At 68.1% G+C, this 56,321-nt stretch carries 50 protein-coding genes (1 of these 50 running past the window's edge); 24 read left to right on the plus strand and 26 right to left on the minus strand.

Translation table 11 applies throughout. The features are described 5' to 3' along the window. Positions 1-276: 276 nt before the first annotated feature. On the plus strand, positions 277-804 hold the full coding sequence (locus tag ABE423_RS03945) for a GNAT family N-acetyltransferase (RefSeq protein ID WP_049422378.1): 528 nt from the start codon (positions 277-279) through the stop codon (positions 802-804). 98 nt (positions 805-902) lie between these two features. On the opposite strand, the gene ABE423_RS03950 is transcribed toward ABE423_RS03945, so the two are convergent. Beyond that, the gene (locus ABE423_RS03950) at positions 903-1,553 is read right to left on the minus strand and encodes a DUF480 domain-containing protein (RefSeq protein ID WP_121504981.1); all 651 of its coding nucleotides are present in this window, start codon (positions 1,551-1,553) and stop codon (positions 903-905) included. A gap of 101 nt (positions 1,554-1,654) precedes the next feature. On the opposite strand from ABE423_RS03950, the gene ABE423_RS03955 reads away from it, so the two are divergent. The 4 genes from ABE423_RS03955 (at position 1,655) to plsB (ending at position 7,311) form a co-directional block, all read left to right on the plus strand. Next, the gene (locus ABE423_RS03955) at positions 1,655-2,578 is read left to right on the plus strand and encodes a 5'-nucleotidase, lipoprotein e(P4) family (protein ID WP_032128687.1); all 924 of its coding nucleotides are present in this window, start codon (positions 1,655-1,657) and stop codon (positions 2,576-2,578) included. After that, positions 2,575-3,300 (plus strand): orotidine-5'-phosphate decarboxylase, encoded by a 726-nt coding sequence (gene pyrF / locus ABE423_RS03960; protein ID WP_346485053.1) that lies wholly within the window; start codon positions 2,575-2,577, stop codon positions 3,298-3,300. The genes ABE423_RS03955 and pyrF overlap by 4 nt, the downstream gene beginning before the upstream one ends. Before the next feature lie 424 nt (positions 3,301-3,724). Next, on the plus strand, positions 3,725-4,675 hold the full coding sequence (locus ABE423_RS03965; RefSeq protein WP_343237823.1) for a hypothetical protein: 951 nt from the start codon (positions 3,725-3,727) through the stop codon (positions 4,673-4,675). Next, entirely contained in the window at positions 4,675-7,311 is a 2,637-nt protein-coding gene (plsB, locus tag ABE423_RS03970; RefSeq protein ID WP_032128690.1) for a glycerol-3-phosphate 1-O-acyltransferase PlsB, read from the plus strand. Before ABE423_RS03965 ends, plsB begins: the two co-directional genes overlap by 1 nt. Before the next feature lie 100 nt (positions 7,312-7,411). Here the strand turns inward: plsB and ABE423_RS03975 are convergent, their stop codons facing one another. After that, the gene (locus tag ABE423_RS03975) at positions 7,412-7,615 is read right to left on the minus strand and encodes a YdcH family protein (protein WP_005421068.1); all 204 of its coding nucleotides are present in this window, start codon (positions 7,613-7,615) and stop codon (positions 7,412-7,414) included. Positions 7,616-7,706: 91 nt separating this feature from the next. Here ABE423_RS03975 and ttcA point away from each other — a divergent pair, with 91 nt between their 5' ends. From ttcA to ABE423_RS03990, 3 genes are read left to right on the plus strand one after another with little or no spacing between them, the layout of a single operon-like run. Then, a complete protein-coding gene (gene ttcA / locus ABE423_RS03980) occupies positions 7,707-8,627 on the plus strand; it encodes a tRNA 2-thiocytidine(32) synthetase TtcA (RefSeq protein WP_346485055.1) in 921 nt (306 codons plus the stop codon). A gap of 36 nt (positions 8,628-8,663) precedes the next feature. Beyond that, positions 8,664-9,569 (plus strand): recombination-associated protein RdgC, encoded by a 906-nt coding sequence (locus ABE423_RS03985; protein WP_005411825.1) that lies wholly within the window; start codon positions 8,664-8,666, stop codon positions 9,567-9,569. Positions 9,570-9,628: 59 nt separating this feature from the next. After that, entirely contained in the window at positions 9,629-10,408 is a 780-nt protein-coding gene (locus tag ABE423_RS03990) for a SprT family zinc-dependent metalloprotease (protein ID WP_121504985.1), read from the plus strand. Positions 10,409-10,898: 490 nt separating this feature from the next. On the opposite strand, the gene ABE423_RS03995 is transcribed toward ABE423_RS03990, so the two are convergent. Continuing rightward, complete coding sequence (locus ABE423_RS03995) at positions 10,899-11,765, minus strand: methylglyoxal synthase (RefSeq protein WP_346485058.1); 867 nt, start codon at positions 11,763-11,765, stop codon at positions 10,899-10,901. A gap of 167 nt (positions 11,766-11,932) precedes the next feature. Here ABE423_RS03995 and ABE423_RS04000 point away from each other — a divergent pair, with 167 nt between their 5' ends. After that, a complete protein-coding gene (locus ABE423_RS04000; RefSeq protein ID WP_201119265.1) occupies positions 11,933-14,341 on the plus strand; it encodes an ATP-binding protein in 2,409 nt (802 codons plus the stop codon). Here the strand turns inward: ABE423_RS04000 and ABE423_RS04005 are convergent. The 3 genes from ABE423_RS04005 to ABE423_RS04015 all read right to left on the minus strand — a co-directional run bounded on the left by ABE423_RS04005 (position 14,327) and on the right by ABE423_RS04015 (position 20,880). Next, on the minus strand, positions 14,327-15,772 hold the full coding sequence (locus tag ABE423_RS04005; protein WP_014035469.1) for an FAD-dependent oxidoreductase: 1,446 nt from the start codon (positions 15,770-15,772) through the stop codon (positions 14,327-14,329). The two genes, ABE423_RS04000 and ABE423_RS04005, sit on opposite strands and share 15 nt — an antisense overlap. A gap of 88 nt (positions 15,773-15,860) precedes the next feature. Next, positions 15,861-20,315, minus strand: coding sequence for a glutamate synthase large subunit (gene gltB / locus ABE423_RS04010; RefSeq protein ID WP_293797218.1), 4,455 nt, complete (start codon positions 20,313-20,315; stop codon positions 15,861-15,863). A 175-nt stretch (positions 20,316-20,490) separates the two neighbouring features. Further along, positions 20,491-20,880: an I78 family peptidase inhibitor gene (locus tag ABE423_RS04015; protein WP_004133799.1), complete on the minus strand. Its 390-nt coding sequence runs from the start codon at positions 20,878-20,880 to the stop codon at positions 20,491-20,493. A 111-nt stretch (positions 20,881-20,991) separates the two neighbouring features. Here ABE423_RS04015 and ABE423_RS04020 point away from each other — a divergent pair, with 111 nt between their 5' ends. Continuing rightward, the gene (locus ABE423_RS04020; RefSeq protein WP_293797225.1) at positions 20,992-22,047 is read left to right on the plus strand and encodes a DNA topoisomerase IB; all 1,056 of its coding nucleotides are present in this window, start codon (positions 20,992-20,994) and stop codon (positions 22,045-22,047) included. On the opposite strand, the gene ABE423_RS04025 is transcribed toward ABE423_RS04020, so the two are convergent. Beyond that, complete coding sequence (locus ABE423_RS04025; RefSeq protein WP_293797228.1) at positions 22,025-22,333, minus strand: hypothetical protein; 309 nt, start codon at positions 22,331-22,333, stop codon at positions 22,025-22,027. The two genes, ABE423_RS04020 and ABE423_RS04025, sit on opposite strands and share 23 nt — an antisense overlap. Positions 22,334-22,527: 194 nt before the next feature. Here ABE423_RS04025 and ABE423_RS04030 point away from each other — a divergent pair, with 194 nt between their 5' ends. Continuing rightward, positions 22,528-23,634: an SDR family oxidoreductase gene (locus tag ABE423_RS04030; RefSeq protein WP_293797231.1), complete on the plus strand. Its 1,107-nt coding sequence runs from the start codon at positions 22,528-22,530 to the stop codon at positions 23,632-23,634. 72 nt (positions 23,635-23,706) lie between these two features. On the opposite strand, the gene ABE423_RS04035 is transcribed toward ABE423_RS04030, so the two are convergent. Continuing rightward, on the minus strand, positions 23,707-24,783 hold the full coding sequence (locus ABE423_RS04035; protein ID WP_346485062.1) for a serine hydrolase domain-containing protein: 1,077 nt from the start codon (positions 24,781-24,783) through the stop codon (positions 23,707-23,709). Positions 24,784-24,973: 190 nt separating this feature from the next. On the opposite strand from ABE423_RS04035, the gene ABE423_RS04040 reads away from it, so the two are divergent. Next, entirely contained in the window at positions 24,974-25,360 is a 387-nt protein-coding gene (locus tag ABE423_RS04040) for a BlaI/MecI/CopY family transcriptional regulator (protein ID WP_004133922.1), read from the plus strand. Between the two features lie 3 nt (positions 25,361-25,363). Then, positions 25,364-27,349 (plus strand): M56 family metallopeptidase, encoded by a 1,986-nt coding sequence (locus tag ABE423_RS04045; protein ID WP_293797238.1) that lies wholly within the window; start codon positions 25,364-25,366, stop codon positions 27,347-27,349. Positions 27,350-27,527: 178 nt separating this feature from the next. Here the strand turns inward: ABE423_RS04045 and ABE423_RS04050 are convergent, their stop codons facing one another. From ABE423_RS04050 to ABE423_RS04060, 3 genes are all read right to left on the minus strand, one after another. Continuing rightward, complete coding sequence (locus tag ABE423_RS04050; protein ID WP_049461562.1) at positions 27,528-27,842, minus strand: I78 family peptidase inhibitor; 315 nt, start codon at positions 27,840-27,842, stop codon at positions 27,528-27,530. Between the two features lie 66 nt (positions 27,843-27,908). Continuing rightward, entirely contained in the window at positions 27,909-28,925 is a 1,017-nt protein-coding gene (locus ABE423_RS04055; protein WP_154354571.1) for a ribonuclease H-like domain-containing protein, read from the minus strand. Beyond that, positions 28,922-31,411: a DEAD/DEAH box helicase gene (locus ABE423_RS04060; protein WP_346485065.1), complete on the minus strand. Its 2,490-nt coding sequence runs from the start codon at positions 31,409-31,411 to the stop codon at positions 28,922-28,924. Before ABE423_RS04060 ends, ABE423_RS04055 begins: the two co-directional genes overlap by 4 nt. Positions 31,412-31,623: 212 nt before the next feature. Here ABE423_RS04060 and ABE423_RS04065 point away from each other — a divergent pair, with 212 nt between their 5' ends. Further along, on the plus strand, positions 31,624-32,142 hold the full coding sequence (locus ABE423_RS04065) for a hypothetical protein (RefSeq protein ID WP_253143514.1): 519 nt from the start codon (positions 31,624-31,626) through the stop codon (positions 32,140-32,142). Positions 32,143-32,181: 39 nt separating this feature from the next. Next, positions 32,182-32,856: a hypothetical protein gene (locus ABE423_RS04070; RefSeq protein WP_277778862.1), complete on the plus strand. Its 675-nt coding sequence runs from the start codon at positions 32,182-32,184 to the stop codon at positions 32,854-32,856. A 99-nt stretch (positions 32,857-32,955) separates the two neighbouring features. Here ABE423_RS04070 and ABE423_RS04075 read toward each other — a convergent pair whose 3' ends face one another. The 9 genes from ABE423_RS04075 to ABE423_RS04115 are packed head-to-tail and all read right to left on the minus strand — an operon-like array spanning position 32,956 to position 45,313. Further along, on the minus strand, positions 32,956-34,764 hold the full coding sequence (locus ABE423_RS04075; RefSeq protein ID WP_346485068.1) for a hypothetical protein: 1,809 nt from the start codon (positions 34,762-34,764) through the stop codon (positions 32,956-32,958). After that, complete coding sequence (locus tag ABE423_RS04080; protein ID WP_346485069.1) at positions 34,761-36,929, minus strand: hypothetical protein; 2,169 nt, start codon at positions 36,927-36,929, stop codon at positions 34,761-34,763. Before ABE423_RS04080 ends, ABE423_RS04075 begins: the two co-directional genes overlap by 4 nt. Next, positions 36,926-38,053 (minus strand): BatA domain-containing protein, encoded by a 1,128-nt coding sequence (locus ABE423_RS04085; protein ID WP_346485071.1) that lies wholly within the window; start codon positions 38,051-38,053, stop codon positions 36,926-36,928. Before ABE423_RS04085 ends, ABE423_RS04080 begins: the two co-directional genes overlap by 4 nt. Beyond that, on the minus strand, positions 38,050-38,946 hold the full coding sequence (locus ABE423_RS04090) for a DUF58 domain-containing protein (protein ID WP_346485073.1): 897 nt from the start codon (positions 38,944-38,946) through the stop codon (positions 38,050-38,052). Before ABE423_RS04090 ends, ABE423_RS04085 begins: the two co-directional genes overlap by 4 nt. Before the next feature lie 7 nt (positions 38,947-38,953). Continuing rightward, entirely contained in the window at positions 38,954-39,937 is a 984-nt protein-coding gene (locus tag ABE423_RS04095; RefSeq protein ID WP_004134018.1) for a MoxR family ATPase, read from the minus strand. A 16-nt stretch (positions 39,938-39,953) separates the two neighbouring features. After that, positions 39,954-40,661 carry a DUF4159 domain-containing protein gene (locus ABE423_RS04100; protein WP_125893037.1) on the minus strand — a complete coding sequence of 236 codons (708 nt, stop codon included), beginning with the start codon at positions 40,659-40,661 and terminating at the stop codon, positions 39,954-39,956. Then, on the minus strand, positions 40,661-41,995 hold the full coding sequence (locus ABE423_RS04105) for a TldD/PmbA family protein (RefSeq protein ID WP_053509475.1): 1,335 nt from the start codon (positions 41,993-41,995) through the stop codon (positions 40,661-40,663). Before ABE423_RS04105 ends, ABE423_RS04100 begins: the two co-directional genes overlap by 1 nt. A 21-nt stretch (positions 41,996-42,016) precedes the next feature. Continuing rightward, a complete protein-coding gene (locus tag ABE423_RS04110; protein ID WP_032128710.1) occupies positions 42,017-43,651 on the minus strand; it encodes a TldD/PmbA family protein in 1,635 nt (544 codons plus the stop codon). 30 nt (positions 43,652-43,681) lie between these two features. Then, complete coding sequence (locus ABE423_RS04115) at positions 43,682-45,313, minus strand: TldD/PmbA family protein (RefSeq protein WP_185749944.1); 1,632 nt, start codon at positions 45,311-45,313, stop codon at positions 43,682-43,684. 524 nt (positions 45,314-45,837) lie between these two features. Between ABE423_RS04115 and ABE423_RS04120 the strand changes: the two genes are divergently transcribed. Then, positions 45,838-47,189, plus strand: a protein-coding gene (locus tag ABE423_RS04120; RefSeq protein WP_132810585.1) for an IS3-like element ISStma2 family transposase whose coding sequence is annotated in 2 segments (ribosomal slippage) — positions 45,838-46,285 and positions 46,285-47,189 — 1,353 coding nt in all. Because the reading frame shifts where the segments join, the coding sequence is not laid out codon by codon here. A gap of 171 nt (positions 47,190-47,360) precedes the next feature. Here the strand turns inward: ABE423_RS04120 and ABE423_RS04125 are convergent. Further along, complete coding sequence (locus ABE423_RS04125) at positions 47,361-47,954, minus strand: mechanosensitive ion channel family protein (protein WP_346485076.1); 594 nt, start codon at positions 47,952-47,954, stop codon at positions 47,361-47,363. 35 nt (positions 47,955-47,989) lie between these two features. Further along, positions 47,990-48,169, minus strand: coding sequence for a hypothetical protein (locus ABE423_RS04130; protein ID WP_049398314.1), 180 nt, complete (start codon positions 48,167-48,169; stop codon positions 47,990-47,992). 126 nt (positions 48,170-48,295) lie between these two features. Here ABE423_RS04130 and ABE423_RS04135 point away from each other — a divergent pair, with 126 nt between their 5' ends. The 3 genes from ABE423_RS04135 to ABE423_RS04145 are packed head-to-tail and all read left to right on the plus strand — an operon-like array spanning position 48,296 to position 50,296. Next, positions 48,296-48,874: an RNA polymerase sigma factor gene (locus ABE423_RS04135; RefSeq protein ID WP_032129359.1), complete on the plus strand. Its 579-nt coding sequence runs from the start codon at positions 48,296-48,298 to the stop codon at positions 48,872-48,874. Continuing rightward, complete coding sequence (locus ABE423_RS04140; protein WP_032129360.1) at positions 48,871-49,404, plus strand: hypothetical protein; 534 nt, start codon at positions 48,871-48,873, stop codon at positions 49,402-49,404. The genes ABE423_RS04135 and ABE423_RS04140 overlap by 4 nt, the downstream gene beginning before the upstream one ends. Before the next feature lie 10 nt (positions 49,405-49,414). After that, on the plus strand, positions 49,415-50,296 hold the full coding sequence (locus tag ABE423_RS04145) for a DUF4097 family beta strand repeat-containing protein (protein ID WP_032129361.1): 882 nt from the start codon (positions 49,415-49,417) through the stop codon (positions 50,294-50,296). Between the two features lie 49 nt (positions 50,297-50,345). Here ABE423_RS04145 and ABE423_RS04150 read toward each other — a convergent pair whose 3' ends face one another. The 3 genes from ABE423_RS04150 to ABE423_RS04160 all read right to left on the minus strand — a co-directional run bounded on the left by ABE423_RS04150 (position 50,346) and on the right by ABE423_RS04160 (position 52,424). Further along, positions 50,346-50,528, minus strand: coding sequence for a hypothetical protein (locus ABE423_RS04150; RefSeq protein ID WP_005410566.1), 183 nt, complete (start codon positions 50,526-50,528; stop codon positions 50,346-50,348). Positions 50,529-50,539: 11 nt separating this feature from the next. Beyond that, positions 50,540-50,833: a YkgJ family cysteine cluster protein gene (locus ABE423_RS04155; protein WP_053462562.1), complete on the minus strand. Its 294-nt coding sequence runs from the start codon at positions 50,831-50,833 to the stop codon at positions 50,540-50,542. A gap of 229 nt (positions 50,834-51,062) precedes the next feature. Next, entirely contained in the window at positions 51,063-52,424 is a 1,362-nt protein-coding gene (locus tag ABE423_RS04160) for an Hsp70 family protein (protein ID WP_346485079.1), read from the minus strand. Positions 52,425-52,615: 191 nt separating this feature from the next. On the opposite strand from ABE423_RS04160, the gene ABE423_RS04165 reads away from it, so the two are divergent. Further along, a complete protein-coding gene (locus ABE423_RS04165) occupies positions 52,616-52,951 on the plus strand; it encodes a zinc ribbon domain-containing protein YjdM (protein WP_010482882.1) in 336 nt (111 codons plus the stop codon). Positions 52,952-52,957: 6 nt separating this feature from the next. Here the strand turns inward: ABE423_RS04165 and ABE423_RS04170 are convergent, their stop codons facing one another. Next, the gene (locus tag ABE423_RS04170) at positions 52,958-54,112 is read right to left on the minus strand and encodes a tetratricopeptide repeat protein (RefSeq protein WP_032129363.1); all 1,155 of its coding nucleotides are present in this window, start codon (positions 54,110-54,112) and stop codon (positions 52,958-52,960) included. A gap of 228 nt (positions 54,113-54,340) precedes the next feature. On the opposite strand from ABE423_RS04170, the gene ABE423_RS04175 reads away from it, so the two are divergent. The 4 genes from ABE423_RS04175 to ABE423_RS04190 form a co-directional block, all read left to right on the plus strand. Next, positions 54,341-54,943: a hypothetical protein gene (locus tag ABE423_RS04175; protein ID WP_032130395.1), complete on the plus strand. Its 603-nt coding sequence runs from the start codon at positions 54,341-54,343 to the stop codon at positions 54,941-54,943. A 50-nt stretch (positions 54,944-54,993) separates the two neighbouring features. Beyond that, a complete protein-coding gene (locus ABE423_RS04180) occupies positions 54,994-55,167 on the plus strand; it encodes an oxidoreductase-like domain-containing protein (RefSeq protein ID WP_049398321.1) in 174 nt (57 codons plus the stop codon). After that, a complete protein-coding gene (locus ABE423_RS04185) occupies positions 55,164-55,781 on the plus strand; it encodes a DUF998 domain-containing protein (RefSeq protein ID WP_032130397.1) in 618 nt (205 codons plus the stop codon). Before ABE423_RS04180 ends, ABE423_RS04185 begins: the two co-directional genes overlap by 4 nt. Positions 55,782-55,859: 78 nt before the next feature. Further along, on the plus strand, positions 55,860-56,321 hold the 5' end (the start) of the coding sequence (locus ABE423_RS04190) for an AcvB/VirJ family lysyl-phosphatidylglycerol hydrolase (protein ID WP_275943022.1). It continues 885 nt past the right edge of the window; only the first 462 of its 1,347 coding nucleotides appear in the window; it begins with the start codon at positions 55,860-55,862; its stop codon lies off the right edge, out of view.

A 56,321-nucleotide genomic window follows, 5' to 3' on the forward strand; every position in this document is an offset into this window, starting at 1 on the left:
CGTGTTTGTTGGCGGGGCTCCCGGGCGCGCCCCGGGGGGCCGCCGGTTTTCCCGGGCTTTGGGGGGGGGGGCGGGCGGGGGGGCCTGGTCGGGACACGCCGTAAACCCGTCCATGGGGGCTCGGCCGCGGCATCCATGCCGCGGACGGTCCCGCCCAGCCCACCCGCCCGGCCTCTGACAGGTTCCGTGCGCGCCAGCCACGGAAAAGAAAAAAGAAAATCAAAAGCAACAGCCGGGGGTTGAGGCAGAATCGGGGTTTCGGCTGGAGGTCTGCGCGTGCATCCAATTGAAAGCGAACGCCTGCGCCTGCGTGCGATTGAACCTGATCGCGATGCGGCACCGATGCTGGCGCTGTTGAATGATCCGGGCTTCGTGCGCTTCATTGGTGACCGCAATGTGCGCAGTGAAGAACAGGCGCGTGAGTACATCGCGCTGCGGGTGCTGCACAGCTATGCGTTGAATGGGTTCGGCATGTATGCCATCGAGCGGTTGTCCGATGGGGCGTGGCTGGGCAATGCCGGGCTGGTGCGGCGCGATGGCCTGCCGGGGCCGGACATCGGCTACGCGGTGCTGTCTGAATTCGCCGGGCAGGGTTATGCCGGTGAGGCGGCGCGGGCGGTGTTCGCGCATGCGCGCGCTGAGCTGGGCCTGCAGGATCTGTACGGCATCACCGATCTGGACAACGTGGTGTCCGGGAAGATCCTGCTGGGCCTGGGCATGCAGGAGCGCGGGGTGATCCAGTTGCCGGGCATCGAAACGCCCAGCCGGCTGTACGCCACCTTGGGTGCGGCTGACGTCGGGTAGTGCCGGCCGCTGGCCGGCACAGTAGTAGCTGAGGGTGGGTGCCGCCCTTTGGTCGGCACGATTCAGATGCAGTGCCGACCAACGGTCGGCACCCACCATCAGCCGCGCAGTTCGGCCAGCTGCGCCTGCAGCTCGGCCACGGCCGCTTCCAGCTGGGCCACGCGCTCGGCCAGGCCGGGATCGGCCGCATCGCTGCCACCGCCGCTGCCGGCATACTTCGCCGCCAGCGCCGCGCCGTCCACTTCACCGCACAGCAGGTGCATGTAGCGGTCTTCGCGCTGGCCGCTGGCGCGCGGCAGCACCACCAGCAGCGCGCGCTGCTGCAGGCGCTCGATGGCGTGGCGGGCTTCGTCGGCGTCGGCGAAGCGGTGCAGTCGCTCGCTGCGCGTGACCAGTTCGCCCAGGGTCTGCGGCCCACGCAGCAGCAGCATCGCCAGCAGCACGGTCTGCTGCCGGGTCAGGTCCAGCGCGGCCTGCAGGCGGTGCTCGTAACGGTCTGCGCGCGAGGAGAAGTGCTGGCGGGCCAGGCCCAGTGTTTCCAGCTGGCGCAGCGCGTGCTGCACGCTGCCGGCATCGACGTTCATCACTGGCTCGCGGGCGGTCTTCTGGTTGGCGGCCGATTGGGCGGCGTTGACCGTCAGCGGATAGGTGTCCGGGGTGGTTGCCTCCTTCTCCACCAGGCAGCCCAGCAGGCGGGCCTGCACGGCGTCGAGCAGGGGGACGTCGGGGGTCTGGGTGGAATCGGTCATGGCGGCCTCCGGAAGGGCAACGGGTCAACCGCCAAGCATAGCCGTCCCGGGACCGCCTTTGCCGGTAAAATGCGCCGGTATATCTGATTGCCGGTGAATCCATGCGTCGTCCCGTTTCCCTGTCCCTGACCCTGCTCGCCACCGCGGCGCTGGGCCTGTCCGCCTGCAAGCGCGTGGATGCGCCTGCCGCCGAAGCCGCTGCCCCGGAGGCCCCGGCCGCCGCTGCCAAGGCCGACGGCGCGCTCGATGCCACTGCCAACGACAATCTCAATGCGGTGCTGTGGATGCAGCGCGCGCAGGAGTACAAGGCGATCACCGAGCAGACCTACCGTGCCGCCGCCGACCACCTGGATGCCGCGCTGAAGGAAGCCCACTGGGATGCGCTGGTGCCGGAAGAACGCGGCAACGAGGCCAAGGGCCTGAAGCCGGCCGTGGTGCTGGACGTGGATGAGACCGTGCTGGACAACTCGCCCTACCAGGCGCGCCTGGTGCGCGACGGCAAGGAATACGACGAGCTGACCTGGGACCAGTGGGTGGCCGAAAAGAAGGCCAAGGCCATTCCGGGCGTGGTTGATTTCGCCAAGGCCGCCAACGCCAAGGGCGTGACCCTGCTGTACATCTCCAACCGCGCCGTGCACCTGAAGGACGCAACCCTGGCCAACCTGCGCGAGCAGGGCCTGCCGGTGGCCGATGACAGCGTGTTCCTGGGCCTGGGCACCGTGGTCGAAGGCTGCGAGCAGGCCGGCAGCGAGAAGAACTGCCGCCGCCGCCTGGCCGGGCAGAAGTACCGCGTGCTGATGCAGTTCGGCGACCAGCTGGGCGATTTCGTCGAAGTGACCGCCAACACCAACGACGGTCGTGACGCGCTGCTGCAGCAGTACCACGACTGGTTCGGCGAGCGCTGGTGGATGCTGCCGAACCCGACCTACGGCGGCTTCGAGCCGGCGCAGTTCAACAACGACTACAGCCAGTCGCGCCAGGCCCGTCACGACGCCAAGCGCGCTGCGCTGGACTACGCGCCGTGAGCCGCGCGCCGCTGCCGCTGCGCGATGACGAGCGCCTGATCTTCGCGCTGGACGTGCCGGACCGCGTGCAGGCGCTGGAGTGGGTCGACCGCCTCGGCGACAGCGTGGCGTTCTACAAGATCGGCATGGAACTGCTCGCCTCCGGCGAGTACTTCCAGGTGCTGGACGAGCTGGCCCGCCGCGACAAGCGCGTGTTCGTCGACCTGAAGTTCTTCGACATCCCGGCCACCGCCGCGGCGGTGATCAAGCGCCTGTCGCAGTGGCCGGTCAGCTACGCCACCATCCACGGCTGGCACCCGGCGATGATGGAAGCCTGCGCCGCCGCCAACAGCAGCGAAATGCGCCTGCTGGCAGTGACCGTGCTGACCTCGATGGGCCGCCCGGACCTGGCGCAGATGGGCATCGACCGTGAGCCGGTGGACGTGGTGGTCGAGCGCGCGCTGGCCGCGCAGGCGGCCGGCATCGATGGCGTGATCGCCTCGGGCCAGGAAGCCGGCCCGATCCGCGCCGCTACCGGCGCCGGGTTCTCGATCGTCTGCCCGGGCATCCGCCCCGGTGGCCCGGTCGGCGATGACCAGAAGCGTACCGTTGGCGTGGTCCAGGCCTTTGCCGATGGCGCCGATGCCATCGTGGTCGGTCGCCCGATCCGCCTGGCCGCCGATCCGCAGGCCGCGGCCCGGGCCATCCAGCAGGAAATCGCGTCGGCGTTGGCTGCACGCTGAGATTCCGCTGTGCAGTCTGCAGGCCCGAACGCCATCCCGACCCGCGCGGGATGGCGTTTTTGCATCCGCCGAAGGACCGGTTGTGCCCGAATCGCCGCAAAACCTGCCGTAGATTTCATGGCCCCGGCGCAAGGCATCAGGCTAATCAATAAAATCAATGATTTATATGACACTACGTGAAGTGTTGCCTTAACTTGAGCGGCAGCGTAGGATCGCCGCCATCCGGTCCTCGGACCGGACATGTGCCACAACACTGTCCACCGGCCCTGCGCCGGCTTGAAGAGCCTGTGATCCTCGTGATCCCGGCTCTTTTTTTATTCCGATCAGTGACTTGCACAAGCAACTGCGGAAACCGTGACGTCCCGGCTTGCCGCTGTCACCTCGCAGGCCGCAAGATGCGGACCGGTCCGGGGAGTCCGAGTGCATGAGCGTGGCAGTGCGAGGAAGGTCTGCGCGTGGATGGGGGCTGGCAGTCATGCTGCTGGCCGTGACCGCGTGCCGTGAACCGGCCAACGATCCGGCCAGGCCGGCAGCCGAACCAGTTGCGGCGGTGCAGGCGATGGCCCTGCGCCTGGCCGAGGACGATCTGGTCGGCTATGCAAAGCTGTCGGTTCCGCCCAGCCAGTACCAGCGCCTGCAGCAGGCCTGGGCCGAGGGCCGCAGCCAGTGGCCGCTGACTGAACTGCCACTGGGCGACCAGCTGCTGCCGATGCTGGCCGCACTGCGCACGCCCAATGCCGGTGCCGAACTGCAACGCAGCTTCGACCGCCAGCTGGCCGGCCAGGCCGGTGCCGTGCGCCAGGCCGCGCAGTCGATGGGCAACTTCGGCGTGCAGTACCTGCGCCACCAGAAGGGCTATACGCCCGGCCAGCAGGCCCATTACATCGCCCTGGTGGAAACCCTCGCCAGCTGGGCGCAGGGCGCGCCGATCAGTGACCGTGCGCGTGCACGCAGCACGATCGCCGCGCTGGTGGGGGCCGCCGGCAAGGTCGGCTTCGACGATGAGGCCGGCCTGCAGGCCGCGGGCATGGAAGGCAGCCTGCAGCAGCTGGCGCCGTTCATCCATACCCTCAAGGCGGTGTTGGGCAGCTACGGGTTGGGCGTGGATGACGCACTGCGCAGCGTGCGCGGTGAACTGCTCTCGGTGGAGGGCGACAATGCGCTGGTACGCCTGCACTACGACCTGGCGGGGCGTGAGATGACCCTGCAGCTGCCGCTGAGCCGCCGCGAGGGCCACTGGTACCTGACCCGCACCCTGGCCGACACCGACGCGCTGCTGCGCAAGGCCGACGCGGCCCGCGCCGCTGCGTCGCCGTCACCGGCTGAAGCCCCCGCCGAGGGTGGGGAAGCGGCAACGCCGCCGCCTAAGCCATAATGGCGCCGATGTCGAAACAGAACCCGCTGCCGTTCCCCGGCGAAGAATCCCAGTCGACGCCCGCCGATACGGTGCCGGCGTCCCCCTCGACCGGTACCGGCCCGAACCCGGTACCGCCGCCCGCGCACGCGCGTCCGGCTGGCCGCCGCCCGCTGTGGGCTCGCCTGCTCGGCCGTCTGGTCGAGCCGTGGCTGTCGCTGAAGATCGAACCGGAAGACCCGGGCCAGTACAACGATGGCCGCCCGGTCATGTACGTGCTGGAAGACTACGGCCTGTCCAATGCGCTGATCCTGGACAAGGCCTGCCGCCAGGCCGGCCTGCCATCGCCGCTGGTGCCGCTGGCCGGTGACCCGACCGGCCGCAAGCGCGCCTACCTGGCGCTGTCGCGGCGCAGCTCCAGCAACTCGCTGATTCCCGAGCAGCGCGGCGCCAAGACCCATTCGGACTCGCTGGCCAAGGTGCTGCAGGCTCATCGCGTGCGCGATGACCTGGACGTGCACCTGGTGCCGGTGTCGATCTTCGTCGGCCGCGCGCCGGACAAGCAGAGCGGCTGGTTCGCCGTGCTGTTCTCGGAAAACTGGGCGCTGGTCGGCCGCTTCCGCCGCCTGCTGGCGGTGCTGCTCAACGGCCGCAGCACCATCGTCCGCTTTGCCCCGCCGATCTCGCTGCGCAGCACCGTGGACGAAGGCCTGGAGCCGGAGCGCACGGTGCGCAAGCTGCAGCGCGTGCTGCGTACGCACTTCCGACGCATCCGTGAATCGGTGATCGGCCCCGACCTGTCGACCCGGCGCCTGCTGGTGGACCAGGTGCTGGCCGCCGAGCCGGTACGCGAAGCGATCGCCGCACAGGCCAAGCGCGACAACTCGAAGCCGGCCGATGCCTGGAAGAAGGCGCACGCCTACGCCTGGGAAATCGCCGCGGACTATTCCAGCCCGGTGGTGCGCTCGGCCAGCTTCATGCTCAGCCACGTGTGGAACCGCATCTATGCGGGCGTGCTGGTGCACCACCTGGACAAGTTCAAGGCCGCCGCGCCGGGCCACGAAGTGGTCTACGTGCCCAGCCACCGCAGCCACATGGACTACCTGCTGCTGTCCTACCTGCTGTACGACCGTGGCATCGTGCCGCCGCACATCGTGGCCGGCATCAACCTGAACCTGCCGGTGGTCGGCACCCTGCTGCGCAAGGGCGGTGCGTTCTTCATCCGCCGCTCGATCCGTGGCAACGCGCTGTACTCGGCGGTGCTCAGCGAATACGTCGCGCAGCTGGTGGCCGGTGGCTACTCGCTGGAGTACTTCGTCGAAGGCGGCCGCTCGCGTACCGGCCGACTGCTGCAGCCCAAGGGCGGCATGATCTCGATGACGCTGCGCGCGTTCCTGCGCCAGCCGCGCAAGCCGGTGCTGTTCCAGCCCATCTACATCGGCTATGAGAAGCTGATGGAGGGCGGCAGCTACCTGGACGAACTGTCCGGCCGGCCGAAGGAAAAGGAATCGATCTGGTCGCTGCTGTGGGGCATCCCCAAGGTGCTCAAGCAGAACTACGGCCAGGTGGTGGTGAACTTCGGCGAACCGATCGCACTGAACGACGTGCTCGCCGAGAAGGCGCCGGAGTGGAAGGGCGAGGCGGTCTCCGAGGACGAGAAGCCGGCGTGGCTGTCGACCACGGTGGATACGCTGGCCGAACGCATCCAGGTGCGCATCAACGGCGCCGCCGACGTCAACCCGATCAACCTGCTGGCGCTGGCCCTGCTGTCCACGCCGAAGCACGCGATGGGCGAGGCCGACCTGATCGCGCAGATCGAGCTGTGCAAGACCCTGCTGGTCGAGATGCCGTACTCGGACCGGGTGACGGTGACCCCGCACTCGCCGGAGCGGATCATCGCCCACGCCGAGGAAATCAACGTCCTCACCCGCATCAAGCACCCGCTGGGCGATGTGCTCAGCGTCAGCGGCGACACCGCGGTGCTGCTCAGCTACTTCCGCAACAACGTGGTGCACCTGTTCACCGCCTCGTCGTGGGTGGCCTGCTGCTTCCAGAACAACCGCCGCATGAGCCGCACCGGCCTGGTCCAGCTGGGCCGTACGGTATACCCGTTCCTGCAGGCCGAGCTGTTCCTGCCGTGGAGCGAGGACGAGTTCGCCCAGCGCATCGACCGGACCATCGATGTGTTCGTGCGTGAGGGCCTGCTGCAGAACGTCAACGATGACGATGGCGGCATCCTGGCGCGCAACACCGGGCAGACCGACGAGGTGTTCCGCCTGCGTGCGATCGGCCATTCGCTGCAGCAGGCGTTCGAGCGCTATTACATCGCCATCTCGGTGCTGGTGAAGAACGGTCCGGGCGTGCTCGGCGCGGCCGAGCTGGAAAGCCTGTGCCAGCAGGCCGCGCAACGGCTGAGCCTGCTGTACGCACCGGCGGCACCGGAGTTCTTCGACAAATCCCTGTTCCGTGGCTTCATCCAGAAGCTGCGCGAGCTGCGCCTGGTGTGGCCGGACGAGAACAGCAAGCTGCTGTTCGACGAACGCCTGGACGCCTGGGCCAAGGATGCCAAGTTCATCCTCGGCCGCGAATTGCGCCACACCATCGAGCGGGTCAGCCCGGAAGCGGCCCGTCCGGACGAGCCTGCGCCGCAGGATTGAAGGCAGCGCCGGGCCGTGCCCGGCGAACGGCATGCCAACCAAGGTTGGCATCTACCGGGGCGAAGCAGTAGATCCACGCCATGCGTGGATGGGCCACCGCTCAGGCCGGTTCGTCGGGAATCTGCAGGCTTTCCAGCCTGGCGATGCAGTCCTTCAGCTGAAGCTTGCGCCGCTTCAGGCGCTTGGCTTCCAGCTCGTCCTCGCCATTGGCGGCCATGCGGGTGATCTGTTCATCCAGCAGGCGGTGCTCGGCGCGCAGGGCGGCGAGGTGCTCGACGATCTCGGCGGGGCTGTAGGTGTCCACAGCCTCCGAGCATACACAGCGATGATGACTGCCGGGAGAGGGGAATCCCGACCCCCGGCCGTGGCCGCTCCGAGCCGTTAGAATGGAACCCATGAGTGCCGTGATTTCCCTTCCCGATCCCCAGCCGCGCGTCGCCCGTGATCCGCGCGTGGCCGAGCGCGAGCAGCACAAGCTGGCCAAGCGCCTGCGCCGCCAGGTCGGCGAGGCGATTGCCGACTTCGGCATGATCGAGGCCGGCGACAAGGTCATGGTCTGCCTGTCCGGCGGCAAGGACAGCTACACCCTGCTGGACGTGCTGCTGCAGCTGCAGAAGAAGGCGCCGGTGCCGTTCGAGCTGGTGGCGGTGAACCTGGACCAGAAGCAGCCGGACTTCCCCGAGCACGTACTGCCGGAATATCTGGCAGGCCTGGGCGTGCCGTATCACATCATCGAGCAGGACACCTATTCGGTGGTCAGCCGGGTCATCCCGGAAGGCAAGACCATGTGTTCGCTGTGCTCGCGGCTGCGTCGTGGCGCGCTGTACAACTACGCCGAACTCCATGGCTTCACCAAGATCGCGCTGGGCCACCACCGCGACGACATGGTGACCACGTTCTTCATGAACCTGTTCCACCACGCCAAGCTGTCGGGCATGCCGCCGAAGCTGCGCAGCGATGACGGCAAGCACGTGGTGATCCGGCCGCTGGCCTACGTGCGCGAAAGCGACATCGTCGAGTACGCACAGGCCCGCCAGTTCCCGATCATTCCCTGCAACCTGTGCGGCAGCCAGGAGAACCTGCAGCGCCGCCAGGTCGGCCTGATGCTGAAGCAGTGGGAAAAGGACCACCCGGGCCGCATCGAGCAGATCGCGCGTGCCATGGGCGAAGTCCGGCCCTCGCAGCTGGCCGACACCACCCTGTTCGACTTCATGGCGCTGGGCCGTCGCGACGACGCGCCGCTGCCCGACGCCCATGCCTGGCTGGCCGGTTCCCCGGCCGACGCCGACGCAGATCCCGAGACGCCCACCGTTTAAGGTCGGTCGCCCTTCCTCTTTGCCATCCGGAATTCCATGTTCTTTCGCAACCTGACGTTCTTCCGTTTCCCGACCACCACCGATTTTTCCGAAGTCGACACCCTGCTGCCGCACGCGCTGCTGAAGCCGGTCGGCGCGCTGGAAATGAATTCGCGCGGCTTCATCTCGCCGTTCGGCCGCGAGGAGAAGGAACTGCTCTCCCACCGCATCGCCGAACATCTGTGGCTGACCGTGGGCGGCGAGGACAAGATCCTGCCGGCGGCGGTGGTCAACGACCTGCTCGAGCGCAAGCTGGAGGAGATCGAGGAGAAGGAAGGCCGCCGCCCGGGTGGCCGCGAGCGCAAGCGCATGAAGGACGACCTGCTGCATGAACTGCTGCCGCGCGCCTTCGTGAAGTCCTCGCGCAACGACGCCTTCATCGACCTGCAGCACGGCTACGTGGCGGTGGATACCTCCAGCCGCAAGACCGGCGAGTACTTCATGTCCGACATCCGCGGCCTGCTCGGCAGCTTCCCGGCGATGCCGCTGAATGCCGAAGTCGCGCCGCGCTCGATCCTGACCGGCTGGATCGCCGGCGAGCCGCTGCCGACCGGGCTGAGCCTGGGCGAAGAGTGCGAGATGAAGGACCCGGTGGAAGGTGGCGCGGTGGTCAAGTGCCAGCACCAGGAACTGCGCTGCGACGAGATCGACAAGCACCTGGACGCGGGCAAGCAGGTGACCAAGCTGGCGCTGATCTTCGAAGACAACCTGTCCTTCGTCATCGGCGACGACCTGATCGTGCGCAAGCTGAAGTTCCTCGACGGCGCCCTGGACCAGCTGGAGCATGCCGACGAAGACGGCCGCCGCGCCGAGTTCGACGCCCGCTTCGCCCTGCAGAGCGCCGAGATCCGCCGCCTGTTCCTGTTGCTGGAAGAAGCCTTCAAGCTCAGCAAGGCTGACTGAACAGGCAGCCCGACGGCCGCCGGTCATCGGGCGGCCCGAAGCGGCGCTATGCTGGGCGCATGAGCCGTCTGCTGCGCCGCCTGATCAGCCCGACCCCGCCCGCCACCGTACAGCGCGACACCGTTCGCCTGCGCCTGGAGGATGCCGAGATCGAGGTGCTGCGCGTGCGCGATCCACGTGCGCGCCGCATCAAGCTGAGCGTGGACGAACGCGGCGCACGTTTGACCCTACCACCGCGCGCAAGCCTGGTGATGGGCGAACGCTTCCTGGAACAACACCGCGACTGGTTGGCATTGCAGCTGCGCCAGTACCAGGGCCAGGGCCTGCCGGCGCCGCTGCAGCCCGGCGAAGCCGGTGTGCTGCCACTGCGCGGCGAACTGCTGCCGCTGCGCTGGCAGGAAGGCCGCTACGCGCGGCTGGAGATCGACGCGCACGGCGCCTGCGTGCAGTGGCCGACCCGCGGCGGTGATGCCACCCTGCGCCGCCTGCTGCGCGAGTTCTACGAAGCCCAGACCCGCGCCGACGTCGGCCGCTGGCTGCCGAAGTACCTGCCCACCCTGCCGCGCGCACCCAGCCGCCTGCGCCTGAAGGTGATGTCCTCGCAATGGGGCTCACTTGCCCCGGACGGCAGCATGGCACTGGACCTGGCCCTGGTGCTGGGCCGATCCGAGGCGTTCGAGTACGTGCTGGTGCACGAACTCTGCCACCTGATCCAGCCGAATCACTCACCCGCGTTCTGGCATGAAGTGGAACAACGCTTCCCCGCCTGGCGCGAACAGCGCGACTACTTCCAGCTCGAAGGGCGCCGCTTGAAAGCTATGCTCCGCCAGCTGCTGTAGAGCCGAGCCTATGCTCGGCTAACGCGCGTAGCGCGGATATTCAGCCCTCGCGATCAACAGCAGCCGAGCATGGCTCGGCTCTACAAAAGCGCGCGCAGCGCGCGACCCGCTTTCGCTCCTGCTCTTCTTTCTTTCTTCCGTGGTGGGCACACCGGAAAGTGTCCGTGGCCGGGTGGGGTGGGTTGCGCAGGGGCGTGAGCCGCATGGGCCCGAGGCATGCCTCGGGCGGGTTGGGCAGGACGCCCAAGCCCGGTCTTGCCGTGTGCGCAGGACAGCGCACACGAGCAAGCGGCGACCGAGCTTACAGGGGTGAAGGCGCTTTGCTTGCGAAGCACTGCTTCGCAAGCGCCTGAACGCACAGCCGCCAGCGGCTGGGCCGGGCCCCGGAGGGGGACTTGCAGCGACCTCTGCGCAATCCACCCCACCCGGCCAAGCACGGCTTCTGATCTGAACGACCCACCACGAGGGGCTCAGCCGTTGGTCGAAACCCTCACCCCGCCCGCAGCGCCGCCGCCGCCGCCCACCGCGCCGCCACCCGCGGCGCCGTAATGCACACCGCCTGATCGGTCACTGTCGTCACCGCGCGCTCCAGCAGCTGGATATCCGCCTCATGCTGGCGCGCCACATGCGGATCCTCGAAGAAGATCGCGCGCTGGCAACGCCCCTCCAGCACCCGGTCGGCAATCTGCGCATCACCGCCCATCGGGCCGCTCTGGTAGCGCGTCACCCACGGCGTATCACGCGGCCAGCCCCGGCTCCAGGCCAGCGCGTTCAAACGCTGGCCGGTGGTCCCGGTGGCCACCCGCTCATCGAACCGGGCCAGCACATCGAAGTGCTCATCGGCGAAGGCCAGCATCGCCGGCTTCATCGCATCGTGCGCGATCAGCGCCAGCGTCTGGCCTTCGAACGCATGCAGGTCGTCGGCGCCGGCATCGGCTGCCAGCCCGGCGTGGACGCGCTCCACCTCCACCCAGTCGCGTGCGGTGGCCACGGTCGAAATGAACGGCTTGCCGTGGATCACGCACTGCCGCTTGAGCGCGGTTGCTTCCGGAAACACCGAGGATGGATCGACCGGGTCGATCAGGTAGATCGCGCCATCCAGTGTCCGATCCGGACCCATGCCAACGACTTCGGCGACCAGCTTCATCAGGCCACCCTCGCGTCCGTAGGGATAACGGTGCAGGCCCGCGTACCCGGTCAGGAAGCCCTGCCGTTCGATCGCGTCATGGGTGCGGCCGACCGCATGCAGCGACACGCCCAGCTCGCGCAGGCCGGCCTCGCTGCTGCGCAGCCAACGGAACAGCGCAGCGCGCGCGTCGTGGTGATGAAGACGGTTGGCAGCCAGGCCGATGCGCATCGAACGCTCCGCAGGTACGGGTGAAGGCGGCAGTGTATGTCGGCATTCCCCCATCTGGATGCTTTTACAACTTTCTTCATTGCCGTCGGCCCGGGCGTCGATAGCGTGGCAGGCAGCGGTACCGCAGCGCGGCCGTTCCTTCCGCCCGCGAGATGAGGATGCCTACCGTGAATGTCGCCGGCTTCCCGGCAGCCATTGCTGTCATGGCCAGCCTGCTGCTGCCTGCCGCGGCCTCCGCCACGGGCTGCAGCACACCGCTGCGCATCGCCTGGCCGTCCGACCGTGCTCCTTTGTCGTCCAGCGAACAGGGCGAAGCCCGGGGGCTCGGCGCGGCGTACCTGAAGCTGCTGGGCGGGCAACGGCCACTGCAGCTGTTGCCCGTGCCGGCCACCAGCGTGGACCGGGACGAGCTGCCGGCCGGCACCCAGGCGCTGCTGGGATGGCCACGCTCGCAACTGCCTGCCGGATGGGTGGTCAGCACGCCCTACCTGCAGCTGCCACAGGTGATCGTGCGCCGGGAGGATGCGCCGCCGGTGCTGGGCCTGGAAGATCTACGTGGACGCATTGTGGCCAGCCCCAGCCGGGTGCCGCTGCAGGGGCTGCTGGCCGAGCAGGCAGCGGGTGCACAGCTGCTGCCTCCGGCAGCGCTGGACGATGCACTCCCGCTGCTGGGTACCGGATTGGTCGATGCGGTGGTCGCCAACCTCGGCGACGTCGAGGCGGCGTTGCGCCGCTACCAGGGCGATGCACTGCTGATCGCCGCGCCGGCCGGATTCGATGATGCCCTGGTGCTGGCGACCACGCCCGCCTGCGCCGATGTCATCGCCGGCTTCGAACAGGCGCTGTCGCAGCTGACCGACACCGAACGCGATCAGATCCGCGCGGCCTGGCTGCCGGACCGGCCGCGCAATGCTCCGTCATCGTCGCCCCTGCGCTGGCTGGTGCCGGCCTCGCTCATCCTGCTCGCCCTGGCGCTGGTCCATGCCTTCGGCTACTGGCGGGTCCATCGCGAGAGCGTGCGCCGCCGAGGGGTGGAGCAGCGCCTGCAGGAGGTGACCGCGAACCTGCCGGCGGTGGTCTACCAGGCGCGTCGTTCGGCGGGCGGCCACTACAGCTTTCCGCAGATCGCCGGGGACGTGCAGGCCCTGTTCGGAATCAGCGTGGAGACCGCGCGGATCGATCACCAGCGGTTGTTGGCCGCGGTCCACCCGGATGACCGCAACCAGGTGATGGCCTGCGTCGAGATGGCTGCATTGGCGCGTGGCCCGATCGACGTCACCTTCCGCACCCGCTCGCCACAGGGCTGGCGATGGGTGCGCTCGCATGGGCGGCCGTTGTCCTGCGACGACAGCGACGTCGAGTGGAGCGGCTACTGGATCGACGTCAGTGAGGTGCAGTCACGTACCCGCGCGCTGGCCGAAGCGCGCCGCGAGGCCGAGCAGGCGGCACAGGCCAAGGCGCACTTCCTGGCAACGATGAGCCACGAGATCCGCACCCCGATGAGCACGCTGCTGGGCATGCTCGAACGGCTGGCGGGCAGCAGGCTGGAGCCGCGCCAGCAGCAGGTGCTGGCCACCGTCGATGATGCCGCGCGGATGCTGCGGCAGATCCTCGACGATGTACTGCACAGCCAACGCCTGGAGGGCGCACCACTGCAGCTGCGGCCCACCGACCTGGCGGCACTGGTGCGCGCGGTGCAGCAGCTGCTGATGCCGGTGGCCGCCAGCCGAGGCCTGCACCTGCAGGTGGTGCTTGATCCGGAGATGCAGCCGGGATCGCTGGCCGATGGCCTGCGCCTGCGCCAGATCCTGTTCAACTTGGCCGGCAACGCGTTGAAGTTCACCCGGCACGGCCACGTGGAACTGCAGGTGCAGGTACTGCAGCAACGCGACTGGGGCCAGCGGCTGCGCCTGCAGGTAAGCGACAGCGGCGTGGGCATCAGCGAGGAGCGCCAGCAGGCGGTGTTCGCTGCCTATACCCAGGCGGAGCGCTCGACCACGCGGCGCTTCGGCGGCAGTGGGCTGGGCCTGGCGATCTGCCGCGAGCTGGCGATCTCGATGGGGGCGGAGCTGCAGCTGCGCAGCTCACCCGGGAAGGGCACCACGGTGTGGCTGGATCTGGACCTGGATGCCTGTGAGGCACCCGTGGCCGCGCCCGCGCCGGCGGTTGCGGACGAGCGTCCATTGCCGGCGGCGCGCGTGCTGATGGCTGAAGACCATCCCACCAACCTGCATCTGCTGGAGCAGCACCTGTGTGCGCTCGGGCTGCAGGTCCACGCCTGTACCGATGGACGGTCGGCGCTTGAAGCATGGCAGGCGCAGCCGTTCGACCTGGTCATCACCGACTGCCACATGCCGGGCATGGATGGCTTCGCGCTGGCACGGGCGATCCGTGCCGATGCCTGCCCGGCGCGTGCGCAGGTGCCGATCATCGCGCTCACCGCCAGCGTGATGGAAAGCACCCGCGAAGCCTGTCGTGCGGCTGGCATCGACCACTTCCTGGCCAAGCCGGTGGAGCCGCACGCACTGCGGGCGCTGCTGGCGGCATTGCTGGTACCGGACTCAGTGGGCCAGTAGCCGCACGATGCTGGCGGCGGCATCGCGGCCTTCGGCCACGGCGGTCACCACCAGGTCAGCACCGCGCACCGCGTCACCACCGGCGAACAGGCGCGGATGCGCGGTCTGGAATGGCAGGCGGTCCTTGCCGCCGGCCACGATGCGTCCGTTGGACTGGCCTTCCACGCCCAGCTCGGCCAGCCACGCCGGCACGCTCGGTGAGAAGCCGAAGGCGATGATCACCACGTCCGCTTCCAGCAGCGATTCACTGCCTTCGATCGGCACGGCGTTCTGGCGGCCGTTGGCATCGGGCTCGCCCAGCCGGGTTTCCACCACGGTCACGCCGATCACTTCATCGTCGGCGCCGGCTTCGATCGACAGCGGCTGCCGGTTGAACAGGAAGCGCACGCCTTCTTCGCGGGCATTGGCCACTTCGCGCGCGCTGCCGGGCATGTTGGCTTCGTCGCGGCGATAGGCACAGGTGACCTTGGCCGCGCCCAGCCGCACCGCGCTGCGCACGCAGTCCATGCCGGTATCGCCGCCACCGAGCACCACCACGCGCTTGCCGTTGAGGTCGGGCAGGGCAATGGTGTCTTCCCAGCCGGCAATCGGCCGACCCTTCGGGTCATCGCCGCCCACAATGCGGCTGTTCTGTACCAGGAACGGCAGGGCCGGCAGCACGCCCTTCAGGTCCTGGCCGTCGAGGCCACCATCGGTGTAGCGGTAGGCGCCGGTGCCGACGAACACCGCGTCGTGGCTGTCCAGCAGCTGCTGCACGCTCAGGTCACGGCCGATCTCCACGCCGAGGCGGAACTGCACGCCCATGCCCTCCAGCACTTCGCGGCGGCGGTGGATCACGTCCTTGTCCAGCTTGAAGCTGGGAATGCCGAACTGCAGCAGGCCGCCGATCTGCTCATAGCGGTCGTAGACCACGGCGGCAATGCCAGCGCGGGCGAGGCGATCGGCGCAGGCCAGGCCGGCTGGACCGGCGCCGATCACCGCCACGCTGTGGCCGCTGGGCTGCACCGCGCCCAGGTCAGGGCGCCAGCCGCTGGCCAGCGCGGTATCGACGATGTACTTCTCCACCGCACCGATGGTGACCGCACCGAATTCCTCCAGCGTGCAGCTGCCCTCGCACAGTCGATCCTGCGGGCAGACCCGGCCGCACACCTCCGGCAGCGGGTTGGTGCTGTGGCACAGCGTGGCGGCTTCGTGGATGCGGTTCTCCTGCACCAGCTGCAGCCACTGCGGAATGGCGTTGTGCACCGGGCACTTCCAGCTGCAGTAGGGGTTGCCGCAATCCAGGCAGCGACCGGCCTGGTACTGGGCGTCCTCCTTGCCGAACTTGCCATACAGCTCGCCCCAGTCGCCGGACGTGCGCAGTTCCACCGGAATGCGCTGCGGCATGGTGCGGGGCAGATCGAGGAACTGGAAGGCGTGCTTGCGGCTCATGGCGGGCTCTGGAATGCGGGGGGAACGTTGCCGGCCAGCGGCCGGCACTACGTGATCCTGGGATGCCGGCCAGCGGCCGGCACTACCGTTACGCGGCGCGTCGCAGGGTTTCGGTCAGCGACTCGATGCTGGCGGCCTTCGGTTTGACCAGCCAGAACTTGCCGATGTAATCGCGGAACTCGTCCAGGATCTGCTGCGCCCAGATGCTGCCGGTCAGCTCGCGGTGGCGGCCGATCAGGCGGTGCAGGTGCTGGCGGTAGTTCTCGAAGCCCTCGGCGGAGACGCGATGGATGTCGATCAGCTCGTGGTTGTAGCGGTCGACGAAATCGCGGTCGACGTCCAGCACGTAGGCCAGGCCACCGGTGAAGCCGGCACCGAAGTTCAGGCCGACCTTGCCCAGTACCAGCACCACGCCATCGGTCATGTACTCGCAGCAGTGGTCACCGGCACCTTCCACCACCGCCAGCGCGCCGGAATTGCGTACCGCGAAACGCTCGCCGGCGCGGCCAGCGGCGAACAGCTCGCCACCGGTGGCGCCGTACAGGCAGGTGTTGCCGATGATCGCGGTGCTGCGTGCCTCGAAGCGGGCGCCGCGCGGCGGACGCACCACCAGGCGGCCGCCGGCCATGCCCTTGCCGACGTAGTCGTTGGCTTCGCCTTCCACTTCCAGGTGCAGGCCACCGACGTTGAACGCGCCGAAGCTCTGCCCGGCACTGCCGCGGAAACGCAGTTCCAGCGGCGCCTCGGCCATGCCCTGGTTGCCGTGTGCGCGTGCCACCGCACCGGCCAGGCGGGTGCCGATGCTGCGGTCGGTGTTGTGGATAAGGAAGCGGTGTTCGCCACCGCGCTTGTGTTCGATGGCCGGGGCCAGCAGGCCGTCCATCTGCGTGGCCAGGCTGTCCGGCGATTCGTACAGGCGCTGCGCGGCACAGTGACTGCCCTCGTAGCGGGCATCGGCCAGCAGGCGTGACAGGTCCACGCGCACGCCGTCGCGCGGCGCCGCCTCGATCTGCCGCAGCAGGTCGGTGCGGCCCACGATTTCTTCCAGCGAACGTGCGCCCAGGTACGACAGCCAGCCACGCACTTCCTCGGCCAGCAGGCGGAAGAAGTTCTCCACGCGCTCGGGCTGGCCGGTGAAGTGGTTCTCGCGCAGGCGCTCGTCCTGGGTGGCCACGCCGGTGGCACAGTTGTTGAGGTGGCAGATGCGCAGGTACTTGCAGCCCAGCACGATCATCGGTGCGGTGCCGAAGCCGAAGCTGTCCGCGCCCAGCAGCGCGGCCTTGACCACGTCCAGGCCGGTCTTCAGGCCGCCGTCGGTCTGCAGCAGGGTACGCCCGCGCAGGTCGTTGGCCAGCAGCGCCTGGTGCGCTTCGGCCACGCCCAGTTCCCACGGTACGCCGGCATAGCGGATCGAGCTGACCGGCGAGGCACCGGTGCCGCCGTCATGGCCAGAGATGGTGATCAGGTCCGCTCCGGCCTTGACCACGCCCGCGGCAATCGTGCCGACGCCGGCATGGCTGACCAGCTTCACCGACACCAGCGCGGTCGGGTTGACCTGCTTGAGGTCGTAGATCAGCTGCGCCAGGTCCTCGATCGAATAGATGTCGTGGTGCGGCGGCGGCGAGATCAGGCCGATGCCTGGACGCGCGTAGCGCAGCCGCGCGATCAGCTCGTTGACCTTGTGCCCGGGCAGCTGGCCGCCTTCGCCGGGCTTGGCGCCCTGCGCGACCTTGATCTGCAGCACTTCGGCATTGACCAGGTATTCGGCGGTGACGCCGAAGCGGCCTGAGGCCACCTGCTTGATCTTGCTGCGCTTGGCGGTGCCATAGCGTGCGGGATCTTCGCCGCCTTCGCCGGAATTGCTGCGACCACCGAGGCGGTTCATCGCAATCGCCAGCGCCTCGTGTGCCTCAGGTGACAGTGCACCCAGGCTGATCGCCGCGGTATCGAAGCGCGGGAACAGTTCGCTGGCCGGCGCCACGTCATCGAGTGGTGTCGGCGCAGCGGCCGGCACCAGTTCCAGCAGGTCGCGCAGTGCCGACGGCGGACGCGCGTGCACGGCATCGCAGTACTGCTGCCAGGCACGCGGATCGCCGCTGCGCGCCGCGCGCTGCAGGGTGGTCACCACGTCCGGGTTGTACATGTGGTACTCGCCGCCGTGCACGTACTTCAACAGGCCGCCGACATCCACGTCCTGCTGCGCATCCCAGGCCTGCGCACACAGCTCGCGTGCGTCGGCATCCAGGCGCGCGAAACCGGCACCACCAATGCGCGAAGCGGTATCCGGGAAGCACAGGTCCACGACTTCCGGTTCCAGGCCGATGATCTCGAACAGCTGCGCGCCGCGGTAGCTGGCCACGGTACAGATGCCCATCTTCGAGATGATCTTCGACAGGCCCTTGTACACGCCCTTGCGGTAGCGGCGGCCGATCTGCGACTGCTCACCGCCCTTGCTGAGCTTGAGGATGCCGCGTCGGCCCAGATCGAACAGGGTCTGGTAGGCCAGGTACGGATACACCGCCGTGGCGCCGAAGCCGAGCAGGCAGGCCATGTGGTGCGGGTCGCGCGCGGTGCCGGTCTCGACGATGAGATTCACGTCGCAGCGCAGGCCCAGCCGCGAGAGGTGATGGTGGATGGCGCTGGTGGCCAGCAGCGCATGCACCATCGGCCGTCCGGCCACCGGGTAGCGGTCAGACAGCAGCAGCATCACCATGCCGTCGCGCGCGGCCTGTTCGGCCTCGGCACAGATGCGCTCGATGCCGGCACGCAGGCCCTCGTCTTCGCTGTAGGACAGGTCCAGCAGGCGGTTGGCCTGCACGTACTGGTCCATCTTCAGCAGCTGGCGCAGCTTGCGCTGGCTCAGTACCGGCGAGTTGAGGATGACGTGGTTCACCGTCTCCGGGCCGGCGTGGAAGATGTTGGTCTCCCTGCCGAGCTGGGTGGACAGCGACATCGCGCAGTCTTCGCGCAGCGGATCGATCGGCGGGTTGGTGACCTGCGCGAAGGCCTGGCGGAAGTAGTCGTACAGCGGGCGGCTGCGCTGGCTCAGCACCGCCATCGGCGTGTCGTCGCCCATCGAGCCAGTGGCTTCCTGCTCGGTCTCGGCCAGCGGTCGCAGCACCTGCTCCACTTCCTCGCTGCTGAGCTGGTAGAGCTTGTGGTAGCTGCGCAGCGTGCCTTCGTCGAAGGGTTCCTCCACCAGCGAGGGATCGATCAGTTCGGTCTGCAGGTAGGTCACGCCCTGCTGCAGCCATTGCTTGTACGGCGCGCGACCGCGGTTGATGCGATCCACCGCATCGGAGTCGAGCAGGTCACCGCGCTTGAGATCGATGGCCACCATTTCGCCGGGGCCGAGCTTGCCCTTGCGCACCACGCGCTCGGTCGGCACTTCCCACACACCCGCTTCGGAGGCGACCAGGAAGTGGCGGTCGGCGGTCAGCATCCAGCGCGCCGGGCGCAGGCCGTTGCGGTCGAGGGTACATACGGCGTAGCGGCTGTCACAGGCAACGATGCCGGCCGGGCCGTCCCACGGCTCGCTGTTGAGGCCGTGGAATTCGTAGAACGCGGCCAGGTCCGGATCCTTGAATTCCAGCGACTGGGTGGCCGGCGGCACCAGGATGCGCAGCGCCTGGATCAGCTCCATGCCACCGGCCACCATCAGCTCCAGCATGTTGTCCAGGCTCTGCGAGTCAGAGCCGTGCATGGAGATGACGGGGTCGAATTCACCGATGTCGAAGCGCGGCGTCTTCCACACCTTGCTGCGCGCCTGCGCCCAGCGCCGGTTGCCTTCGATGGTGTTGATCTCGCCATTGTGGGCGAGCATGCGGAACGGGTGCGCCAGCGGCCAGCGCGGCAGCGTGTTGGTGGAGAAGCGCTGGTGGAACACGATCGCGCTGGAGGCCAGCTCGCGGCGCTGCAGGTCCGGGAAGAAACGGCTGAGCTTGTCCGGCAGCACCATGCCCTTGTAGCTGATCGCATCCGGGGTGAGGGTGGTGACGTAGAAGTCGGCGTGTTCGCGCAGCTGCTGTTCGCTGCGGCGACGGGCCAGGAACAGCGCCAGCGCGAAGCCGGCATCGTCCTGGCCGATGCCGGCGTCGACGAACACCTGCTCGATGCGCGGCAGCGTGTCGCGCGCCAGCTGGCCGCAGACGCTGTCATCGGTGGGCACCTCGCGCCAGCCGGCGACCTTGCAGCCGACCGCTTCCACCTGCGCCTGCAGCTGCGCGCGGCAGGCCTGCGCCGCGTCGGCGTCGTGCGGCAGGAACACCAGGCCGGCGGCGAAACGCGCAGCGACCGCGATGCCGGCTTCGCTGGCCAGCAGTTTCAGGAACGCATCGGGGCGGCGCAGCAGCAGGCCGCAGCCATCGCCGGTCAGGCCATCGGCGGCGACACCGCCACGATGGGTCATGCGCGAAAGCGCGGCGATGGCGGTATCAACCAACAGGCGCGATGGTTGATCGTCGAGCTGGGCGACCATGCCAAATCCACAGGCATCGCGCTCGGAGCGCGGGTCGTAAAGCCCTTGGCGGTTGCGGGGGGCCATCTCTACCTCGATGCGGAATGAATTGAACGGGGACACTCAAGCCCGCTCAATCCCTGGAGCGCATCGTGAGGCCACCGGATGCCTCGACTAGATCACAGGTTGCTGCAACGCCGCAATACACGGTTGCAGGTGCAACAGAACGCGCCGGCAACCCAGTGCCGGCGCGGGGCCGGACTCAGCCGCAGCGCGCGCCGCTGACGGCGCCCTTGGCGTCCACTTCGATGTTCAGGCGGTCGCCGAGGAACTCCATCGTGGCCACGTCGTTGGGCTTGAGCACGCGCACCTGGTTGGCGCCGGCATCTTCCTGCGCCTGCTTGCCCAGCGCGTCGGTGTAGGTCTGGCCGACCAGGCTCTGCACCTGGCTGGCATCGCAGGTGCCGACCGGCGGAGCCTCGGTGGCCTTGCCGGCTTCGTCGGCCGGCGCCTTGGCGGCTTCGGCGGCCTGCTGGGCGTGGGCCGTGGCCGAATCCTGTTCATCCAGCGCCGGTGCCTGGCAGGCGGTCAGCGCCAGCACGGCCGGCAGCAACAGGGCGGAGAGCGAACGGGCGCGAATCGGGAACGACATCATGACTCCGGAAGGGGTTGTGAAGACCCGAGCATAGCGGCGAACCGGCCCTCACGTGTTTGTCTTGTGTTATCGACAGGATCGCGGCATGGCGACGGCGACACTACCGACATGCCAACCCCCTCCACCCCCGAACGACAGGCCGCGCGCGCGGCCGGCCTGCGCTATGTCGATGACACCCAGCCGGGCATCAGCCGGCGCCGCGCCGGCAAGGGTTTCAGCTACCGCGATGCCGATGGCCACGCGATACGCGACGCCACCACCCTGCAACGCATCCGGGCGCTGGCGATTCCGCCGGCGTATACCGCCGTATGGATCTGCGCCCACGCCAACGGCCACCTGCAGGCCACCGGCCGCGATGCACGCGGACGCAAGCAGTACCGCTACCACGCCGACTGGGCCAAGGAGCGCGACGCCGGCAAGTTCGACCGCATCATCGCCTTTGGCGAGGCCTTGCCTACGCTGCGGCGGCGGTTGTCGCGGGATCTCAAGCGACCTGGGTTTCCGCAGGAAAAGGTGCTGGCCATGGTGGTGGCGCTGTTGGCGGACACCCTGGTTCGGGTCGGCAATGAAACCTATGCACAACAGAACCGTTCGTTCGGACTGACCACACTGCGCAACCGCCATCTGGAACTGCTGCGCGGCGGCCGGGTGCGCATGCGCTTCCGCGGCAAGTCCGGGCAGCTGCAGGAGGTGACCGTGGGCGACCGCAGGCTGGGGCTGCTGGTACGGCGCCTGCAGCAGCTGCCGGGACAGGCGCTGTTCCAGTACCGCGATGACGACGGTGCGCTGCAGCCGGTGGATTCCGGCGCGGTGAACGACTACCTGCGCGAGGTGATGGGCGAGGACTTCACTGCCAAGGATTTCCGCACCTGGGGTGGCACGGTGGCGGCGGTGCAAGCGTTTGCCGCCACCGAACTGCCGGAACCGGCCAGTCAGCGCGCGCTGGGGCAGGCGCAGCGCGCGGTGGTGTGCGAAGTGGCATCGCTGCTGGGTAACACTCCGGCGGTGTGCCGCAAGGCCTACATCGACCCGTGCGTGTTCGCCGGCTGGGAGCGCGGTGAACTGGCCAAGCTGGCCGGCCTGCGTGGGCCGCGCCAGTGGGAACAGGCCACCCTGCGCGTGCTGCGCAGGGCGCGCCGGCTCAGCCGCAGTAGATCGCGGTGATGTTGTTGGTGCGGCCCTTTTCGATGGTCAGGCGGTCGCCGCCTTCGCTGGCCGGCGGTACCCGCGGACCGTCATGGCGCAGCACCAGCACATGCAGGCTGTCGCTGTCCACGCGTGCGCGGGCCACGGTGGCATCCGAAGCGGCCAAGCCCAGTGCGCCGCGCACCATGTCGCTGTGGCACTGCCCGGAAATGACGCCGTCGATCGGCTGCACCTGCGCCATTGGCGTGCTGCTGCAGGCGGCAAGGGCAAAGCAGGCGGCGGCGGTGGCGATGGCAAGTTTCATGGAGGCGTTCCTTGTTTGATTGCGTGCAGGGTGCGACGTCAGACGTGGTGGCGGAATGAATGCCGTGCACATCGTGGACACGGTGCGCTCACTGCCGCCAACAGCATAGGTGGAGACACTGCAGGCGCGGCGGATGCCGCCCCGGGTAGTGCCGGCCGCTGGCCGGCAACCCCATTCCCCCCGAGGAGACCTGCATGGCCACCGCCAAGAAGACCCCCGCCCGCCGCAAGGCATCGCCGAAGGTGCGCAAAGGCAGCACCGCAAGCAAGACTGTCGCCGCCCCCGATCGCCCGCGCGTGGTGAAGACCGCCACCCGTAAGGCGGCCGCCAGCGATCCACGCGCAGCGCGCGTCGCGGCCCGGCAGCGGCGCCTGCAGGACCAGGAGAAGGCCAAGGACGTGCGCGCGGCAAAAAAAGCAACGAAGAAGACCGCGACCCAGGCCGGTGCGCGCCGGCAACCGGAGGCGATGCCGGCGCAGCAGCTGGCCAAGCCTGGGCATGAACACGAACTGGAGCTGGCGCCGCGTTTCCTTGCACCGGACTACGCCGGCAGCGGCAAGCTGCAGGGCATGTGCGCGATCATCACCGGTGGCGATTCTGGTATCGGCCGTGCGGTGGCAGTACTGTTCGCACGCGAAGGCGCCGATGTGGCGGTACTGCATTTGGACGAGGCCGAGGACGCGGACATCACCCGCCAGCACGTGGAGCGCGAAGGCGGCCGCTGCGTGGTGATCGCCGGTGACGTGCGCGATCCGCGCTTCTGCAACAAGGCGGTCAAGCAGGTGGCCAAGGCGTTCGGCGGCATCGACATCCTGGTCAACAATGCCGCGTTCCAGCTGCATTGCGAGCGGCTGGAAGACCTGGAAGACGCGCATCTGCAGGAAACCCTGCAGACCAACATCGGCGGTTACATACAGATGGCGCGCGCGGTACTGCCGCATCTGGGCGAGGGTGCCAGCATCATCAACACAGGATCGGAAACGGGAATCTTCGGCAGCAAGGCGCTGATCGATTACTCGGCCACCAAGGGCGCGATCCATGCGTTCACCAAATCGCTGGCGAGCCAATTGCTACCACGTGGCATCCGGGTCAACTGCGTGGCGCCGGGACCGGTGTGGACGCCGCTGAACCCGGCCGACAAGCCGGCGGAGGACGTGGCGGAGTTCGGCAAGGACAGCGACATGGGGCGGCCCGCACAGCCTGAAGAACTGTCGCCGGCCTATGTATTCCTGGCCTCGCCGGTCTGTGCCAGCTACATCAGCGGGGTGATCCTGCCGGTGATGGGCGGGCCGCACGGCTGACGCACCGATTCTGCCGGAAATGGCCGTCGGCGCGGCCGATGCTCCGGTAGTGCCGGCCGCTGGCCGGCAGCCTCAGGGCACGGTCACCGCAGGCGCATAAAGATCGGCAATGCGCGGAATGAACTGCTGTGGATTGGCACCGACCAGATTGGTCAGCACCACCACCGCGACGTCGCGGTCGGGATAGACCACGAAGGCCGAGCGCGCACCGCCGATACCGGCCACCTGCAGGTCGGGCGATGTGCGCAGCACCGGCCAGCCGCCCGCCCATGGGCCGGCACGGCCATCGGTGAGGCGCTCTGCGGTCCACATCCTCTTCCGAGCTGCATCCTGAAGCAGGCGCCCGTCGGTCAACGCGACCAGCCAGCGCGCGGTGTCGTCGGCGGTGGTGAGGATGCCACCACCGGCCCACAGTGAAGGCGGCATGTCGTAGAACCAGTGCGACAGGCGGGACGGTGCATCCGCAGCGTCGGTGGCACGCGGGGCCAAGCTGTACATCGTCGCCGCATCCGGAATCAGGTCGTAGCTGTCGCCGAAGGTGGTGCGGGCCATGCGCGCGCTGCTGAACTGGCCGGTGGCGAGGAAACGTTCGTAGGGCATGCCGGATTGCTGCGCGATGATCCGTGCCAGCAGTACGTAGTTGGTCTGGTTGTAGGCGAAGCGCTGCCCGGGTGCGGCTTCGACCGGCCGCGCAGTGACGGCTGTCCACGCCTGCGCTTCGGAGCCACCGCCCAACAGCCCGTTCGCATCAAGGATGTCCGGAAGGCCTGAGGTATGCGCAAGCAACTGGCGTACGCGTACGTCTCTCCACGCTGCCGGAAGATCATCCAGGTAACGCGAGGCCGGCGCGTCCAGATCCAGCTGCCCCTGCTGGGCCAGCTGAGCGGCAGCCAAGCCGGTGAACGCCTTGGTGGCCGAATTGAGCGGAAAGCGGGTGTCGCGCGAGGCGAGCGCACCGTTCTCGACATTGGCCAGGCCGTAGGCCTCGGATAACACGATCTGCCCGTCTTTGATCACCGCGACCTGCAGCCCGGGAATGCGCTGCTCCAGCATGATCTGGCGGATCAGCCGGCGGGTCTGGTCGTTGGCCTGGTCCTGGCTGGCGGAGATGGCGGAGATGGCGGCGAAGGGCAGGGCAGTGATGAGCATCAGCACGACTCGAAGCATTGGGTGGAACATGCGGGATTCCGGCGGGGCGTCGAGGATCGGATGCAGCGGGCGCGTCAAAGGTTTAAGCGCGAGGTGTGCCTACCGTTCGTCGGCCCATGACTTCCGGGGGGTTGACTACAGTTGTCGTCACGCAGACAGTGGCGACACGTGTAGTCAAGGGAGTGGTGTCATGCGTGGCAAGACGATCGGGGACCAGGAACTGGCCCTGCTGCAGTACATCGATGAACATGCGCCGGCCAGCGTCGGCGAGGTCGCCAGTGGCTACGGCGAGGCCCGTGGCCTGGCCCGGTCCACCGTGCTGACGATGATGGAGCGGCTGCGGGCGAAGGGGTATCTTCGTCGCCAGCAGCAGGACGGCGTCTACCGCTACCAGGCCACGCGTGGCCCGGAAAGCGTGCTGCAGGGTGCAGTGGCCCAGTTCGTCGACAACACCCTGCAGGGCTCGGTGTCGCCGTTCGTGGCCTACCTGTCGCAGCGCCAGCAGGTCAGCGACAACGAGCTGGCCGAGCTGGAAGCGCTGGTCGCCGAACTCCAATCGCGCCGCCACGAGGGCTGAGCCATGGACACCACGATGCTGATCCCGTTGTTGGAACGGCTGGGCTGGACCAGCCTGCAGACCGTGCTGCTGGTGGCCCTGGTGTACGGCGTGTGCCGCGCGCTGCCGTCGCTGTCGGCAGCCACCCGCTGCCGCCTGTGGTGGCTGGTGTCGCTGCAGGCCGTGCTCGGCCTGTTCTGGAGCCAGCCGCTGCAGCTGGCCTGGTTGCCCGCACCGCAGGCGGTGGCGATGACCGCCACCGACGTTGCCGCAGATCTGGTCTACCCGCTGGCACCGGAAGCCTCGGCACAGCTGCTGGCGGCGATGCCGGTGCCTGCAGCGGACGTGCCGGCAGTTGCGTGGTGGGCCGTTGCACTGGCTGCGCTGTGGGCATCCGGTGTGCTGCTGATGGCCCTGCGCACCTTTGGTGAATGGCGCCGCTGCCGGGCGTTGCTGGCTGCCGCCTATCCCTGCGAGGACGAGGCGCTGGTGCAGGCGCTGCAGCTGGCCTCCGATGCCCACGGCGTACGCCCTGCGCCGCGGCTGTGGATGAGCGCGCAGGTGGACGCACCGCAGCTGGTCGGGCCGTTCCGCCCGGTGCTGCTGCTGCCGGCCGGCGACAACGCCCTGCAGGGTGATGCGCTGGACCTGGCACTGACCCACGAACTGCAACACCTGCAGCGGCGTGACCTGCAGTGGGGCCTGCTGCCCGCACTGGCCCAGCACCTGTTCTTCTTCCACCCGCTGCTGCGCCTGTCGGTGCGCGAATACGCACAGGCCCGCGAAGAAGCGGTGGATGCGGCCGTGGTTGGCCAGCATGGCGCGAGCCGTCAGGCCTATGGCCGCCTGCTGTTGCAGCTGGGCGTGGCACCGCAGCCACACCTGGGCGTGGCCAGCGCCGCGCCGAACACCACCAGCCTCAAGCGTCGCCTGCTCTCGCTGCAGCCGCGCCGGGCCTGCCCGCGCATTCTGGCGATGGCACTGACCGCCGTCGTGGTGCTGGTGGGCGTGGCACCGATGCGGCTGGTCGCTGCGCCAGTGCCACCGGCACCGCCCGCGCCGCCGGCCGCACCGAAGGCCGTGGTGCCGCCGCCGCCGAAGGCTCCGCCGGCACCTCCGTCGTCCGCGCGCGTTCCGGCGGTGCCGGTGGCGCCCGCGCCGCCTGCCGAGCCGGCCGATGTCGAGGCGCTGTCAGGCCCGGACGATGCCGATGTGGCGGTCGACGTGGATGTCGATGTGGATACCGACATGCACAGTGAGCATTCGACTTCCCACACCACCTCCATCACCACCTACGGGCGCCTGGATCTCGGCAAGTCGCCGTTGCAGGCCTACGTGCTGGTCGATGGTGATTCGACCTTCGCCAATGGCGGCATCGACGATGTAACGGTGGCCCGCAGGCAGCTCGGTAAGGGGCCGGCGCTGTGGTTCCGCCAGGGCGACAAGCGCTATGTGGTGCGCGACCCGATGCTGATCCAGACCCTGCAGCGCGCCTACAGCGGCGCCGCAGACCTCGGTCGCCAGCAGAGCGAACTGGGCCGCCAGCAGAGTGCGCTGGGTCGCGAGCAGGGCGAACTCGGCAGGCAGATGGGTGAGATGGGCCGCCTGCAGGGTGAGGAGTCACGCCGCCTTGCGCTGGCCGCCGCTGAGGTAGCGCGCAGCGCGATGGCCGCCCACGACATCAACCGTGAGGCCGCCGCAGAAGCCGCGAAGGCGGCGCGTGGTGCGACCAGCGATATGGCCGTTGCACGTGAGGCTGCACGCGAGGCCGCCGTTGAGGCACGTCGTGCAATGCAGGAAGCCCGCAGCGAGGCCGCGCAATCCGGCCGCACCCGTGACATGCAGCGCCTGGCCAGCCAGCAGTCTGAACTGGCCAGCCGACAGGCGGCACTGGGCAGCCAACAGGCCGCGTTGGGCGAGCGTCAGGCACGCGTGCATGCGCAGGCATCGCAGCAGGCACAGCAGGTGATCGCGCGCGCACTGGCCAGCGGCAAGGCCGAGCGCCTCTGAGCGGTAGTGCCGGCCGCGCGGCGGGACAGTGGGGGGGGCCCCCCCGGCCGGGCCACCCCCCGGGAGCGCACAACCCCGGCGGGCCCCGCCCCCCGCCCCCCCCCCGCCCCGCGGGCCCCCCCGGCCCCCCCCCCCCCGTGGGGGCGCCCCCCCCGGCCCCCCCACTACCCTGAGGCGATCAACCGCAGCTGGCGCGCTCGATGCGGTTCTGCGCATCCACCTGCACGGTCACGCGGTCCTGGCGGAAGTCCATGGTCACCGCCATGCCGGGTTTGACTACCCGTGCACCGCGCGCGCCGCTGTCAGCCACCAGTTTCTTGATCGTGGCTTCGTCGGCGGTCTTGCCGGTGAAGGCCTCCAGCGCCTCCGGCCTGCATTCGTGCGCAGCATCGGCCACGGGTGCCGGCGCGGGATCGTGGGTGGTGCTGCTGCCGGCGTGACTGCAGGCGGCCAACGGCAGGATGGCGAGCAGGACCAGGGGATTGAGGCGCATCGTCGGGCTCCAGGCATGGATGGTGGCGGCAGTGTCACCGCTGCCACCGTCAGGCTGCGTCAACGCCTACTGCCCGACCAGCGCCAGGGTTTCGCGCTCACGTTGTTCTTCCCGTACCAGCCGCTGCAGCAGCAGGGCCAGGGTCACCACGTCCTGGTGGTTGTGGTCGGCCACCCGGCGCAGGTTCACCGCGTCGCCGCCGCGCAGGAAGCGCAGCCATGCGCCCGGCGCTTCAGAACCGGGCAGGTCGTCCTCGCGCACTACGCGCAGCAGCTGGCGTTCGATGGTGGACAGCTTGCAGTTCTCCCACGTGCCGCGATAGCGGCGGCGGGTGGGATAGAGCAGGTCGACGTGATCCAGCGCGCTGATCGGGCAGCGCTGGCGGGCCAGCCGGTAGCGCGCCTTCAGCAGCGGCGCATCGTAGCTGCGGCCGTTGTAGCTGCAGAACACGGTGGACGGCTGCAGCCAGCGGGCGAAGGTGGCCAGCATCGCATCCTCGGCGGCCATCGTCGCCATCAGCAGCTGGCGGATGCGCAGGCCTTCGCCGCGTTGCGGGCACACATGCCAGTCGGCGGCACCGATCATGAAGGCACGGGTGCCGGTGCCGCCGGCCAGGCCGGTGGTCTCGGTATCGAAGAACAGCAGATCGCGTGGGGCCACGTGTTCGCCTTCGCGACGGGCGAAATCCAGTGACAGCGGCTGCGACGGAATGGGCTGCGGCTGCAGCGATTCGATCAGGAACAGGCCCGGTGCGATTTCCTCACCGGGCAGCTGGCGATCCTGCGCACTGGCGCGTGCCGGTGCGGCTCCACCACGTGAGCGCAGGCCGAGCAGGCGGTGCAGGCTGCCCACTTCCGGCCGACGCAGCGGTGTGGCGGCCGTCACGGGCGCGGCAGCGCCGGTCGGCTTGTGGCGGATCTCCTGCTCGACCCAGGCGAACACCGAACGCTCGGCCGGCGGCTGCTGTGCATCGTTGGCGGCTACCGGGACCGTCGCTGGCGGCTCGGGCGCCACCGGCGTGACTGCTTTCGGGTCACCGGCCTGCTTCCGCAGCAGGCGCAGCTTGTCCAGGCTCAGGCTCACGGGGCCAGCAGCTCCATCGGGTCGCGGGTGGTCACCACCACGTCGGGTACGTGCCGGCAGGCCTCGCCATCGAACAGGTCCAGCACGCGCAGCGCCAGCGCACGCGGCGAGGTGTCATCCTCTTCCTGCGCGGCCAGCACCGGCCCGACACAGGCCGGGCAGCCGGCCTTGCAGTCGCAGCGCTGCACCAGTTCGCGCGCGCGCTGCACCAGCTCGGCCTGGCGCTGCCACAGCGGTTCGCTCAGGCCGACGCCGCCGGGGAAGTTGTCGTACAGATACACGGTGGGTACGAACTCCTGCAGCAGTTCCACCACACCAGGATCACCTTCGCTGCCGCGCAGTTGACCACGGCCGCTCTGGTCGGCGATCGCGAACCAGGAACCATCGCCGTTGCCGACCGACTTCTGCAGGTCGCGCGCATCGGCCATCACCGCCACCGTGGCGACGATGTGCAGCGCATAGGCGGCGCCGAGGAAGCCATCCAGCGCATCCTGCTTGCTGGCGAAGGCGCGCAGCAACAGTGCCTGCGGCAGCTGCCACCACACCGCAGTGGTGTGCAGTTCCTGGTCGGGCAGGTTCACCGGGCCGTAGCCGATGTTCTCGTGGGTGTAGTAGCGGATCTTCTTGTAGCCGGCCACGCGGCGCACCACGTGCACCTCGCCATGGTGCGAATCGCCACGCCCGGCCACGCCGCCGTCGAAGCGGTCCAGCACCTTGAGCTTGGTGAAGTCGATGCTGTCGGTGTAGTAATCCACATGCGTGCGGGTGACATAGGCCTTGCGGCCGTCCCAGTCGAGCGTCTCCACCTGGTAGGGCGTGGACTGCACCATGTGGATCGCGCCCTCGTACAGGGTGAGCGCGGCGGCGGAGTAATCCACTTCGGCGATGATCTGCTGGCGGCCATCGCTGCGATCGACCACCACGAAGTTGCCATCGGCCACAGCGCGCAGGCTGACTGCGTTCGCCGGATAGCTGTCGGCGATCCATTCCCAGCGCTCGCCTTCGCGGTGGATCACTTCTGTCTCTGCCAGCGCTTCCAGGAACATCTCCGGATCGATCGGGCCGAAGCCGTCGCCCACCCGGAACGGCAGCTCGAACGCCGCGCAGCGGATGTGGTCGAACAGGATCAACGGCTGGTCCGGCGCAATGCGCGCGTGTTCGGGCGAGGCCTCGGCGAAGAAGTCCGGATGCCGCACCACGTACTGGTCCAGCGGCTGCGAACTGGCCACCATCACCCCCAGCGCCGGCTGCTGACGGCGGCCGGCACGGCCGAAGCGCTGCCAGGTGGCGGCCACGCTGCCGGGGTAGCCGTTGAGGATGACCACGTCCAGGCTGCCGATATCCACGCCCAGCTCCAGCGCCGAGGTGCTGACGATGCCGTCGATGTTGCCCGCGCGCATCGCACGCTCGGTCTCGCGGCGTTCGGTGGGCAGGTAGCCGCCACGGTAGGCGCGGATGCGCGGCGGCTTGCGCGGGTCGTGGTCGAAGATGTCCTTCAGGTACTTGGTCAGCACCTCGACCATTAAGCGGGTCTGCGCGAACACCAGGGTCTTCAGCCCGGACTTGATCGCGATGCGCGCGATACGGTTGCTCTGCGAGCGCGCCGAGGCGCGCAGGCCCAGGTCCGGATTGATCACCGGCGGGTTCCACAGCAGCACCTGCTTGGGCCCGCTGGGCGCGCCGGATTCGGTGATGGCGGTGACCGGTGCCTCGATCAGCGCCTCGGCATGCGCCTGCGGGTTGCCGATGGTGGCCGAGCACAGGATGAACTGCGGTTGCACGCCGTAGAACGCGCAGATGCGCTTGAGCCGGCGCAGCACGTTGGTGACGTGGCTGCCGAACACGCCACGATAGGTGTGCACTTCGTCGATGACGATGTAGCGCAGGTTCTCGAAGAACTGCGCCCACTTGGTGTGATGCGGCAGGATCGCCTGGTGCAGCATGTCCGGGTTGGACACCACGATGTCGCCGTGCAGGCGGATGGCCTGGCGCGCATCGCCGGGAGTGTCGCCATCGAAGGTGAAGGCCTTCACCCCGAGGTCGCCGGCGCGGTTGAGTTCCAGCAGCTCGGCCACCTGGTCCTGGGCCAGTGCCTTGGTCGGGAACAGGTACAGCGCCTTGGCCTTGTCCTGCATCGCCGCGCTGACCACCGGCAGGGTGTAGCACAGCGACTTGCCGCTGGCGGTGGGGGTGACGATGGCCACGTGCTCGCCGCGCTGGCTGGCGTTCCAGGCCTCGGCCTGGTGGCTGTAGAGCTGTTCGATGCCACGTGCCTTCAGGGCGGCAGCCAGGGCCGGCGGAACCGAATCGGGAATGGGCGCATAGCGGCCTTCGCGGCCGGGAATGGCAAAGCTGCCGGTGATGCGGTCCTGGTAGCGGCGCTGCAGGCGCGCGCTGAGCAGTGCGCCGTCGCGGGCGGGCAGGCCATCGCGGGTGGCGAGCTTCTGCTCGGCATCGGCGGTGCGCTTGGCGAGTTCGTAAGCCATGGAAAGTGGAGCCGGGACGGATTGCGAGGGGTCACATGGCACCACACTCACGTCTCAGGATGTGAGACACCGCACACCAAGGGCATGAACCGTTCAGTGCTCGCGTCCCGTGGCGTCGCCGCATCTCCCCTGGCTGAACAGCTGCCAGTGCAGCAACGAAATCTGAAGCCGGCATCCGTATCCTTGGGTGCTGGACGCAACCAACAGGGTGGATGGCTGTGGCACGACGTGGAACGCAGGGAGCCGTCCTGGCCAGCATGCTGCTGGCCGGTATCGCGCAGGCGCAGCAGGCCACGCCGGTAGCGGTGCCCGACCCGGCGCCCGAACCTTCTGCAGATGCGCCGACGGCAACCACCGCGCCGGTCTCGACCGCCCTGCCGCAGGACAATGTCACCACCCTCGGCGAAGTGCGTGCGCTCAAGCCCGAAGACGAGCCGCTGGACCTGTACCGTTTCAAGAACCCGGTGAAGTTCGGCGACAACCGCTTCAGTCGCGACTGGAGCGAACCGCCGTCGCCGGAGCAGGTCAGCATGGGCGGTGGCTACATCATGATGGGCGTGGTCAAGGGTGTGATGGCGGCGGCCAAGGGGATCAACAAACTCACCGGCGGACCGGCGCAGATCCAGGCCGCCGTGGCGCGGCCACCGCCGGAGCTCAGTGCCGAACAGCAGCAGCGTGCGCTGCGGTTCTCCCAGGAGCAGGATGCCGGCGATGCACCGCCGGTGAAGTAGGCCGGTATATCCTGCCGGCTCCCCACCGCTAGTGCTGCCATGTTCCTGCGTTCGATCTGCCTGCTGGCCGCATTGCTGCCGGCGTCCGCCTTCGCCGATGGCATCGCCGATGATGGCGCCTGCCGCAATGGCGCGTTTCCCTCTGAACAGAGCCGGTTCGCTCTGGCGCGGGTGGTCGATGCGCCCCGTCTGTACCTGCTTGGCGACATGGACGGCTGCCCGGCGAAGGGCGAACCGGCCTGCCGACAGCGCAGCTATGTGGTCAATGGCGATACCGTGGTGACCGGGCGTGATCTTGGCCGCTACCGCTGCGCGTTCTTCCCGAACAAGGTGGGTGGCAGTGCTGGCTGGGTGGACCGCAGCAAGCTGCAGGCGTTGCCGGTGGTCGTGCCGTCGCTGCAGGATTGGGCGGGCCACTGGAAGGACGGCGACAACGGCCTGCGCATCACCGTGCAGGGCGGGCAGCTGCATGTGGAGGGTGACGCCTACTGGCCCTCCGCCAACCCCACGCCGGAGCAGCGTCCCTACGGGCCGAACATGGGCCAGGTGGAAGCGCGCGCGGCGCCGCGTGGTGCCGATGTCGAGTTTGTAGAGGACACCTGCAAGGTGCGCGTGCATTCGCTGGGGGAGGTGCTGATCGTGGCCGACAACAGCGAATGCGGTGGCATGAACGTGCGCTTCAACGGCGTGTACCGGCGTGCGGGCACGCGTTGACCTCGCGGAAAGGCGCCAACCAAGGTTGGCATCTACCAGGGCAACCGGCCAGTAGATCCACGCCATGCGTGGATGCTGTCCGCGATCCAATCGATGGGCTCAGCGTCGCCGTTCCAGCCACCACAGCAGCGATGCGCACAACACGAACGCCAGCCACCACGGCCAGCGTAGGCCTGACACGGGTTGCATCACTGACGCGTCTGCCGGCGTGCTGGCAGCCAGTGCACGTGTGGTCGCATCGATCATCGCCTGCCGATGCAGCGTCGGTGCATCCTTCGGGTCGAACACATAGCGCCAGACAACGCTGCCGCCATGCTGCAGGCGCTGCCAGCCCGGTTCGCGGGGCCACCAGCCAGCGCAGCGCAGCGCCGACGTCGCGCCATCGACGATCAGGGGTACATCGTCGCCACGCTTGTTGAAGACATGCAGCGGCGCCTGCACACCGCACAGCGCCTGTCGTTCGCCTGCCCAGCCGATCGGTTGCGGTGACCACAGCGCATCAGCGCTGCCCTGTGCACGTGCCAGCGTGGCCACCACGCCGCTCCACAGTTCGCCGTGGCGGTCGTCGCGCCCGGCCAGTACCCAGCGCCAGCTGTCGGTCAGCGGCAGCAGGCCGATGCGGCCCTTGCCGGCAGCGCGCCAGCCACCGACAGCCTTGCCCGTGCCATCCTGCAGCAGGGCGGTGCTGCCCGGTGCCTGCAGCGCGAGTGCTTCCAGCGCAGGCAGGGGAGCATTGTGCGAGCTGCGGTCAGCCTCTTCGCCGTAGCCGGTCGGCAGCGTACCCGCGGCGAGCGGGCCACGCCGTGCAGCGAGGACCGCGCTGTCGCCGTCGCCGGGAAGTTCGAGGGCGTGGCTGCTGCCATCGCCTTGCACCGGTAGACCAATATCCTGCAGGCGCTGGCGCGCGCTGGCCGAAGGTGCGCCCGCACTGCGTACCAGCACGCCCAGTCCCTCGCGCAACGCCTGGCGCATGGCAGCCAGCTGGCCGGCACTCAATGCGGCCAGGCTGCGCTCGTCCAGCAGCAGCAGATCGCTGCGCGCGAGTGACGCCGCATCCAGCGCGACCGCGCCATCTCCCACGCTGACACCCGCCCCGGTATCGGCCTGCACCTGCACGCGGATGCCGGCATCGGCCGCCCAACGCCGCAGGTACTTCAGCTCTGGGCCCGGCGCGCTGGCGCGCACCAGCAGGCGCAGCGGTGCGGCCGGCAGGGTCTGCTGCGGCACCGGTACGCTGTCCACCACATGGCCGTCGGCATCGAGCAGGCGCAGCTGGAACACGCTGCGGCCTTCGGCGCGGGCGATGCCGCTGAGCTTCACGCGCCCGTCCTCGGCAACGTCCGTGCGATCAACCACGCTGTCGGCGGGGTCAAGCAGCTCTGCTTTCGCCTTGGCCGCGCCACGCGCCTGTGCCTGGACGTCAAAACGAGCACCGGGAGCGACATCGGCCGGTGGTTGCAGCGCGATCCAGCCGCGCGGCTCCGGTGCGGCCTGCCAACGTACATCCGGCGGCAACACCGCGTCGCGATCACGTGCGGCGAGGCCCGCACCGACCAGTGTCAGTGTGGACGCCGGATGCTGGCGCAGCGCGGTGGCCAGGTCGGGAACGCGCTGTGCGCCGGGAATATCGGCAGCTTCGGGCAAAAGCAACAGCGGGCCTTCGCTGGCCGGGAGCGCGCCGGCCTTGCCGGCATCGGTTCCGAGGACCACCAGCCCGCCTGCGGGTTGCTGGCGGGTGGGCGGCACCAGGCAGAAATACAGCAGCGCGGCGACGATGATCTGCAGTGCGATCACGATCCACCGGCGGCCAGGGTGGGCGGTGTTTCCACGCAGCTGGCGCACGCTGGCGATGACCACGATCAGGGCAAGTGCCAGTGCAATCCACAGGTTCACAGCGGAGGCGTTCATGGCTGCGCCTCCAGCGCATCAAGGTACCGCTGCCCCATCGCATCGGCGGCACTGCGCCGCATCGCCTGCGGCAGCGGACGCTGCAGCGCCCGCCACAACTGTGCACGCAGGCGCTGGCGACAGTCTTGGCAACCGGGCTCGATGCGCAGCTGCTCGATGGCCGCAGCCAGATCGAGTGCATCGGGCAGGTAGGCCGCGTTGCGCTGCTGCCAAGTCGCGAGCGCATCCAGATCCGGCGCGCCGGTGTCGTCGCCGAGACGCTGCCAGGCTTCGACGATGGCCGGATCGGGCGGGGTGCGGGCGGCCAGCGGCAGTTCACGACTGGCCAGCCCGGCACGGTCACCGCCGAGGCGGCGGCCTTCATCGATCGGTGGCAGCTCCGGTCCGACACGGGCCAGATAGATGCGCTCGGCCTGCTGCACCTGCTTGATGAAGCCCAATGCCTTGTAGGCGAAGGGCAATGCCTGCTCTGGTCGGCCCTGGCGCAGCTCGCCTTCGGCCGACCACATCTGTTCAAGCGCCGCCTTCAGCGTGGCACGGGTCTGCGGATCGAGCAGAGTGGCCGCCTCGGCATGGTCATGGGTGTGGCCGTACTCGGAGAGCACGTCGGTGGCGCTGCCGAACACCGGCGGCGTATCGGCATTGGTCGCCTTGCCACCGTGATCGTGGTCATGCTCATCGTGCGCTCCGGCCTCGGCGCCATGGTCGTGATCGTGATCGTGATCGTGGTCGTCTGCGGCGGGCGTATCGCTGGTGGGCAGATCGCTGGTCGGCGGTGGCTTCGGCGCACCTTCGCTTTCCTCACCCAGGAACTGGCCGTAGCGCAGGCGCAGGATGCGCTGGTCGACGCCGATCGCATCGCTGCGCTTCACGAAGTCCTCGGCGGCCAGGCTGCGTCGTTGCTGGATCAGCGCTTCGGCATCGATGATGATCTGCCGCTGGCTGCGGAAGTAGGCAGGCAGGGTCTTCTTGATGCGGCCTTCCAGCTCTGCACCGAGTGCGACTTCGGCGCTGGGCAGGCGCAGGATCACGCTGCTGCTGCGTCCGGTCTGCGGCGTGGGCGCATGGTTGTCGCGCACTTCCAGCTGGGCGATGACATCGTTGCCGGGCTGTGCGCCCAGCGCAGCCAGATCAAGGGTATGGGCGAAACGCCGCGCGGTGGCTTCGCCGCTGCCGGCAAGCGTGACGCTGCGCTTCACGAAGGTGATGTTCTCACCGCTGCCCTGGGTGGTGGTGATCGACAGCGTTGCCTGCGCCGCGACACCGTAATCGTCGCTGGCCTCGAAGCGCAGCGCCCATTGCCGTTGCCCGGGCGTGCCCAGCACCAGGCTGGCGGCCGGCTCCAGCACGCGCACGCTGGGCGCGCGGTCGGCCACAACATCCAGCCGGTACAGGCGGGTTTCGGCCAGCGCCGGTTCGCTCACCACGCGGTACAGCACCGGCGTGCGCGCCACATCCTGTGCCTGCCACTGCCCATCGCGCTCGCTCAGCGGCAGCCGTCGACCATCGTGGAACTGCAGCCATGCCTTGGCCGGTGCGTGGTCGAAGCGCAACGACCACGACAGCTGGCTGTCGGCGGCGACCTTTGCATCCAGCGTGCTCTGCGTCAGCGTGGCTTGCCCGGTGTAAGCCGGTGCGTCGATGCGCAGGCGGGTGGACTGCAGGTGCAGTGGGCCTGCGGACGCCGTGCTGCCTGGCGCCGACGTGCGAGCAGGCGCGGAACCGGGATTCGAACGCGGCCAGCCGAGTGCCAGCGCAACGATGGCCAGGCCTGCGATCCAGCACAGCGCCAATGCCCCACGCGACCAGCGCGGACGCAGTTCCGGCATCGCGCGTTCCAGCGTGGCCAGCACGCGCGCGCGCTGGCGCTGCTGCAGCGGATTGAGGGTGAGCGTATCGGCGAACAGCAGATCGGCACTGTCCTCGCTGGTACCGCCGGCATCGAGCTGGCGCTGCACCCACTGCGGGTCCAGCTGGCGGGAACGTGCCGTGGCGAGCGCTGCGCAGGCGAGCAGGCTGACCGTGCCGACCACGCAGGCGATATCGAAGCCCGCCAGGCGCAGCGCCAGCGTCGTCGCGGCCAGCGCCCACGGCAGGCCCAGCAGCAGGGTAATGAGTGCACGGCGACGGCGTGCGCGTTGCCAGGCGTGCTGCAGAGTGTTCATGTGGCCACCCTGCGCCGGCGACTGCTGGCCATCCAGCGCTCCAGCGCGAACAGCAGCACGATGGCCAGCAGCAACCAGGCGGTTGGCTCCCGCACCGGCGGTGTTGCCGCAGGCAACGCAGACCGATAGGGCGCCTGGTCCCTTGCATCGCCGAGGCGCGGCGAAGGGGGCGCTTGCAGCGCCAGCAGCAGGGCACGCGGCAACTGCGGATCGCGCAGCGCAGCGTTGCCTGAGGCGTCCCAGTCACCGGGCAGAGACAGCAGGACACCGTGGCCGATGCGTTGCTGCCACAGCAGCGGGGTGCCCTCGGTGTTGCGCAGCAGGATGCTGGCGCTGGCAGCAGGCTTGCCGGCAGTCATAGTCATGACACGACCGCCGTCGCGCAGCCACGCCTGCCAGTTCGCCGGCAGTGCATCGTTGCGGCTCCATACGCCGATCTCGCCGCGTTCGGGCAGGGTATCCGCCACCAGAGGAGCGAGCGGCGCCTGCACGCCCCACGCGCGCTGCAGTGCATTCAACCAGTGCTGGGCAGCGGCCGAAGCATCGCTGTGCACGCGCAGGCGCGGCGACGTTGCGGCACGCGGTTGCGCAGTGACCGGCATCGGCTGCGGGTGCCACTGCACCTCGCGCGACAGCTGCAGGCGTGCGCCGTCCAGGCCGGGCAGGGGATCGGGAACGTGCACGGTCAATGCGGTGCCAACGGGCAGCTGCGCGTCCAGTTCGCGCAGCAGGCTGGGCAGGGATGCACTGGCTGCAGGTGGCGCCTGATCAATGGCCGGGAAGCCGGGCGCCAGCCAGTGCCAGTTGCGATCCGCAGCGGTACCGCGCAGTGCGGCGGCATCCAGTCCCGGGGCCACCACCGTCCATGCACTGGAGGCCGGCACGGGCCCGGTCAACGCAGGCCGTGCCAGCAGCAAAGCCAGCGCGGCAAGCAACAGCAGGCGCACCAGCAGCAATGGCCAGTCATCGAAGCGGATGCGCTGGCGTGGCCGGATCTGTGCGCGCAGCCAGCGCAGCGCGGCGAAATCCAGCGGTGTGTACGGATGGCGGCGGGCGAGGTGGATCAACAACGGCAACAGCCCTGCGGCGAGCGCGGCCAGGCCCAACGGGAACAGCAGGATCATGCACCGCCCCCACGCCCGAACAGCGCCTGCAGTGGTTGATCCAGCGGCTGGTCGAGCCAGCCGGTGGCACTGGCGATGCCACTGGCCTGCAGGCGCGACTGCAATGCGTTGCGTGCGCCAGCGAAGCGCTGCAGGTAGTCGCTGCGGATCGCCGCGCCATCGCCCAGCAGTTCCTCGCCGGTCTCCGGATCGCGGAAGCGATGGCCGGCGTCGAACGGGAAGTCGCGTTCGCCGGCAGTCAGGATCTGCAGCAGGGCCACTTCGCGGCGCGCGCTGGCCAGTTGTTCCAGCAGCACGATGCCGGCCTCGTCGAAGCCATCACCGATCGCCAGCAGCAGGTCGCCCGGACGCACGCGCTCCCACAGCGGGCGCAGGCGATCGGCCGCAGGCCAGCCGCCGCGTGCCTGCAGGGCATGCAGTTGCAGATGCACGCGGTCACGCTGGCGTGCGCCGTTCGCTGCGGGTACCAGCTGCAGGCCATCGCCATTGATCGCCAGCAGGCCGAAACGGTCGCCCTGCTGCAGGGCCAGCTCCACCACGCACGCGGCCACGCCGCGCATGTGGTCCAGGCGCGTGCGCTGCGGTGCCGCGCGATCGGCCTGGCCGGCCGAGGCGGTGGCATCGAGCAGCAGCCAGACCGTGATCGGGCTTTCGCGTTCGGATTCGCGCACGAAGAAGCGGTCCGAGCGTGCATACAGCTTCCAGTCGATCTGGCGCAGCTCGTCTCCCGGTTCGTAGGCCCGGTACTGGGCGAATTCGAGGCCCGCACCGCGGCTGCGGCTGGCGTGCTGGCCGATGCCGCTTGCGCCGCTCGCCAGGCGCGGCCGCAACCGCAGCAGGCGCAGGCGCGCACGCAGTTCCGGTGGCAACGTCAGCGGGGCACCTGCGTTCACGCGTGGCTCAACCCGGGAACGGCACGGCCTGCAGCAGGGCGGCGACCACGTCGTCGGCACGCTTCTGCTCGGCCTCGGCGGCGAACGACAGCAGCAGGCGATGACGCATCACCGGCGCGGCCAAGGCCTGCACATCCTCACGGGTGGCGGCGAAGCGGCCCTGCAGCAATGCGCGTGCTTTCGCCGCCAGCACCAGCGATTGCCCGGCGCGTGGGCCAGCGCCCCATTTCACCCATTGGTTGATTGCTGCCGGTGCGCCCTCGCCGGGACGGCTGGCGCGCACCAGGCGGGTGATCCAGGCCAGCACATCGGGGCTGACATGCACCTGGCGCACCGCGGCCTGCAGGGCAATCACCGCTTCGGCATCCATCACCTTCGGCACCGCGTCGGTGGCACCGCCAGTGGTCTGTTCCAGGATCTGCCGCTCTTCGTCCTCGCTCGGGTAATCCACCAGCACGTGCAGCAGGAAACGATCCAGCTGTGCTTCCGGCAGCGGGTAGGTGCCGGCCTGCTCGATCGGGTTCTGCGTGGCCAGCACGAAGAACGGTGCAGGCAGTGCATACGTGGTGCCTGCGTAGCTGACGGTACGCTCCTGCATCGCTTCCAGCAGCGCGGCCTGGGTCTTGGGCGGGGTACGGTTGAGTTCGTCGGCCAGCAGCAGGTTGGTGAAGATCGGGCCCTGCTGGAAGCGGAAATGGCGATGGCCGGTGCCGTGATCTTCCTCCAGCAACTCCGTACCGAGGATGTCGCTGGGCATCAGGTCGGGGGTGAACTGCACGCGCCGGAACTGCAGTTCCAGCGCCTGTCCGAGCGAGCGCACCAGCAGGGTCTTGCCCAGTCCCGGGGCGCCTTCCAGCAGGCAGTGGCCGCCGGCCAGCAGGCCGATCAGCAGCTGCTCGACCACGGTGTTCTGGCCAACCACCGCGCGTGCGAGCGCAGCGCGCAGATCGTGCAGGCGCGGCAGCAGGGAGTCGAGGTCAGCGGTGGTCATGGGCGTGCAGGTCCTATCAATTGTTCAACGCGTACATCACGATGTTGACGCCGAAGCGGGTGTTGTCTTCGGCCAGGAAACGCTTGTTGCGCCAGTCGTAGTCCCACTCGCAGCCGTAGTCCTTGTTGCTGTAGAGCAGGCCCAGGCGGCCGTCGACCTCGATGCCCTTCAGGTAGTCGTGCACCAGGTCGTCGCCCCAGCCGTTGAGCTCGAAGCTGGTGGCCGGTGGCCCATCGGGGAAGCGGAAGAAGCTGCGGTACAGCGCGTGGCTGTTGGGCAGCTTCTGCAATGCCTTCGGTCCAAACAGGCGACCCATCTGCGCCTCGAACGAGGTGGCGAACAGGCCGTCGATATCATGGTTGCAGTCGTCGACGAAGACGAAGCCGCCATTGCGCACGTAGCGCACGAAGTTCTGCCGCTCGGCGGCGTTGAACTCCACCAGTGTGTGCCCGGCCAGGTAGCAGAACGGCGCTTCCAGCATGCGCGGGTCGGCCAGCGCCACCACGTGTTCCTGCGGATCCACGCGCAGCGAGGTGTAGTCAATCAGCGAGGTGATCAGGTTGGACGGCATGCGCGCGTCCACATCCCAATCGCCGGAGTCGTACTGCAGGCGGGTGAACCAGAAGTCGTAGCGCGAACTGCGCGGGCCTGACTGCGCCAAGGCCGGCAGCACCGCCGCCGAAGCGGCAGCGGCCAACCAGCGCAGGCAGGCCCGGCGATCCATCAGACCGCGTCGGACAGCGAGGTGAAGGTGAAATCGCGCAGCTTCATCGGCGGGATCATCATCACGTAGCTGGATTCATCACCGGCCACGCGCACCGGCTTGCCCAGCTCTTCGATGTTGTTGAGCATGATCACCGGCGATTCGTTGAAGCGGAAGTTCTTCACCGGGTGCTTGATCTGGCCGTTCTCGATGTAGAAGGTGCCGTCGCGGGTCAGGCCGGTCAGCAGCACGGTCTGCGGATCAACCATGCGGATGTACCAGGTACGGGTGACCAGGATGCCCTTCTGGGTACCGCGCACCAGCTCGGCGGTGCTCTTGTCGCCACCGCTCATCAGCAGGTTGCCCGGCGTGGCCTTGGCGGTCTTGCCCTGCTTCTGCGCCCAGAAGCGCGAGTAGTCGAGGTTGGCGATCCTGCCGTTCTCGATGATCGCCATGCGTTCGCGCGGCATGCCTTCGCCGTCCCACGGCAGCACCGGTGCATCCGGATGCCAGGGGTCGGCAATCATGGTCACGCGCGGGTCGTAGACCTGCTCGCCCAGCTTGTTGCCGCCGCCCTTCTTCGACAGGAAGCTGCGTCCTTCATCGGCCGAGCGTGCGCTGAAGAAGTTCATCATGAAGCTGATCAGGCCGGCGGCCGCGGCCGGTTCCAGGATCACCGTGTACTTGCCCGGCTCCAGCGCCTTGGCTTCGGCCGATTCGGTGGCCTTGCGCATGGCGATGCGGATGTCCTGGTCGGCCTTGAAGTCGGCCGCATCCTTCAGGTTGCGGCCGACCCAGCCCGAACCGCGGCCATCTTCGGTACGCACGGTGCAGGTGTAATCGAAGTTGGTGGTGCGCTGGTAGGCGAAGTTGCCGTTGCTGTTGGCGGTGGCCTGGAAGCCCTGGCCGTCTTCGAGGAAGCCGGCGGCGATCAGGCCGTGGCCACGGCACGGGGCGATCGAATCGGCGGCGACCTTGGCGCGGAACGCCGGATCGATCGCTGCAGTGGATTCGCTGAAGGTCGGGCTGGCGCGATAGCTCTGCTTGCCGATGGCCGGCATGAACTCCGGGTTCTCCGGCGCCAGGCGCGCCAGGTCTTCGGCACGGCGCACCACGCGTTCCAGCGCGGCGTCGTCGAACTCGTTGATCGAGGCCGTGCCGACGCGCTTGCCGAAGGCGACGGTGACCGCCAGCTCGGTGTTGTCGACGATGCCACTGGTGGAGACGTTGTTCAGCGCGAAACGGATGTTGCCGCTGATCGCGCCGGCCAGCACGGCGGTGCATTCGTCGGCCTTGGACAGGGCGATGACCTTGTCGAGGATGGCCTTGGCCTGGGCTTCGGTGAAGATACTCATGGTGTAAGGGCTCCTGACCGATCAGCCGAGGCTGCGTGCGGTGTTGATGACGTTGATGCCGTTGAAGCGCGCAGTCGACGAACCGTGCGAGACCGCCGAAACCTGGCCCGGCTGGCCCTTGCCGTCGAAGAACGAACCGCCCAGGCGGTAGTCGCGCTCGTCGGCCACGGCGGTGCAGGCGTTCCAGAACTCCGGTGTGCGGATCTGGTAGGCCACGTCTTCCAGCATGCGGGTGATCTGGCCGTTCTTGATCTCGTAGAACAGCTGGCCGCCGAACTGCGCGTTGTAGCGCTGCTGGTCGATCGAGAACGAACCATCACCGATGATGTAGATGCCGTTCTCCACGTCCTTGATCAGGTCCGGCACGCTCAGCGGCTTCTTGCCCGGTGCCATCGACACGTTGGCCATGCGCTGGAACTGCACGCTGGACCACGAGTCGGCGTAGCAGCAGCCGTCGGACTCGGTCTTGCCGAGGATGTGGGCCTGGTCGCGGATGGTCTGGTAATCCACCAGTTTGCCGTTGCTGATCAGGTCCCAGCGCTTGCACTTCACGCCTTCATCGTCGTACGCCACCGCACCGAGGCTGCCCGGCTGGGTCTTGTCGGCGAAGATGTTGACCAGTTCGCTGCCGTACTGGAAATGCTGTTCGCGCTTGTCCAGGGTGGCGAAGCTGGTGCCGGCGTAGTTGGCTTCGTAGCCGAGCACGCGGTCCAGCTCCAGCGGGTGGCCGATCGACTCATGGATGGTCAGCCAGGTGTGCGACGGGTCGAGCACCAGATCGTACTTGCCCGGCTTAACGGACGGGGCCTTCAGCTTCTCCTGCGCCTGCTTGGCGGCGGCGATGGCATCTTCCTTCATGTTGTAGGAAGAGCTGTAGTTGACCACGCCATTCGGGCTGACCACCTTGCCGGCAGCCGCGCCGTCCAGATACTCGTAGCCCAGGCCCATCGGCGAGGACAGGCCTTCGCGGGTACGGAACTTGCCGCTGGACTTGTCGATGGCGGTGATCGTCATCGGTGCCCAGATGCGGTGCACGTCCTGGTCGATATAGGAACCATCGGTGGAGGCGAAGTACTTCTGCTCGTTGACCAGGAACAGCATCGAGTTGACGAAGCTGGCACCGGCGCCCATCGCCGCAGCGTTGACGTCCAGCAGCAGGCCGACCTTGTCCTTGATCGGCACTTCCATCGCATTCTTGCGGATAGGCGTGCGCCAGCTCACCTCACCCACGCCCGGCGCCTTGGCCAGCTGTACCGGTGCGGTCTGCACGCCGGCATTGGCCTTGGCGATTGCTGCGGCCTGCTGCGCGGCCTTGGCTACATCGGCCGTACCCAGCGCATTGGTGGCGGCGAAGCCCCACGCACCGTTGACGATCACGCGGATGCCAACACCGGTGGACTCGGTGTTCACCACGTTCTGCACCTTGTCCTCGCGGGTGATCACGAACTGCCGCAGGTAGCGGCCGATGCGCACGTCGCAGTAGGTGGCACCGGCCTGGCGGGCAGCGGCCAGTGCTGCATCGGCCAGGCGCTTCTTCAGCCCCAGGTCCAGCGTGCTCTGCAGTTGCTCGGCGGCAATCGCCTTGCCGAAGAAGGAGGGCACGATCAGCCCGCCCGCGGTAAGCCCGGTCAGGGCCAGGAAGTCACGTCTTTGCAAGGCTGCTCTCCATGTCGAAGGATGGGTGGCTCAAGCGCCGAGACTGCGCGCGGTGTTGATGATGTTGATGCCGTTGAAGCGGGTGGTGGACGAACCGTGCGAGACCGCCGAGACCTGGCCGGGCTGGCCCTTGCCGTCGAAGAACGAACCACCCAGGCGGAAGTCACGCTCGTCGCAGATGGCAGTGCACGCGTTCCAGAACTCCGGCGTGCGGATCTGGTAGGCCGCATCCTCGACCATGCCGGCGATCTTTCCGTCCTTGATCTGGTAGTACAGTTGGCCGCCGAACTGCGCGTTGTAGCGCTGCTGGTCGATCGAGTACGACCCGCGGCCGTGGATGTAGATGCCGTTCTCCACGTCCTTGATCATGTCCTCGACGCTGAGTGGCTTTTTGCCAGGTGCCAGTGAAACGTTGGCCATGCGCTGGAACTGCACGCTGGACCAGGAATCGGCGTAACTGCAGCCATGCGAGGCGTCGCGGCCGAGGATGTGGGCCTCATCGCGGGTGGCCTGGTAATCGACCAGGATGCCGTCGCGCACCAGATCCCAGCGCTGGGTCTTCACGCCTTCGTCGTCGTAGCCGACCGCACCGAGGCTGCCCGGTTGGGTCTTGTCGGCGAAGAAGGTGACGATGTCGCTGCCCCAGCGGAAACCGGCATCGCGCTTGTCCAGCGTGGCGAAGCTGGTGCCGGCGTAGTTGGCTTCGTAGCCGAGCACGCGGTCCAGCTCCAGCGGGTGGCCAACGTTCTCGTGGATGGTCAGGAACAGGTTGGACGGGTCCAGCACCAGGTCGTACTTGCCCGGCTTCACCGACGGCGCCTTCAGCTTCTCGCGCGCGTGGCGGGCGGCGGCGATGGCGTCCTCGACCGGGTCGTAGGAATCGCGGTAGGCGGTGATGCCACCGGGCAGCTGCACCTTGCCGCGCGCATCGCCATCAAGGAACTCGTAGCCCATGCCCATCGGCGAGGACAGGCCGGCACGAGTGCGGAACCTGCCGCTGGCCTTGTCGATGGCGGTGGCAGTGAACGGCAGCCAGATGCGATGGATGTCCTGGTCGATGAACGAGCCGTCGCTGGAGGCGAAGTACTTCTGTTCATTGACCAGGAACAGGGTGGAATTGATGTAGTCGGCGCCCGCATTCAGCGCGGCGGCGTTGAGTGCCAGCAACAGCTCGACCTTGTCCTGGATCGGCACCGTCATCGCGTTCCTGCGCACTGGGGTCTGCCAGCGCACCTCGCCCACCGACGGCGTCGGTGCCAGCTGCACCGGCCGGGTCTGGATGCCGGCGTTGGCGCGGGCGATCGCTGCGGCCTGCTCGACCGCCGCGCGCACGGCAGCCTCGGTCTGCTGGTGGGTAGCGGCAAAGCCCCAGGCGCCGTTGACGATCACCCGCACGCCGACACCGGACGATTCGCGGTTGGTCACATTGCCGACCTGGTGCTCGCGGGTGATGACCGACTGGTTGAGATAGCGGCCGATGCGCACGTCGCAGTAGCTGGCCTTGGCGGTGCGTGCGGCGGCGAGCGCAACGTCCGCCAGGCGTCTGCGCTGGGCGGTATCGACCGGGGCGAGCAGCTGCTCGGCGGCGATGGCACGGGAATGCGGCAGCAGCAGGCCCGCTAGGCCCAGACCGGAAAAAGCCAGGAACTCACGTCGTTGCACAGCGTTTCTCTCTCTCGCTTGCGTGCGGTTGGCAACGGGCCGGACCGATCACGTCAACTCCTCGACTTTCGCCAGCGCGGCGCGTCCGGGCAAGTGACTGCAGTCATGGTTGGGTGGGTTTCGGTAGGGCTGCGCCCTGCACCTGCTCAATGCAACGGCCAGAGCCAAAGCAAAAGCCAGAGCGGCATTCCGTGGGTTGGTGGGGCGGTGTCGGACTGCGGGGACGCCGCAAGTACGTCCCTGTAGGCTTGGCAGCCGCATCCATGCGGCTGACACCCCGCAATCCGACACCGCCCCACCTTCGACAGGTTCACTCGGCTGTTGGTAGGTGTCGACCTTGGTCGACACGTCTGTCAGATATCGAAATGTATCCGGGGTCAGAGCCGTTCCGACAGACCGCAGAAAACTGTCGAAGGCGGGGTGGGTCCGGTTGCGGGGGCGTGAGCGCCATGGATGGCGCGACCGAGCCTCCATGGTGAAGTGACCCCCGGGAGTTGGACACCAGATCCAACCCCGAGGGATACATGAACAAATACGACGCGCGTTTCAAACTGCAGGTCGCCAAAGAGGCCTGCAAGACCTCCACATCGGTCAAAGCCATTGCCCGTCGCCACGGCCTGGAGTTCTCCACGGTCAGGCGCTGGGTGGCGACCTATCGGCTGCATGGTAGGCGGGGATTTCATCGCCAGGCCCGGTCCTATGACCTCCCGTTCAAACTGGCTGTCCTGGAGAAGATGAGCCAGGACGGCTTGTCCGGGCGGGAGGCCACCACCTACTTTCAAATTGGCGATGCCGGCGCGGTGGGACGATGGCGGCGCCTGTATGCTCAAGGCGGTGCCCAAGCGTTGGCACCCCCTCCGCCGCCGCCCCGAAAGCCGATGAAAAAGACCCGTTCGTCCAAGCCACCTGAGGATATGAGCCGCGATGAGCTGCTCAAGGAAGTCGCCTATCTGCGTGCGGAGACCGACTACCTAAAAAAACTCGATGCCTTGATCCGGGAAGAGCAGGCGGCGCAGGACGCAAAGCGCAAGCCGTCCAAGGATTGAGGCAGGTTCATACGCTGTCGCTTCTGCTCGAAGCAGCTGAGCTGTCACGCAGTACGTTCTATTACCAGAACCATGTCCTGGCCCATCCGGATCAGGATGAGGCAGCCCTGTGCGAGCGCATCCGTGCAATCTACGATCAAAGCCAAGGGCGCTATGGCTATCGCACGGTGACGCTGGAATTAGCCAATCAGGGTCATCGGACCAATCACAAGCGGGTTCAGCGCCTGATGGGGGAGATGGGACTGAAATCGCGGGTGCGTGTGAAGCGCTACCAGGCCTTCAAGGGGGCGGCCAATGTTGTGGTTGGCAATGACCTCAATCGCCAGTTCCATGCCGAGCGGCCCAACCAGAAGTGGGTGACTGACGTGACCGAGTTCAAGGTGCAGGGCATGAAGCTGTACCTGTCGCCGATCATGGACCTCTACAACGGTGAAATCGTGGCTTATCAGATCAAGCGTCGGCCCGTATTTGATCTGGTGGGTCAAATGCTGGAGGAGGCCATCAAGAAGCTTTCCCCGGATGAGCGCCCCATGATCCACTCCGACCAGGGCTGGCAGTACCAGCATGAAAACTACCGGCATATGCTGGAAAAGCACTCGTTGAAGCAAAGCATGTCCCGGCGCGGCAACTGCCTGGACAATGCGGCGATGGAGAGCTTCTTTGGAACGCTGAAGTCGGAGTTCTTCTACCTGAACAGCTTTGACAGCCTCGAGAGTCTGGAGGCTGGGCTGGTGGAATACATCCAGTACTACAACGAAGAGCGCATCAAACTGAAACTGAAAGGTCTGAGCCCGATAAAGTACCGGGAGCAGGCCCAATCGGCCGCCTGACCCCGTCCAAGTCTCGGGGGTCACTTCATGGACGGGTTTACGGCGTCTCCCGCCACCGGATCCATCCCGCCAACCCACGGAATGCCGGCTTTTGTTTTCGCCTTTGCTGTTGCTGGTGCTGTTGCTCCAGCTCATAGCGGGTGCAGGGAGCAGCCCTGCCGAAAACCACCCTCAGCCGTCGCCCTGGATGCCGCCGGGGGCCTGCGCCGGGTCGCGCCAGCGGCGCACCGTGCGCTGGAAGAACAGGTTGTTCGGCAGCTGCAGCACCGTGCCCTCGTGGCCGTCGCCGGTCTCCTGCAGCGTGGTGTAGATCAGGTTCACGTCGATCACCCGGCCCTTCAGGCCCGGCTTCTCTCCGTTTTCCAGCACCTCGATGCAGTCGTGCAGGCGGAACGGGCGGGTGGTGAAGATCAGCAGCGTGCAGAAGATGTTGGACAGCACGCTCCACGCCGCGAAGAAGGCCACCGCGCCCACGGCTGCAAAGCCGGTGAACGCGGTCCACAGCACCGACGGCTTCGCGCCGAGCAGGCTGAGGATGTACAGCAGGGCACTGAAATAGACCACGAAACTGGTGATCCGGCGCGCGCCCATCACCATTTCCGGCGGCAGCGTGTAGTGCTCGGCAAAGCGGCGGATCAGGCGACGGGCGAGCACGCGCAGGAGCCATGCGACCAGCAGCACCAGTACGATCTGCAGGGCGACGCCGGCGTAGTTCAACCACGGGTGGGTCCAGGCGGGCAGGTGATCCTTCAGCGACAACATCATGGGGCGAAAACAGGCGGCGGGAACGGCCCCTGATGTTACCCGGCGCGTGCGGGGGATTCGACCGCCGGGTTCCAGGCCACGCACACCAGCTCCTGGCGGTGCTGCTGCAGGCAGGCGCGGCCATTGTCGGGACGCAGCTGCAGTGACAGGCCCAGCGCCTGCAGCAGGACACAGGCGGTGATCACCAGCAGGGCGGCGCAGGATGGGCTGGACATGGCAGGACTCCTGGACGGCAATTTCGCGAAGGACCTTTCATGGATGCAGCAGCCACCCAAAAGGTTGCATGCCATCGATCATCGATCGGCTCTAAACCTTTTCCCGGGTCGCCGCATCCAAGCGATATGCTCGACACCACCATGCCCGCGCCGCCTGCCGCCAACGACGCCGTCGATGAACCCGCCCTGGTGCGGGCGGCGGCCGCCGGTGACACCGCTGCCTACGAACTGCTGTACCGGCGCCACGCGCCCCGTGTATTCGCTGTGCTGTGGCGGCTGTGTGGCGGCCAGCAGGCACGCGCCGAGGACGCGCTGCAGGAAGCGTTCCTGCAGGCGTGGAAGGCGCTGCCGGGCTTCCGTTTCGAGAGCAGCCTGTCGACCTGGCTGCACCGGCTGGGCGTCAACGCGGCACTGATGGAGCTGCGCGGACGTGCGGGCGGGCAGGATCACGACAGCCTCGACGAAGTGGACGGAGGGTTGCAGGAGCTGGCAGTGCACGATCGTTGCGCCGGCACCGAACGCGACCTCGAACGGGCACTGTCGACACTGCCGCCACGGGCACGTGCGGTACTGGTACTGCACGACATCGAAGGCTGGAAACACCAGGAAATCGCCGAACAGCTGCAGATGGCCGTCGGCAGTTCCAAGGCACAGTTGCATCGTGCGCGCGGCCTGTTGCGCGCACGGCTGGGAGACATGACATGAGTACACACGACCACGATTCCGACCACGATCTGCTGGCCCGGCTGCGCGCGCTGCCGACCGAACGCGGCGTACCCACCGATGGCTGGGCACGCCTGTCGGCGCAGCTGCCGCCGCGTGAACCGCAGGCGGCACCTGCGCCGGGCGACAACGTGGTGGCCCTGCCAGCGCGCTCGCGGCGTCGCTGGTGGCTGCCGGTCGGTGCGGCATTGGCGGCCAGCCTGGCGCTCTACGCGGTGGCACCGTGGCGGCATGCGCAGCCGGAGGTGCCGGTACCTTCAGCGCTGCAGCTGCAGGCGGCGGCGATGACCGAGCAGTACCAGCAGGCCGTCGCTTCGCTGCCCGATGGACGGGCGCCGGAATGGCAGCCGGCGCTGCACGAACTGGATGAAAGCGCAGCGCAGATCCGTGCCGCCTTGGCGCAGGACCCACGTGCGCCGCACCTGCTTGGCCAGCTCAAGCGCACCTACGCGCTGCGGCTGGAACTGACCCGGCAGGCGGCCTATGCCGCCGAGTCCGGCTTGACGACCTGAGGAGACCCCCATGACCCGAACCCTGATTTCCTGCTGTGTCGCGCTGCTGCTGGCCCCTGCCGTGGCGCTGGCCGACACCCGCATCGACGAGCGCCACACCCTGGCCGCGGGCGGTCGCATCGAGCTGAGCAATGTGGCCGGCAAGGTGACCGTGCGTGGCTGGGACCGCAATGACGTGCAGCTCACCGGCACGCTCAGCGACGGCCTGCAGCTGCGTCAGGAGAAAAGTGCCAACCGTGTGCGCTGGGAGATCGAATACCCGCGCCGCAGCAGCAATGGTGGCGCGACGCTGGTACTGAACGTGCCGCGCTCGGTGGAGCTGCTGCTGAGCACGGTCAGCGCCAGCCAGGACATCAGTGGCATCGATGTGCGACGGCTGCAGGCCGACACGGTCAGCGGCAGCCTGAGCGCGGCTGGCCGCAGTGGCGACAGCAAGCTCAACACGGTCAGTGGCAGCGTCAGCGCACGCCTGCAGACGCCGAAGCTGGACGTGAACACGGTCAGTGGCCGGATCGAGGCCGGCGGCGGCGTGTCCGGTGATATCGGTGCGCAGACGGTGTCCGGCCGGGTCGAGGTGGACGCCGGGCGCGTGCAGCGGCTGGCGGTGGAGACCGTCTCGGGCAGCATCGATCTGGCAGCGGCCGGGTTGGCTCCCGGCGGCCGCATCAACGTCGAATCGGTCAGTGCCTCGGTCACGCTGAGCCTGCCGCGCACGGTGTCGGCACAGCTGTCGGTGAACAGCTTCAGTGGTTCGATCAACAGTGACGCCGGGCAGGTGGAGCGGCCGCGCTATGGGCCGGGCAGCCACCTCGATACGCGTCTGGGCGGCGGTGATGGTGACATCCGCATCCAGTCGCATTCGGGCAGTGTGCGGGTACGCCTGGACCGCTGAACGCGATCCGGCAGGCCGCGGCGGCAGCGCCGCCGCGGTCGGTACTGGGTCAGCTGGCTTTCTTCAGCGCCCAGGTGGTGCCGAGGACTTCGATCTTGCCACCGGCCTTGCGGAACGCTGCCAGGTCCGAAGCGATCGAATCGCTGCTGACCACAGTGCTGGCGGCCGCGCCCTTGCGTTCGCTGCGGATGCTGTTGCTGGCCTTCGCGGGGGTCTTTGCCTTGCGGGGCATGGTTGCTCCTGTCAGGTGGAAGGGGAGGAAAGCGCCCAGGCATCGGCCTGGCGCAGGTAGTCCTGCCGCTCGCGGCGGCAGTCATCGCCGCCCATCGAAAACTGGCGGCAGATCGCCGGGCGCTGCGAATAGATCGTGCAGCGCAGGTGATAGGGATCGATCGCCGCGCACCAGCCTTCCTCGTTGCGCGCCATCACGGCACGGCCGTGGGTGTCGCGTGACAGGAACTGGCCGGGCACGTGGTCGCCGGGCTGCAGCAGCACGGGCAGCCGGCAACAGACCGCGTCACAACGGCGGCAGTCGATGGGTGCAGGTGCTGCGTCAGGTTGTAAGGCCACAGGGGCCTGGCGGGTGCCCAAAGCGGGTCTCGATGGCGGCTCAGGTGCTGCGCGGACCATGAACGAGCCAGGAAGGCATGGCCGCTAGGCCCGCGGGGCGGGCCAGGCTGCACTGTGGACACACACCGGCGTGGCCGGCGGAAGGTGCAGCGTGGTTCTAGCCGACCAAGAGTAACTTAGACCGCGTAACGTTTTGTTAATCCTGGCTGGCTGCCGCCAGCGCAAGGCCCTGGACCACGCCCAGCGAGGGCTCGCCGTGGACCATGCGGGCCCCCGGGAAGGCCTCGGCTACGGCCTGGCGCAGGTAGCCGGCACGGGACATGCCACCGGTCAGGAACACCGCGTCCGGGTCGCCGCCGATGTCGCTGCGGACCTGGGCCAGCAGCTCGCAGATCTGCTCCAGGTAGCCATGGGCGGCGGCGGCCAGGCCGTCGGCGCTGCTGTCGGCATGCAGGTCGCGGGCGATGTAGTCCAGCGTGCTGCGGTGTTCGCTGGCGGCACTGAGGGCAATCTTGGCGCGTTCGACATCGCGGTACAGGCGGGCGGTGTTGCCGGTGTCCTGCAGGGCCTGCAGGCGCGCGCCCCACGGTTCGTCGACGTGGTCGTATTTGTGCTGGCGGAAGTCGCGCTGGCGCGTCATGTCCTGCACGGTGGCGGCTTCCACATAGTGGTGGGCGGGCACGCGGGTGATGCCGCGGCCGAACAGCGGCATGTAGCTGGACAGGCTCAGCGCCAGATCGATGTCGGTACCGCCACGGGCGATACCCCAGGCGCGGTGGATGCGCGGCGCAGCATCGCCACCAACCTCGGCGTGGGCGATATCGGTGGTACCGCCTCCGATGTCAACGATCACCGCCTGGTGCCGCTCGCGGCTTTCGGCGTGGTAATGCATGGCCGCCGCGGCCGGTTCCTCGAGGAAATCGATCTGGTCGAAACCGGCCTGGGTGGCGGCTTCGCGCAGGATGTCCAGTGCCTGATCGTTGCCGGCCGCGCCGATCGAGCTGCGGAACTGCACCGGGCGGCCGAGCAGGGCGGCACGCAGCGGCTGGCCAAGCTGGGCGCTGGCGGTCAGGCGGATGTGCTCGAGGATGTGCGCGGCGATGCCGGTGATGGTCTGCTTCGCGCGCGGGTGCAGGTTGTAGCCCAGCATCGACTTCGGGCTCTGCACCAGGTTGCCTTCGTGTTCCTCGAAATAGGCTTCCAGCGCGTCGTCGCCGTAGACCGCGTTCTGCAGCAGGTCGCTGGCGCTGCGCTCCTTGCCGGCGCGGGCTTCCATCCATTCCCGGCGCAGTGCGCGCAGGGCTTCGCGGCGCAGCGCCTGCGGCGTGCGTTCCTGGCCGGCGGCGCGGGCCGCGCGCGCGGCGCTGTCGATCATCTGCTGCAGCTCGTGTTCCTGGCCGGCGTCGAGCTGGAAGTCGTCCGGGTCGGGCACCACGCCAGGGAAGTACACGCTGGTACGGAACTGCTCGGCGTCGCCGAAGCGGATCGGCAGCAGTTTCCCCTCATGCACGATGGCGGCGGCGGAGTTGCTGGTACCGAAGTCGATGCCGAGGCGCATGGGGAGTTCCGGGGGCGATCAGGGGCCGCGCACTCTGCTGCAGTTCGTCGCCGACTGCAAGTTCCTGCGGCCTTCTGTTCTGGGTGGGGGTTCCGGATCGGGTCATGCGAGCCGCCGGGCGCTGGCCGGAAAAGGGCAGGGAGCCAGGCGGTTACAATGGCGGCTGTTGATTCACTTTGAGGTACTTGCTGATGTCTTCTGCCCCCGCCTGCCCGCAGTGCACCCTGGAAAACACCTACGCCGATGGTGCGCTGTGGATCTGCGCCGACTGCGGTTTCGAATGGACCGCCGAGGAAAGCGCCGGTTCCACCCTGGTCGTGCGTGACAGCAACGGCAACACCCTGCAGGCCGGCGACACCGTCACCGTGATCAAGGACCTGAAGGTCAAAGGCTCCTCGATCCCGCTCAAGCAGGGCACCGTGATCCGCAACATCCGCCTGGTCGAGGATGACGCCGAGCACATCGAAGGCAACTCGGACAAGATCAAGGGCCTGGTCCTGAAGACCTGCTTCCTCAAGAAGGCCTGATCGCCTTCAGCGCTTGGCCTGCTGCTGCGCGCGCCAGCGGGCCAGGCTGTCCAGCTTGGCCTGGTAGCGCGCCTGCTCCGGCGCGCCCCCCAGTTCCTGCGCACGCAGCAGTTCGCGATCGGCGCGCTTGAGCTGGCCAGCCAGGAAATAGACGCGTGCCAGCCCGAAGTGGAACTGATGCGCGGTGTCATACAGGCGCACGGCCTGCCGGTAATAGCGGATCGCCTGGTCCAGCTGGCCGGCACGTTCGGCCTTGGCGCCGAACATGTACTGCGCGAACGGGTCTTCGCGCTGCACCGACTTCAACCGGCGCTCAAGTGACTGTGCCTGCGCGGTCAAGCCCAGGCTGCGGAACAGCGCGGAGGCATTGGTCAGTGCGGCATCCTGGCGGCCTTCCAGCTGCAGCGATCGGTCCAGCGCCTGCCGCGCCGCCTCGTTGTTGCCTTCGCGGTGGTCGAGCACACCGAGGTTGTTCCACACCGGAGCGAACCCGCTGTCCTGAGCCAGGGACGCGTCGAAGAATGCACGCGCGCCGACGAAATCACCGTCGGCGAGGCGCTCCGCACCCCGGTTGTTGTAGAAGTGCGCCAACGCCCGCGCACGGCTGACGGGAACCGGGCCGCGGCGGTCATAGAGCACATTGCGATCCAGATCGACGGTACCGAAACGCCCACCGACGTCGACACCGGCGTTGACGTGGCCGACGCTGTAGACCACGCCCGCGTCCTGGTCCTGGTACCAGGACACCACCTGCCCGACTTCCTGCACGCGGGCCTGGATGCCAGCCTCCCGCGCAAGCGTCACGAACAGCAGGGTGAAGGCCAGGCAGTTGGCGCGGCGGTGCTGCCAGATATCGCTGACGGTGTAGGTCGCATTGGCGTCGTACTGCAGGTCCAGCCCGTGCTGGTCGAAGATCATCTCCACGAGCGCCTGCAGCCGCTGGTCGCGGGAGTAGCTGCGCTGGATCACCTGCTTCTGGAGCATCGCACGCAGGTCCGCGGGAATGGCGAACACTTCTTCCGGGGTCGGCACACGTGCGGCCGACACGGTGATGGTCGGGGTCGTCACCACATCGGCGGGCGGTGCCTGGCCTGCGCCGAAGGCAGGAGCACAGAAGGCCAGCAGCGAAAGAGTGAGGCAATGGGCGGCAGAACGGTACATGACGGTTCCCGGCAGCGGCGGGCGCTCCCGCCTGTGGCGAGTGTATGCCCATGGATGTCCGGCTGCAGCGACCGTTGGTCGGCGCCGCGTTCATCCACAACCGGTGTGGACCAGCGCTCGACAAAGCTGTGGACAACTGGCTCCGGGCCCCGCCCGGCAAGCGTTGTGAGTGCGTGGTGAAAAAACCGCCAGCTTGCCCGGCGCCGGCACAGGCGGGATGATCCGGTCATGGACTTCTCACCGCTGACGCTTGCCCCGGCGCAGTGGCAGGCGCTGCAGGACAGCTATGCAACGCCGCCACGGGCCTACCACCACTTCGGCCATGTGCGCGCGGTGCTGCAGCACTGCCAGGAGGTCGCCGATGGCCCCGGCTGGAAGCAGCCGGCCGAGATCTATCTGGCCGTGCTCTATCACGATGCGATCTACCAGGCGGGGCGCAAGGACAACGAGGCGCGTTCGGCGCAGCTGGCTCTGCAGGCGATCACACAGGCGCCAGAGCTTGCCACTGTCGACGCCGCTCGCGTGGAGCAATTGATCCTGCTGACCGCCCGCCACGGCGCGCTTGGTCCGGAGGATGTGGATGCCGAGGCGGCGCTGTTCCTGGACTGCGACATGGCGATCCTGGCCGCGCCGGAACCGGTGTTCGCTGCCTATGACCGTGGCGTGGCCGAAGAATACAAAGGGGTGGTGCCGGGCTTCCTGTACCGTGCCGGCCGTCGCCGCTTCCTGCAGGGCCTGCTGCGCGCTCCGCGGATCTTCCTCAGCGAGTTCTTCCACCAGCGCCTGGACGCGGCCGCCCGTGACAACCTGCGACGTCAGCTGGGCGTTTGAGCCGGCCCGGTACACTGGTGACCTGTTTCCAATGATTGCCGTTTCCGACCGTGTCCGTCCCTGATCCCGATCCCCGCCCGCTGCCACCGGAAGAACCCGGCCCCAACGAATGCTGCGGCAGTGGTTGCCCGCTGTGTGTGCTGGACCTGTATTCCGATGAGCTGCAGCGCTACCGCAAGGCGCTGGCCGAGTGGAAGACGCGGCATCCAGAGGCCGCACCATGAGCCGTGCACGCCCGGCGGCGGTGCTGGCGCTGGTGGCACTGGTGCTGTTCGTGGCCACCGCGCTGTGGACCCAGGTTGCGCGCAGTGATCTGGACTGGGTGCGGGCGACCTTGAGCCTGTACCTGCACGGGCCGTGGGGGCTGGCATTGCGCGCTGCCTACTGCCTGCTGGCGCTGGCCATTGCGGCGCTTGGCATTGCGCTGTATCGCGGCAGCATCGGCCCGCGGCGCAGTGCGGCCGCACCATTGCTGTTCACGGTTTCCGCGCTGGGCCTGGCGACGGTCGCCATCGGCGACAGCTGGCTGCCTGAAGCAACACCGCTGCTGGCACCGTTCATCCATGGGCTGGCAGCCAACACGGCGTTCCTGTGTGCCAGCGTCGGCATGCTGCTGCAGGCCTGGTATCTGCGCCGCGAACCGGGTTGGCAGTCCGCTGCGGGCCTGCTCTGGGGCTGGGCATGGCTGGCCTTTGTGCTGCTGTGGCTGCATGTGCTGTGGCGTGGTGGACCACCGCGTGGGCTGGGACAGAAAGTGGTGATCGCGGTGATCGTTGGCTGGCTGCTGTATCTGGCGATGGCGCTGTACCGTCGCAGCCGTCGGGCCGCGGCCCACTGAATCCCCAACGGCCTGCGCCGGTACGTGCCGTGCACGCGGCGGCGGCGTATCGTGTGCGCATTCCATCGGGGATGCGATATGAAGCGTGCAGGGCTGGGCAGGGCAATGGGGGTGGTACTGGCGCTGGCCGCGCTGCCGGCAACGGCGGCCGTGACCCCGCAGCAGTTCAGCCATGGGCGGTTCGAGCAGATTCCGGTGCACATGCCATCCGGCACGCCGCAACGGGTGGTGATCTGGTTCCACGAACCCACGGCCGGTGGTGACACCAGCCGCCTGCCGATCGAGGCCCTGCGTGCCGATGGCGCGCTGGTCGCGGCAGTGGACATTGCGCACCTGCGCGGTGTGCTCAAGCGCGAGGGGGACCCGACCTGTTCGTTCGGTTCCGGTGACGTCGAGAATTTCTCACGTTGGCTGCAGGCCTCGCTGCATCTGCCCGGCTACCACCTGCCGCTGGTCGGCGGTGATGGCGAAGGTGCCGAGATGGCCTATTCGCTGGCAGCGCAGGCCGATACCCAGGTGTTCGCCGGCGTACTGACCACC

Source organism: Stenotrophomonas sp. TWI1409, assembly GCF_039673015.1.
Classification (GTDB): Bacteria; Pseudomonadota; Gammaproteobacteria; order Xanthomonadales; family Xanthomonadaceae; genus Stenotrophomonas; species Stenotrophomonas maltophilia_A.

Excerpts from the sequence above, each read along its gene's own strand:
- ABE423_RS03950 (WP_121504981.1), bottom strand. The coding sequence starts at position 1,553 with ATGACCGATTCCACCCAGACCCCCGACGTCCCCCTGCTCGACGCCGTG.
- ABE423_RS03955 (WP_032128687.1), top strand. The coding sequence starts at position 1,655 with ATGCGTCGTCCCGTTTCCCTGTCCCTGACCCTGCTCGCCACCGCGGCG.
- ABE423_RS03965 (WP_343237823.1), top strand. The coding sequence starts at position 3,725 with ATGAGCGTGGCAGTGCGAGGAAGGTCTGCGCGTGGATGGGGGCTGGCA.
- plsB (WP_032128690.1), top strand. The coding sequence starts at position 4,675 with ATGGCGCCGATGTCGAAACAGAACCCGCTGCCGTTCCCCGGCGAAGAA.
- ttcA (WP_346485055.1), top strand. The coding sequence starts at position 7,707 with ATGAGTGCCGTGATTTCCCTTCCCGATCCCCAGCCGCGCGTCGCCCGT.
- ABE423_RS03985 (WP_005411825.1), top strand. The coding sequence starts at position 8,664 with ATGTTCTTTCGCAACCTGACGTTCTTCCGTTTCCCGACCACCACCGAT.
- ABE423_RS03990 (WP_121504985.1), top strand. The coding sequence starts at position 9,629 with ATGAGCCGTCTGCTGCGCCGCCTGATCAGCCCGACCCCGCCCGCCACC.
- ABE423_RS03995 (WP_346485058.1), bottom strand. The coding sequence starts at position 11,765 with ATGCGCATCGGCCTGGCTGCCAACCGTCTTCATCACCACGACGCGCGC.
- ABE423_RS04005 (WP_014035469.1), bottom strand. The coding sequence starts at position 15,772 with ATGAGCCGCAAGCACGCCTTCCAGTTCCTCGATCTGCCCCGCACCATG.
- gltB (WP_293797218.1), bottom strand. The coding sequence starts at position 20,315 with ATGGCCCCCCGCAACCGCCAAGGGCTTTACGACCCGCGCTCCGAGCGC.
- ABE423_RS04015 (WP_004133799.1), bottom strand. The coding sequence starts at position 20,880 with ATGTCGTTCCCGATTCGCGCCCGTTCGCTCTCCGCCCTGTTGCTGCCG.
- ABE423_RS04020 (WP_293797225.1), top strand. The coding sequence starts at position 20,992 with ATGCCAACCCCCTCCACCCCCGAACGACAGGCCGCGCGCGCGGCCGGC.
- ABE423_RS04025 (WP_293797228.1), bottom strand. The coding sequence starts at position 22,333 with ATGAAACTTGCCATCGCCACCGCCGCCGCCTGCTTTGCCCTTGCCGCC.
- ABE423_RS04030 (WP_293797231.1), top strand. The coding sequence starts at position 22,528 with ATGGCCACCGCCAAGAAGACCCCCGCCCGCCGCAAGGCATCGCCGAAG.
- ABE423_RS04035 (WP_346485062.1), bottom strand. The coding sequence starts at position 24,783 with ATGCTCATCACTGCCCTGCCCTTCGCCGCCATCTCCGCCATCTCCGCC.
- ABE423_RS04040 (WP_004133922.1), top strand. The coding sequence starts at position 24,974 with ATGCGTGGCAAGACGATCGGGGACCAGGAACTGGCCCTGCTGCAGTAC.
- ABE423_RS04045 (WP_293797238.1), top strand. The coding sequence starts at position 25,364 with ATGGACACCACGATGCTGATCCCGTTGTTGGAACGGCTGGGCTGGACC.
- ABE423_RS04050 (WP_049461562.1), bottom strand. The coding sequence starts at position 27,842 with ATGCGCCTCAATCCCCTGGTCCTGCTCGCCATCCTGCCGTTGGCCGCC.
- ABE423_RS04060 (WP_346485065.1), bottom strand. The coding sequence starts at position 31,411 with ATGGCTTACGAACTCGCCAAGCGCACCGCCGATGCCGAGCAGAAGCTC.
- ABE423_RS04065 (WP_253143514.1), top strand. The coding sequence starts at position 31,624 with ATGGCTGTGGCACGACGTGGAACGCAGGGAGCCGTCCTGGCCAGCATG.
- ABE423_RS04070 (WP_277778862.1), top strand. The coding sequence starts at position 32,182 with ATGTTCCTGCGTTCGATCTGCCTGCTGGCCGCATTGCTGCCGGCGTCC.
- ABE423_RS04075 (WP_346485068.1), bottom strand. The coding sequence starts at position 34,764 with ATGAACGCCTCCGCTGTGAACCTGTGGATTGCACTGGCACTTGCCCTG.
- ABE423_RS04080 (WP_346485069.1), bottom strand. The coding sequence starts at position 36,929 with ATGAACACTCTGCAGCACGCCTGGCAACGCGCACGCCGTCGCCGTGCA.
- ABE423_RS04085 (WP_346485071.1), bottom strand. The coding sequence starts at position 38,053 with ATGATCCTGCTGTTCCCGTTGGGCCTGGCCGCGCTCGCCGCAGGGCTG.
- ABE423_RS04095 (WP_004134018.1), bottom strand. The coding sequence starts at position 39,937 with ATGACCACCGCTGACCTCGACTCCCTGCTGCCGCGCCTGCACGATCTG.
- ABE423_RS04100 (WP_125893037.1), bottom strand. The coding sequence starts at position 40,661 with ATGGATCGCCGGGCCTGCCTGCGCTGGTTGGCCGCTGCCGCTTCGGCG.
- ABE423_RS04105 (WP_053509475.1), bottom strand. The coding sequence starts at position 41,995 with ATGAGTATCTTCACCGAAGCCCAGGCCAAGGCCATCCTCGACAAGGTC.
- ABE423_RS04125 (WP_346485076.1), bottom strand. The coding sequence starts at position 47,954 with ATGATGTTGTCGCTGAAGGATCACCTGCCCGCCTGGACCCACCCGTGG.
- ABE423_RS04130 (WP_049398314.1), bottom strand. The coding sequence starts at position 48,169 with ATGTCCAGCCCATCCTGCGCCGCCCTGCTGGTGATCACCGCCTGTGTC.
- ABE423_RS04135 (WP_032129359.1), top strand. The coding sequence starts at position 48,296 with ATGCTCGACACCACCATGCCCGCGCCGCCTGCCGCCAACGACGCCGTC.
- ABE423_RS04140 (WP_032129360.1), top strand. The coding sequence starts at position 48,871 with ATGAGTACACACGACCACGATTCCGACCACGATCTGCTGGCCCGGCTG.
- ABE423_RS04145 (WP_032129361.1), top strand. The coding sequence starts at position 49,415 with ATGACCCGAACCCTGATTTCCTGCTGTGTCGCGCTGCTGCTGGCCCCT.
- ABE423_RS04150 (WP_005410566.1), bottom strand. The coding sequence starts at position 50,528 with ATGCCCCGCAAGGCAAAGACCCCCGCGAAGGCCAGCAACAGCATCCGC.
- ABE423_RS04160 (WP_346485079.1), bottom strand. The coding sequence starts at position 52,424 with ATGCGCCTCGGCATCGACTTCGGTACCAGCAACTCCGCCGCCGCCATC.
- ABE423_RS04165 (WP_010482882.1), top strand. The coding sequence starts at position 52,616 with ATGTCTTCTGCCCCCGCCTGCCCGCAGTGCACCCTGGAAAACACCTAC.
- ABE423_RS04170 (WP_032129363.1), bottom strand. The coding sequence starts at position 54,112 with ATGTACCGTTCTGCCGCCCATTGCCTCACTCTTTCGCTGCTGGCCTTC.
- ABE423_RS04175 (WP_032130395.1), top strand. The coding sequence starts at position 54,341 with ATGGACTTCTCACCGCTGACGCTTGCCCCGGCGCAGTGGCAGGCGCTG.
- ABE423_RS04185 (WP_032130397.1), top strand. The coding sequence starts at position 55,164 with ATGAGCCGTGCACGCCCGGCGGCGGTGCTGGCGCTGGTGGCACTGGTG.